This is a genomic window from Dinoroseobacter sp. S76 (assembly GCF_049801095.1).
GTDB lineage: Bacteria > Pseudomonadota > Alphaproteobacteria > Rhodobacterales > Rhodobacteraceae > Dinoroseobacter.
On sequence record NZ_JBNAGH010000016.1, the window covers coordinates 1 to 50,304 of the forward strand.

At 65.4% G+C, this 50,304-nt stretch carries 44 protein-coding genes and 1 pseudogene; 24 read left to right on the plus strand and 21 right to left on the minus strand.

Annotation, left to right across the window (positions count from 1 at the left end):
• Nucleotides 1-4,657: pseudogene (locus tag ACP153_RS21695) on the plus strand (hypothetical protein); the annotation flags it as partial.
• A gap of 256 nt (nucleotides 4,658-4,913) precedes the next feature.
• On the opposite strand, the gene ACP153_RS21700 reads toward ACP153_RS21695, so the two are convergent.
• Both ACP153_RS21700 and ACP153_RS21705 read right to left on the minus strand, forming a co-directional pair.
• Nucleotides 4,914-5,666, minus strand: a complete 753-nt coding sequence (locus ACP153_RS21700; RefSeq protein ID WP_424973108.1) for an SDR family oxidoreductase — start codon at nucleotides 5,664-5,666, stop codon at nucleotides 4,914-4,916.
• A 252-nt stretch (nucleotides 5,667-5,918) separates the two neighbouring features.
• On the minus strand, nucleotides 5,919-6,710 hold the full coding sequence (locus tag ACP153_RS21705) for a ChbG/HpnK family deacetylase (protein WP_424973109.1): 792 nt from the start codon (nucleotides 6,708-6,710) through the stop codon (nucleotides 5,919-5,921).
• Between the two features lie 449 nt (nucleotides 6,711-7,159).
• On the opposite strand from ACP153_RS21705, the gene ACP153_RS21710 reads away from it, so the two are divergent.
• The gene (locus ACP153_RS21710) at nucleotides 7,160-8,467 is read left to right on the plus strand and encodes a hypothetical protein (protein ID WP_424973110.1); all 1,308 of its coding nucleotides are present in this window, start codon (nucleotides 7,160-7,162) and stop codon (nucleotides 8,465-8,467) included.
• Nucleotides 8,468-8,557: 90 nt separating this feature from the next.
• Here ACP153_RS21710 and ACP153_RS21715 read toward each other — a convergent pair whose 3' ends face one another.
• On the minus strand, nucleotides 8,558-9,451 hold the full coding sequence (locus tag ACP153_RS21715; RefSeq protein WP_424973111.1) for a LysR substrate-binding domain-containing protein: 894 nt from the start codon (nucleotides 9,449-9,451) through the stop codon (nucleotides 8,558-8,560).
• A 99-nt stretch (nucleotides 9,452-9,550) separates the two neighbouring features.
• Between ACP153_RS21715 and ACP153_RS21720 the strand changes: the two genes are divergently transcribed.
• The 6 genes from ACP153_RS21720 (at nucleotide 9,551) to ACP153_RS21745 (ending at nucleotide 14,413) form a co-directional block, all read left to right on the plus strand.
• Nucleotides 9,551-10,276: an SDR family NAD(P)-dependent oxidoreductase gene (locus ACP153_RS21720; RefSeq protein WP_424973112.1), complete on the plus strand. Its 726-nt coding sequence runs from the start codon at nucleotides 9,551-9,553 to the stop codon at nucleotides 10,274-10,276.
• 25 nt (nucleotides 10,277-10,301) lie between these two features.
• On the plus strand, nucleotides 10,302-11,072 hold the full coding sequence (locus ACP153_RS21725) for an SDR family oxidoreductase (protein WP_424973113.1): 771 nt from the start codon (nucleotides 10,302-10,304) through the stop codon (nucleotides 11,070-11,072).
• A gap of 237 nt (nucleotides 11,073-11,309) precedes the next feature.
• Nucleotides 11,310-12,143, plus strand: a complete 834-nt coding sequence (locus ACP153_RS21730) for a hypothetical protein (RefSeq protein WP_424973114.1) — start codon at nucleotides 11,310-11,312, stop codon at nucleotides 12,141-12,143.
• Nucleotides 12,140-13,018: a LytTR family DNA-binding domain-containing protein gene (locus ACP153_RS21735; RefSeq protein ID WP_424973115.1), complete on the plus strand. Its 879-nt coding sequence runs from the start codon at nucleotides 12,140-12,142 to the stop codon at nucleotides 13,016-13,018. The genes ACP153_RS21730 and ACP153_RS21735 overlap by 4 nt, the downstream gene beginning before the upstream one ends.
• Nucleotides 13,019-13,187: 169 nt before the next feature.
• A complete protein-coding gene (locus ACP153_RS21740; protein WP_424973116.1) occupies nucleotides 13,188-13,820 on the plus strand; it encodes an outer membrane protein in 633 nt (210 codons plus the stop codon).
• 71 nt (nucleotides 13,821-13,891) lie between these two features.
• Nucleotides 13,892-14,413 carry a fasciclin domain-containing protein gene (locus tag ACP153_RS21745; protein WP_424973117.1) on the plus strand — a complete coding sequence of 174 codons (522 nt, stop codon included), beginning with the start codon at nucleotides 13,892-13,894 and terminating at the stop codon, nucleotides 14,411-14,413.
• A 76-nt stretch (nucleotides 14,414-14,489) separates the two neighbouring features.
• On the opposite strand, the gene ACP153_RS21750 is transcribed toward ACP153_RS21745, so the two are convergent.
• Nucleotides 14,490-15,110: a TetR/AcrR family transcriptional regulator gene (locus ACP153_RS21750; RefSeq protein WP_424973118.1), complete on the minus strand. Its 621-nt coding sequence runs from the start codon at nucleotides 15,108-15,110 to the stop codon at nucleotides 14,490-14,492.
• A gap of 64 nt (nucleotides 15,111-15,174) precedes the next feature.
• Between ACP153_RS21750 and ACP153_RS21755 the strand changes: the two genes are divergently transcribed.
• From ACP153_RS21755 to ACP153_RS21765, 3 genes are read left to right on the plus strand one after another with little or no spacing between them, the layout of a single operon-like run.
• Nucleotides 15,175-16,254 (plus strand): efflux RND transporter periplasmic adaptor subunit, encoded by a 1,080-nt coding sequence (locus tag ACP153_RS21755; RefSeq protein WP_424973119.1) that lies wholly within the window; start codon nucleotides 15,175-15,177, stop codon nucleotides 16,252-16,254.
• 2 nt (nucleotides 16,255-16,256) lie between these two features.
• On the plus strand, nucleotides 16,257-19,370 hold the full coding sequence (locus tag ACP153_RS21760; protein ID WP_424973150.1) for an efflux RND transporter permease subunit: 3,114 nt from the start codon (nucleotides 16,257-16,259) through the stop codon (nucleotides 19,368-19,370).
• 48 nt (nucleotides 19,371-19,418) lie between these two features.
• Complete coding sequence (locus ACP153_RS21765; RefSeq protein WP_424973120.1) at nucleotides 19,419-20,102, plus strand: HAD family hydrolase; 684 nt, start codon at nucleotides 19,419-19,421, stop codon at nucleotides 20,100-20,102.
• A gap of 37 nt (nucleotides 20,103-20,139) precedes the next feature.
• Here ACP153_RS21765 and ACP153_RS21770 read toward each other — a convergent pair whose 3' ends face one another.
• The 5 genes from ACP153_RS21770 to ACP153_RS21790 form a co-directional block, all read right to left on the minus strand.
• Nucleotides 20,140-21,270 (minus strand): Fic family protein, encoded by a 1,131-nt coding sequence (locus ACP153_RS21770; RefSeq protein ID WP_424973121.1) that lies wholly within the window; start codon nucleotides 21,268-21,270, stop codon nucleotides 20,140-20,142.
• A 992-nt stretch (nucleotides 21,271-22,262) separates the two neighbouring features.
• Nucleotides 22,263-23,513 (minus strand): plasmid replication protein RepC, encoded by a 1,251-nt coding sequence (gene repC, locus ACP153_RS21775; protein ID WP_424973151.1) that lies wholly within the window; start codon nucleotides 23,511-23,513, stop codon nucleotides 22,263-22,265.
• 161 nt (nucleotides 23,514-23,674) lie between these two features.
• The gene (repB, locus tag ACP153_RS21780) at nucleotides 23,675-24,691 is read right to left on the minus strand and encodes a plasmid partitioning protein RepB (RefSeq protein ID WP_424973122.1); all 1,017 of its coding nucleotides are present in this window, start codon (nucleotides 24,689-24,691) and stop codon (nucleotides 23,675-23,677) included.
• Nucleotides 24,688-25,866: a plasmid partitioning protein RepA gene (gene repA, locus ACP153_RS21785; protein WP_424973123.1), complete on the minus strand. Its 1,179-nt coding sequence runs from the start codon at nucleotides 25,864-25,866 to the stop codon at nucleotides 24,688-24,690. The genes repB and repA overlap by 4 nt, the downstream gene beginning before the upstream one ends.
• Before the next feature lie 221 nt (nucleotides 25,867-26,087).
• Nucleotides 26,088-27,008, minus strand: a complete 921-nt coding sequence (locus ACP153_RS21790) for a LysR substrate-binding domain-containing protein (RefSeq protein WP_424973124.1) — start codon at nucleotides 27,006-27,008, stop codon at nucleotides 26,088-26,090.
• A gap of 111 nt (nucleotides 27,009-27,119) precedes the next feature.
• Here ACP153_RS21790 and ACP153_RS21795 point away from each other — a divergent pair, with 111 nt between their 5' ends.
• Nucleotides 27,120-28,070 carry a glutathione S-transferase family protein gene (locus ACP153_RS21795; protein WP_424973125.1) on the plus strand — a complete coding sequence of 317 codons (951 nt, stop codon included), beginning with the start codon at nucleotides 27,120-27,122 and terminating at the stop codon, nucleotides 28,068-28,070.
• Nucleotides 28,070-28,999 (plus strand): DMT family transporter, encoded by a 930-nt coding sequence (locus ACP153_RS21800; RefSeq protein WP_424973126.1) that lies wholly within the window; start codon nucleotides 28,070-28,072, stop codon nucleotides 28,997-28,999. The genes ACP153_RS21795 and ACP153_RS21800 overlap by 1 nt, the downstream gene beginning before the upstream one ends.
• 542 nt (nucleotides 29,000-29,541) lie before the next feature.
• On the opposite strand, the gene ACP153_RS21805 is transcribed toward ACP153_RS21800, so the two are convergent.
• The gene (locus ACP153_RS21805) at nucleotides 29,542-29,880 is read right to left on the minus strand and encodes a hypothetical protein (protein ID WP_424973127.1); all 339 of its coding nucleotides are present in this window, start codon (nucleotides 29,878-29,880) and stop codon (nucleotides 29,542-29,544) included.
• Between the two features lie 477 nt (nucleotides 29,881-30,357).
• Between ACP153_RS21805 and ACP153_RS21810 the strand changes: the two genes are divergently transcribed.
• Nucleotides 30,358-30,909, plus strand: a complete 552-nt coding sequence (locus ACP153_RS21810) for a hypothetical protein (protein WP_424973128.1) — start codon at nucleotides 30,358-30,360, stop codon at nucleotides 30,907-30,909.
• A gap of 218 nt (nucleotides 30,910-31,127) precedes the next feature.
• Here ACP153_RS21810 and ACP153_RS21815 read toward each other — a convergent pair whose 3' ends face one another.
• Complete coding sequence (locus tag ACP153_RS21815; protein ID WP_424973129.1) at nucleotides 31,128-32,192, minus strand: helix-turn-helix domain-containing protein; 1,065 nt, start codon at nucleotides 32,190-32,192, stop codon at nucleotides 31,128-31,130.
• A 407-nt stretch (nucleotides 32,193-32,599) separates the two neighbouring features.
• Here ACP153_RS21815 and ACP153_RS21820 point away from each other — a divergent pair, with 407 nt between their 5' ends.
• The 6 genes from ACP153_RS21820 (at nucleotide 32,600) to ACP153_RS21845 (ending at nucleotide 36,015) form a co-directional block, all read left to right on the plus strand.
• Entirely contained in the window at nucleotides 32,600-33,562 is a 963-nt protein-coding gene (locus ACP153_RS21820; protein WP_424973130.1) for an alpha/beta fold hydrolase, read from the plus strand.
• A gap of 1 nt (nucleotide 33,563) precedes the next feature.
• The gene (locus tag ACP153_RS21825) at nucleotides 33,564-34,190 is read left to right on the plus strand and encodes a hypothetical protein (RefSeq protein WP_424973131.1); all 627 of its coding nucleotides are present in this window, start codon (nucleotides 33,564-33,566) and stop codon (nucleotides 34,188-34,190) included.
• 165 nt (nucleotides 34,191-34,355) lie between these two features.
• A complete protein-coding gene (locus ACP153_RS21830) occupies nucleotides 34,356-34,901 on the plus strand; it encodes a hypothetical protein (protein WP_424973132.1) in 546 nt (181 codons plus the stop codon).
• A 3-nt stretch (nucleotides 34,902-34,904) separates the two neighbouring features.
• Nucleotides 34,905-35,333, plus strand: a complete 429-nt coding sequence (locus tag ACP153_RS21835) for a hypothetical protein (protein ID WP_424973133.1) — start codon at nucleotides 34,905-34,907, stop codon at nucleotides 35,331-35,333.
• Nucleotides 35,330-35,530 carry a hypothetical protein gene (locus ACP153_RS21840; protein WP_424973134.1) on the plus strand — a complete coding sequence of 67 codons (201 nt, stop codon included), beginning with the start codon at nucleotides 35,330-35,332 and terminating at the stop codon, nucleotides 35,528-35,530. The genes ACP153_RS21835 and ACP153_RS21840 overlap by 4 nt, the downstream gene beginning before the upstream one ends.
• Nucleotides 35,527-36,015, plus strand: a complete 489-nt coding sequence (locus ACP153_RS21845) for an SRPBCC family protein (RefSeq protein WP_424973135.1) — start codon at nucleotides 35,527-35,529, stop codon at nucleotides 36,013-36,015. The genes ACP153_RS21840 and ACP153_RS21845 overlap by 4 nt, the downstream gene beginning before the upstream one ends.
• An 18-nt stretch (nucleotides 36,016-36,033) precedes the next feature.
• On the opposite strand, the gene ACP153_RS21850 is transcribed toward ACP153_RS21845, so the two are convergent.
• From ACP153_RS21850 to ACP153_RS21865, 4 genes are read right to left on the minus strand one after another with little or no spacing between them, the layout of a single operon-like run.
• Nucleotides 36,034-38,412, minus strand: coding sequence for a transketolase (locus tag ACP153_RS21850; RefSeq protein WP_424973136.1), 2,379 nt, complete (start codon nucleotides 38,410-38,412; stop codon nucleotides 36,034-36,036).
• Nucleotides 38,413-38,434: 22 nt separating this feature from the next.
• On the minus strand, nucleotides 38,435-38,815 hold the full coding sequence (locus ACP153_RS21855; RefSeq protein WP_424973137.1) for a VOC family protein: 381 nt from the start codon (nucleotides 38,813-38,815) through the stop codon (nucleotides 38,435-38,437).
• Between the two features lies 1 nt (nucleotide 38,816).
• Nucleotides 38,817-39,830, minus strand: coding sequence for a zinc-binding alcohol dehydrogenase family protein (locus tag ACP153_RS21860; protein WP_424973138.1), 1,014 nt, complete (start codon nucleotides 39,828-39,830; stop codon nucleotides 38,817-38,819).
• Nucleotides 39,831-39,853: 23 nt separating this feature from the next.
• Nucleotides 39,854-40,144: a putative quinol monooxygenase gene (locus tag ACP153_RS21865; RefSeq protein WP_424973139.1), complete on the minus strand. Its 291-nt coding sequence runs from the start codon at nucleotides 40,142-40,144 to the stop codon at nucleotides 39,854-39,856.
• A gap of 100 nt (nucleotides 40,145-40,244) precedes the next feature.
• Between ACP153_RS21865 and ACP153_RS21870 the strand changes: the two genes are divergently transcribed.
• Nucleotides 40,245-41,144 (plus strand): LysR family transcriptional regulator, encoded by a 900-nt coding sequence (locus ACP153_RS21870; RefSeq protein WP_424973140.1) that lies wholly within the window; start codon nucleotides 40,245-40,247, stop codon nucleotides 41,142-41,144.
• 45 nt (nucleotides 41,145-41,189) lie between these two features.
• Here ACP153_RS21870 and ACP153_RS21875 read toward each other — a convergent pair whose 3' ends face one another.
• Both ACP153_RS21875 and ACP153_RS21880 read right to left on the minus strand, forming a co-directional pair.
• A complete protein-coding gene (locus ACP153_RS21875) occupies nucleotides 41,190-41,939 on the minus strand; it encodes a DNA alkylation repair protein (protein ID WP_424973141.1) in 750 nt (249 codons plus the stop codon).
• A 6-nt stretch (nucleotides 41,940-41,945) separates the two neighbouring features.
• Entirely contained in the window at nucleotides 41,946-42,371 is a 426-nt protein-coding gene (locus ACP153_RS21880; RefSeq protein ID WP_424973142.1) for a VOC family protein, read from the minus strand.
• A 99-nt stretch (nucleotides 42,372-42,470) separates the two neighbouring features.
• Here ACP153_RS21880 and ACP153_RS21885 point away from each other — a divergent pair, with 99 nt between their 5' ends.
• The gene (locus ACP153_RS21885) at nucleotides 42,471-43,067 is read left to right on the plus strand and encodes a TetR/AcrR family transcriptional regulator (protein ID WP_424973143.1); all 597 of its coding nucleotides are present in this window, start codon (nucleotides 42,471-42,473) and stop codon (nucleotides 43,065-43,067) included.
• A 42-nt stretch (nucleotides 43,068-43,109) separates the two neighbouring features.
• Here the strand turns inward: ACP153_RS21885 and ACP153_RS21890 are convergent, their stop codons facing one another.
• Genes ACP153_RS21890 through ACP153_RS21905 form a run of 4 tightly spaced genes read right to left on the minus strand, consistent with a single transcriptional unit; the run spans nucleotide 43,110 to nucleotide 45,098 of the window.
• Nucleotides 43,110-43,493 (minus strand): hypothetical protein, encoded by a 384-nt coding sequence (locus tag ACP153_RS21890; RefSeq protein WP_424973144.1) that lies wholly within the window; start codon nucleotides 43,491-43,493, stop codon nucleotides 43,110-43,112.
• Between the two features lie 23 nt (nucleotides 43,494-43,516).
• The gene (locus ACP153_RS21895; protein WP_424973145.1) at nucleotides 43,517-44,167 is read right to left on the minus strand and encodes an L-2-amino-thiazoline-4-carboxylic acid hydrolase; all 651 of its coding nucleotides are present in this window, start codon (nucleotides 44,165-44,167) and stop codon (nucleotides 43,517-43,519) included.
• On the minus strand, nucleotides 44,164-44,730 hold the full coding sequence (locus ACP153_RS21900) for a TetR/AcrR family transcriptional regulator (protein ID WP_424973146.1): 567 nt from the start codon (nucleotides 44,728-44,730) through the stop codon (nucleotides 44,164-44,166). Before ACP153_RS21900 ends, ACP153_RS21895 begins: the two co-directional genes overlap by 4 nt.
• Nucleotides 44,727-45,098, minus strand: coding sequence for a hypothetical protein (locus ACP153_RS21905; protein WP_424973147.1), 372 nt, complete (start codon nucleotides 45,096-45,098; stop codon nucleotides 44,727-44,729). Before ACP153_RS21905 ends, ACP153_RS21900 begins: the two co-directional genes overlap by 4 nt.
• Nucleotides 45,099-45,564: 466 nt before the next feature.
• On the opposite strand from ACP153_RS21905, the gene ACP153_RS21910 reads away from it, so the two are divergent.
• Entirely contained in the window at nucleotides 45,565-46,935 is a 1,371-nt protein-coding gene (locus ACP153_RS21910; protein WP_424973148.1) for a GntP family permease, read from the plus strand.
• Nucleotides 46,936-47,361: 426 nt separating this feature from the next.
• A partial coding sequence (locus tag ACP153_RS21915; protein WP_424973149.1) for a hypothetical protein occupies nucleotides 47,362-50,304 on the plus strand: 2,943 nt, incomplete at its 3' end.

Here is a 50,304-nt window from a genome sequence, read left to right on the forward strand (position 1 = left end):
GGGCGGCAAATCCGGTTCCACCTTCAGCGGATCCGGGATTTCCGGGGCCGATGTCACCATCGCGCTTGGCGGCGACGCAGGCGAAGGCGACACGGCAGGCACCGTGGATGTCGACAATTCCGGCGACATCTCCGTCAGCGGGGCCAATGCCAGCGCAATCTATGCCGAAAGCCTCGGCGGTGCGGGGGGCAAGGCCGGGACTGTGATGGATGTGGACGCGATCTCGGTCGGCGCGGTCGAGATCGCCGTGGGCGGCCAGGGCGGCGATGGCGGCACCGCAAGTGCTGTGACCATCGACAATTCCGGCGACCTCACGGTCAGTGGCGAAAACGGCATCGGGATCTATGCCTCCTCCCAGGGCGGCGAAGGCGGCAACAGCAGCAACACGATCACCACCGAAGCCCTGACCGCCGATGCGATCAACGTGGCTATTGGCGGCGGGGGCGGCGCGGGCGCCGTTGCCGCGGACACCACTGTGGTCAGTTCGGGCGACATCACCACCACCGCGGATCTGGGCTACGGCATCCTCGCGCAATCCATCGGCGGGGCCGGAGGCAATGGCAGCACGGTCATCGACTTCAGCGGGCTGAGCGTGCTGTCTGCGGCCACGGACGGGATCGCGGGCGATGTGCAGGTGAACCTTGGCGGGGATGGAGGCTCTGGGGGCGTGTCCGGAGAAGTGCTCGTGCAGCTGGGGGGCGACATCACCACCAGCGGAGACAAAGCCTATGGAGTTCTCGCCCAGAGCATAGGCGGCAATGGCGGCTCCGGCGGCTCGGTCTATTCCTTCAACGCGGATCTCTTCTCGACCACGGATATGAATGTGGACGTGTCCGTGGGCGGCTCGGGCGCGGGGGGGGCGACCGGCAATACCGTCTACGGAACGAGCTACGGCGACATTCAGACCGACGGCCTCTATGCCCATGGCCTGTTTGGCCAAAGCGTCGGCGGCTCAGGCGGCGCGGGCGGCAGCGTCACGGCCTATAGCGTGACGACAACCACGGAGTTCGACCTGGGGGTTTCCGTCGCCGTGGGCGGCGAAGGCGGCGACGGCTCGGTCGCGGGCGACGTGGCCCTGACGAATTTCGGTGACATCTCGACGACATCCGAAGGCTCCGTCGGCATGTATGGCCAGAGCATTGGCGGCGATGGCGGCGACGGGGGCAGTGCCAGCACGGTGGTGCTCGGCGCGACGGTTGCCGATGCCGATAGCGGCACGCTCTCGGTGGCGATTGCCGTGGGTGGCGAAGGCGGCACCGGCAATGATGGCGGGATCGTCGCTCTCGACAATGAAGGCTCCATTGCCACCACCGCCGAGAGCAGCGACGCGATTTTTGCCCAATCGGTCGGGGGCGGCGGTGGGGATGGCGGCTCTGCCGCGGCCACAGCGGTGGCCTATGTCTCCGGCGACGAGGACTCGATCAACCTGAGCGCCTCCTTCCTTCTGGAACTGGGCGGATCCGGCGGCAGTGGCGGCGATGGTTCAACCGTTGCGGCCGTGAACTCCGGCACGATTTCCACCGATGGCGATGTGTCCTACGGCATTTTCGCGCAATCGGTCGGCGGTGGCGGCGGCACGGGCGGCGAGTCCGGATCCTCCACGTCTTCGGAAAGCTCTGACATCTGGGTCGAGATCGAAGACGCCGCCTCGGACCTCAAGGGCACGCTCCTGAGCGGTTATTCACTCTACTCCCTGTCCCAGAACTACAGCAGCTATTTCACCAATTGGGCGATCTCGGTCGGAGGATCCGGCGGCGCAGCAGGCGATGGCGGAGCGACCAGCGTCTACAACTACGACGAAATCACCACCTCCGGGACCGACTCCACCGCGATCTATGCGCAATCGGTCGGGGGCGGCGGCGGCACCGGGGGCACAGGAACCGGCGCCTCGATCACCACGAAAGCCGAGGTCGGCGGCGATGGCGGCGCAGGCGGCCATGGCGGTGACCTCCTGGTGTTCAACCGGGGTGACATCACGACCAGCAACGCGCGGGCCAACGGGATCTGGGCCCAATCGGTGGGGGGCGGCGGCGGAGACGCTGGCGATGTGGAAGGCGCTTTCGGGGCGGGCGTGGATGACCTCTTCAGCGCGCTCACCGATACGGGCGACGTCAACTTCTCCATCGATATCGGCGCGAATTACGATGGCGATGCCGGGAATGGCGGCGATGGCGGTGCCGTCACCGTCGAACTCAGCGCCGCTGACCTGACCACCAATGGGGACAGCGCGATTGGCATCTGGGCGCAATCCATCGGCGGCGGCGGCGGCACCGCCGGCAGCACGTCCCTCTCGATCTATTTCGCAGGCTCCAACGGCGCCGAAGGGGATGGCGGCGATGTCGATGTCAGCCTGGATGGCGGCAATGTGAGCGTGACGGGCGACGCCTCCGTGGGTCTTTTTGCGCAATCCAGCAGCGGCGCCACTTACTCCAGCGAGGACACCGACGATCTCGACAGCTATTTCGAGTACGATGGCGACAGCAGCTACGAGTCCGGCGACGTCACCATCGCGCTGAGTGACGGCTCCAGCATCGCGGTGAGCGGCGAAAACAACCGCGCGGTCATGGCCGCCGCAACGGGCTATAGCCTCTCGGGCGCAATTTCCATCAGCGTCGACGAGACCAGCTCCATCACCGGCGAGACCGGCAATGCCCATGTGATCTCGCTCTATGATGGCAACACCAACAGCATCACCAATTACGGCAGCATCGAAGACCTCGATTTCACCGATACCAGCCGGGACAGCGACGTCTATGTCATCCACACGGAGGTCTCCAGCGATGGCTATGACAGCTCCGGAAGCAGCGGTCAGGGCGCGGTGACAATCTCCAATTACGGCACGATCTCGGGCTCGATTGACCTCTATGAAGACGCCACAGGCAGCAGTTTCGTGAACGGCTCCGGCGGCACCTTCAACATGGGCTCCGTGGTGCGCCTCGGCGAAGGCGGCGGCACGCTGAGCAACGCCGGAACCCTGTCGCCCGGCGGCGTGGATGAGCTCTTCACCACGACGATCTCCGGCGGCGCGCTGGATCAGGGCGAGGATGGCATCCTCCTGATCGACCTCGAACTGAATACCGGCGCCGATGACGAAGAGGCCGACCTGATCGTCGCCAGCAGCGTCACGGATCTCTCCGGCACGCTCGAGATCAACGCGACCGGCGACACCAATGTCTCCGACGGCGATAGCGGCTCGGTCTACATCCTCGTCGCGGACGATCTGAGCGCCGAGGATCTGAGCGTCGAGGATGGCGCCATCGTCCAATACGACATCGCGGTCGTGTCCGGGGACATCACCACAGGGGGCGACACCTATAGCGACACAGACGCGGTCCGGCTGAGCTACACGATCGACACCAGCGCCTCCGGCGCCAGCGTCAACACGACCAACCTGTCGAACTATATCATGTCGGACAGTTCCGAGAGCCTCTCCAGCAGCGCAGAGCTGAGCAGCGCTCTGGCGTCAAACGCGCTCGTCTTTTCCGCCAGCCCCCCGATCTCCAACGAAGACGCCATCTCGTCCGAGACCCCGGACACCCTGTTCGGCAGCGCGGCCCCCCGCGGCGCTCCGGTCCCGATTGCCGACCCCCTCTCCGCTGGCCCCGAGATCTCCGATGCCGGGCCGAGTGAGGCAGAGGCCGCCGCCCAAGCCCTCTTCAACGATGTCCTGAACGCAGACACCGCCGAGGACGCGAACCGGCTCGCCGCCGCCCATGTGATGGATGAAACCGGCGCCGCCCTGTTTGCCGCGCGTCAGGCAAGCCGGACGGTCCATACCCATCTGCGCTCCTGCCCGACACTCGAAGCCGCGCGCTTCTTGCGGGAACAGGATTGCAACTGGGTCAGCCTGATCGGCGGCAAGACGCGGTTCGAGAACGAGGCCGGCGGGGCTGGCGCCACGGTTGATGAGCGCTCCTTCGGTCTGGCCGGCGGAGCGCAGCGGGTGCTGGATGATGGCCTGATCCTCGGCGCCCTGCTCCAGTATCAGGACGTGTCCCTCTCCGGCACCGGCTTCGACCAGGACGGGGAGCGCGTCATCGCGGGCGCCATCCTGAAATATGAAACGGGCCCGCTGACCTATTCGCTCTCCGCCGCCCTCGGCCAGCAGGACCTGGATGCCGAGCGCGCCTATACGCTGAGCGGCGCCATGCACACGGCCGCATCGAACCTGCAGAGCCAGATCTTCTCCGTGGATGCCCAGGTGGCCTACCTGCAACAGCTCGACACGGCCTATCTGCGCTGGGGCCTCGGGTTCGGCCTCTACCACACCCGGCAAGACGGGTTCACCGAAACCGGGGACGGGCCGCTGAACTGGTCCATGCGCAGCAGCGAGGAAACGGATTTCGTGATCCGCCCGCATCTGGAGATCGGCACAACCTTCGGCGAAGGCGACCAGCTGGGCCGCGTTTTCGCCGGGTTCGGGCTCACAGCCAATCTCACGGATCCGGAAAACGAGGTCAAAGGCAGCCTTGTTGGCCTCACCAGCAATGGCGAGATGTCCCATGTCTTCGGATATGATCGCTACGCCGCCGAGCTGCGGCTGGGGCTCGAATACAACCTGTCCCAAACCACGCGGATCTCCCTGCGCGGCAATGGATTGCTGTCCGAAAACGCGCGCAGCGGAGAGCTCTCGGCCGCCATGATATGGACCTTCTGATCCGTGTTGATGGCAGGAGACGGCGCAAAATCGCCCGGAGGCCAAAGCTGGCGCCTGCTTGAGCCCTCCTCGGCACGGCGCGGCGCATCCATATGTCCCGCTTTGAACCTGGCACCGATGTCGGCACCGTGTTCAATGACCGCGAAGCGCGCAGGCGCGGAGCACCTCCACTCCCGGTGCACTCTCAACTGACAGATCGCGCGCACAGACCATGCGGGCATTGACGTTTGCACCGCCATTGCCCGCTCCTTTTGGCCTACATTTTGCTTATGGAGTTTCCGCCATCTGCGATCATCGCACTGCCGGTCACGAATGACGCATTGTCCGAGAGCAGAAACAAAGCGGCCTGAGCGATTTCCGACGGCTCTGCCATCCTTTTCAAAGCGTGCAACCCGCGCACAACCTCGTGGAAACTGGCATCGTCTCCCGCCATCGGCGTCAATGTCCCCCCGGGCAACAGTGCGTTGACGCGCACGTTGTCTGCTCCGTGTTCCGCAGCCAGAACCTGCGTCATCCCGATCAACCCGGACTTCGCAGCCGCATAAGCCGCCATGCCAGGCAGTCCTATCGTGTATCCGACAAAGGAAGACGTAAACACGAGAGACCCGCCCCCGTTTTCAAAGAGCGCCGGTATCTGGTGTTTCGCCGCGTAAAAGCCGCTGCTGAGATTGACCGCGATGACCCTGTCCCAATTGCTGGATCGCATATCGGAAACCGGCCCCATATCTCCGACAATGCCGGCATTGTTGAACGCGCCATCAAGCCGCCCAAAAGCCTCCTGCGCGCAGTGGACAAGCGCCTTGGCATAGGCCTCGTCGCTGACATCCCCGGCAAGGCAGACCGCATGTCCATTGGCTTGCGAGATCTGCCGGACCACCTGATCCAGTTCCGCTTGCCTGCGTGCGCCGAGCACCACATTTGCCCCCTGTGAGGCAAGCAGCAATGCGGTTGCCGCGCCGATCCCACTGCTGGCACCGGTGACGATGAAGGTTCTGTCCTTGAGTTCCATTCTTTGCCTTTCGATCATTGGACAGAGATCGAATAGGACAAGGCTCTTCGCCCGAGCGACCCGGATCATGCCATGAGGGACCGCGGCCACGGCAATGCGCAAGATCCGGGTCGGATGGCTGCGGCAGTATGAGAGCAACCACGTCTGCAGCATGCAGCATCTGAGCCCGGGAACGCCCCGCCGGGCTCGGAAGCTCCGCTCTGTCGCTCCAAGATCCCAGCCGATGGCCGCGCTGCGCGTCGCCCCACTCGCTCACAGGTCCCGGTAGCTGATCAGCGTTATCCCGAGCTGCGCGATGCGCTCCCGGATCGCGGGGGTCGTCAGGGTCTCCAGGCATGTCACACGATCCTTGGCGACATCCTCATACCCATCATGCCCCGTCATGCTCAGCTCTGGCGACGCCATCGCGGGATGGTCGATGAAAACATGTGTGCCCTCCTCAAGCCCGTCGAGCGCCCGCAAGAAGGCGTCAACCCGTCGCTCCGTCTCTCGTGGGAATTTGGGATAGCCCGCAAATCTCGGCAGGCCATGGCCAAAGGCATCATCCTTCAGGCCAAACTCCCTGCAAAGATCCGCAATGACATCGCCGAGCCGCGCATCGAACGCCCGGAAATGCGCCGCCATATGACAGCTGACATGGGAGGCGTTTGGGAACATCGCGACCCCAAGCGCGATCTGCGCGCGAAGCTCCGCCGCAACCTCCTCAAGGGACCACTCCACCTCGGACAGAGAGGGCCTGCCATCCCCGTCCCGCGGCCTCAGCAATGGCAGAAAGCACCCGGCCGGATCGGTCAGGCTCTTGGCCTGCGTCAGCGGTCGCCACTTCACCGCGTCCCATTCGGATGTGAGGGTCAGGTGAATGCCGACATCTATCTCGGGGCGGTCATTGAGGGTCAGAGCCGCATGGGGAACCCACGCGCAAGGCATCATGACTTCGACACTCCGCGCGATGCCCTCCGTGCAGGCACGCAAACAGCCCATGGTCGAGGACCAGCTGGATCCGGCGTCATCCGCCCGGACGAGCAATCGAATGTCACGGTTCATCACACGCTCCCGTTCCTGCCACTCCGGTCAGAGTTCCACAGAGGCGCGGATCATGCACGCACGCGCGTTGCCATGAAATGTCGCGCCGGGGACAGGGGGGCGGGGACAGGGGGGGGCGGGTTCGGTCCAAACGCAGCGACGACGATCAAGACATGACAGCGCCCGGCTGAGGCCAACCGCCTGCCCAAAGACCCCAAGCGCACCTGCCCAAAGCAGGCACGCCCTGGAGAAGCCAAACACTTTGCCCCAGAGGCCCCAGAGACCCCCGAGGCGACGGACCTCGCTCCCACCACACGGACCGGAATGTTGCACCATCAGCTGCGCCGCGCTCGGGCCACAAATCCCTCGATCCTCGCGGCATTCATGCGACCAGAGCGACAGACGTCAAAAAAACTTGCCCGGAAATGAGGCGCTTCCTACCCTGATCGCCGAGATTGGAGGCCCTTTTCATGACATGGTTTTTTCGCGCGACGGCACTTGCGGTCCTGACCCTTCTCCTCGGGTGCAACCCGGTCACCACGAGCAACACAAGCTCCACGGTCGCGGCGCGTCTGGCCCCTCCCACCGATCCCGGCGGCCCGGCGGTTTCCTTCCCGGACCGTTGGGAGATGCCGGAATCCGCCCGCCCCAATGACGCAACCATCTCCCTTTATGAGGACAACCGGCGCGAGTGGCGACGGCGGCTCGTGAACAGCGGAGATATCTTTGTCATCTCCCCCGCGGGCAATGCCGTGCCCTTCCGACGCGCGCCGACCCCCCAAAGCGCCGTGGTTGAGGGGCAGCTCGAGCAGGGCTACCTGCTCAACTATCTCTATTACGACAACGGTGTGATCCAGTATGACGGCTTGGCCGCCAATGGCAGATTTCGCCGCGACCTGAACAATGACACCCTGTTCTTCACCCATTCCTCGGGCAAGAGCATCACCTCCTATATCGTCGGCCATGCCATTTGCGAGGGCCATATCTCCTCGGTGGATGAGGTGATCGACTGGCCGATGATGCGCGACACGCTCTATCAGGGGCAGCCGCTGCGCAACCTTCTGAACATGAAGGCCGGAGACCGCCACGTGGTGGATCAAGGCACCAACCGCATCATCGGCTCCACGCTGCACAACCGCGATATGGGGTTGGACACGGCGGCGTTCCTCCTGCGAGGGACCGAGCCGCGCGGCAGCAGTTTCTTCTACAACAACTTCGTCACGGATGTGATCGAAGGCTACACGGCCTTCAAAGCCGGCAGCGACTATCCGAGCCTCGTGCGGCGCGTCTTCCGCGACAAGATCAGGATCGCGGATACGGTCAGCATCTTCCAGCGTCCCAGGACCCTGACCAATGGCGCAAGATCCCCCTATTACGGCCAGCCCCAGGCACGCGCGACCTATCACTACCTCATCACACGGATGGATTTCCTGCGCGTGGCTCAGGCAATGATGCGCGACTATCAAACTAATACCTGTGTCGGGCAATATCTGCGGCAAATGCAGGCCCAAGCCGTGCCCAGCGGGTTCTATCGGCCCAATGACGGCAATTCCTGGATGTGGCTCCACTCCTATGCCCGGCAATATGGTGGGCAGTTCTACTTTGGTTTCGACGGGATGCGCGGGCGCAACATCATGGGCACCATGGGGTTGAACGGGCAGAACATGCTGATCGATCTCGACGCGAGCCGGATCGTGGTCACAAACGCAGCGGCGACCGGGTGGGATGTGCAACGGCTGGTTGTGGATGTCATTCGGAACGGCAAACTGCCCAACTAGGGAACGCCCCTCCCCGAAATCGGGCGCTGGCTGCGGGTCTTTGTCCGGCACCGCCCGCCGCATTGCCCCTGGCGACCAGGCCCGTCCCGCTCAGGTCAGCGCCTGCTTCAAGAAGTCGATCGTGACCCGGACTTTCCGTGGCAAGTAGCTGCGCGACGGGTAAAGGACCCAAGCCGCGGTCTCGAACTCCGTCGCCGAGCAGTCGTGGTCTGGAAACACGTCCACCAGACGTCCCGCGTCAAGGTCGTCTTTGACCAGCCAATCCGCGAGCAGAGCCGGGCCAAGGCCGTTGAGCGCCGCGAGACGCAGCGACAGCGCATTGGCGATGATCACCTTGCCAAAAACCGGCACCTCGACCGGCTCTTCGCCGTCGCGTCGAAACCGCCAGCGGGTTCGAAACTCAGGCAGGGCAAAGCGCAGGCAGCTATGGGCCTGCAGGTCCGTTGGCACCGCCAGCGCGCCACTCCGCGCCAGATATTGCGGCGACGCCACCACGCGATACCTCGTGTCGATCAGCTTGGAGCGGATCAGATCGCCCGCAGGCTCCGGGGTCAGGCGGATGGCCAGATCGATGGAATGCGCCGCCAGATCCAGATTTGCGTCACTGGGCAGGATCTCGAGCGAGATATCCGGGTAGCGCGACGCAAACTCAGCCAGATGCGGCACAACACAGGTCTGCGCGAAGGCCACCGAGGTGGTCAGGCGCACCGTGCCCGCAGGCTGTCGCGACACCGCGCGCGCATCCTCATGAGCCCGGTCCAGCTCCTCCAACAGGGGCACAAGACGGGCCAGATAGATCTCCCCCTCTTCCGTGACCGACAGGGATCGCGTGGATCGCTGGAAAAGACGCAACCCCAATTCCGCCTCCACCGCAGCAACACTGCGCGACACGGATGAGGGGTCGACCGACAAAGCGCGCGCCGCCGCTGCAAAGCTGCCCTGTTGGGCCACCAGCGTGACGGTCCTGAGCTGCTCGATATCCATTCGTGCATCTTTTGCACGACAGCCTCACAAATCGAAGCATTTTTTGTCGATTTCGACATGAGTATCTCCAACGGATCGCAGCCTATCCGGAGAAACACCATGAAAATCGAGACCTCGGTCGCACTGGTCACGGGCGCAAATCGCGGCGTCGGCCATCACTATGTCGCGCATCTGCTCGCGCAGAACGCAGCCAAGATCTATGCCACCGCCCGCGATCCCGGCACCCTCCGGGAGACGGTCGCGCTGGACCCTCAACGGGTTGTGCCGCTGGCCATAGATGTCACCGACACCCCCATGATCGCAGCGGCCGCGCGCCGGGCCCATGACGTCACGCTCTTGATCAACAATGCAGGCGCGCTGACCTTCGGGGGCGCGCTCGACGTCTCCGAGGCAGGCTTGAGCCGGGATATGGCGGTGAACAATGACGGCCTGCGCGAGATGACGCGGGCCTTTACGCCCGTCATCGAAGCAAATGGCGGCGGCGCCGTGATCAACATGCTGACGCTGCTCTCCCTCGTCAGCGCGCCCGGCTTTGCGGGCTATAACGCGTCCAAGGCCGCCGCCTGGTCCATGGCCATGTCCCTGCGCGCCTATCTGCGCCCCAAGGGCATCCGGGTCATCAACGCGTTCCCCGCCGGCATCGATACCGACATGCTGGCGGGCGTCGACGCGCCCAAGGACAGCCCCGCCGCCGTTGTCCGCGATGTGCTCGCCGCCCTGCTGGCAGATCAGGAGGACGTCTACCCGGCCTCGGCCTCAAATGTCTTTGCCGCCTGGCGCGCGGATCAGAAAGCCGTCGAAGCCGCCTTTGCCGAAATGATGTGACGCGAAAAGACAGAGGACCAGTCCGATGAACACAGTCAGCACCAAAACCATCGTCATCACCGGCGCGAGCCGTGGAATAGGCGCAGCTGCGGCGCGGAAATTTGCAGAGGCAGGCGCCCATGTCGTGCTCGCCGCCCGCTCGAAAGCGCGCATCGACGCGATCGCGCAAGAGATCACCGCGGCGGGAGGGGCCGCAACCGCACTCCGCTGCGATGTCAGCCAGGCCACCGATGTCGAACACCTCATCAACGCGGCGGTGGCCGAGACGGGCGCCATCGATGTGCTGATCAACAATGCAGGCCTGATCGATCCCATCTCCCGCCTGTCCGAGAGCGACCCGGAGGCCTGGGGCCAGATCGTCGATGTCAATCTCAAGGGGGTCTATCACGGGCTGCGCTACGCCATTCCGCAGATGGTCCGCGCGGGCGCAGGGACGATCATCAATATCAGCTCGGGCGCAGCCACGGGCGCGCTCGAAGGGTGGAGCCATTATTGCGCAACCAAAGCGGCGGTGCTGTCGCTCACCCGCGTGGCCCACAAGGAATACGCGGAAAAGGGCGTCCGTGTTGTCGGCCTGAGCCCCGGGACCGTTGCGACGGAGATGCAGGTGGCCATCAGGGCCTCCGGCATCAACCCGGTCAGCCAGCTTGACCCCGAGGCGCATATTCCCCCGGAATGGGTGGCAAAGGCGCTGATATGGCTCTGCAGCAAGGACGCCGACCCGCATCTCGGCACCGACTTCTCGATAAAAACGGACGCAGGCCGCGCCGCCGTCGGCCTCGCGCCGCTCGGATGACCGGAGAGCGGGCTCTGCGATACGGACACTGGGGCCGCGCGACGGGGCGGCCCGCACCCGCCCTCCTCGGCGCTCCAAGGGCCTTTGGACCCGTCGGAACAGAACACTAGATCGTCCTCCGAGAGCCGGCTGCTCCATCGGTCATTGGTGCGCTTTCAGGCGCGGTTCATGCAAACGGCCTCGCCTTGCGACGCAGCTCCTGCAAATCCAGAGGCACGCGACGGACGGAGTGCTGATATGCTTGACCTACAACTGCAAACGCTGCGGCTGGCCTCCGAACGGCTGGTCAAACCGTCTCGCTTCAACGCCACGACATGGTTTGACCGTCTGGCCGTCGCCGCGCTCGGCATGACCGTTCTGACGCTCGGATTGCTTGCGCTCGATGACCGCCTGCTCGCCGGGGAGCCCGTCTGGCTCAAACCGCTGAAGTTCTCGGTCTCCTTCGCGCTCCTCTTTGCGACCCTGTCCTGGGCCACCAGGCAGCTGTCCCAACACTGGCAGACAAGCTGGCTGGTGGTCGCCGGCGCGCTTGCGTCAGCCGCCGCCTTTGCCTTCGAGATGGCCTATATCGGCGCACAGGCGGCCCGTCAGGAGGCCTCCCATTTCAACAACTCCTCGCCCTTCCACGCGGCGATGTACGGCTTGATGGGCGCCGGGGCGACCGCGCTCATGCTGACCATCGGTGTCGTCGGCCTCGCAGCCCTGATGGACCGGGAGGCCCGGCTGGACACAGGGCTGCGTCTCGGCATCGTGCTCGGGTTTTTCCTCTCGACGGTGCTGACCTTCTGGGTCGCCGGAGAGCTGGTCAGCAATGGCGGGCGGTATATCGGCCAGCCTGCTGCCGGCGCCGCCACGCTGCCCCTGCTCGGCTGGTCCATGACCGTCGGAGACCTGCGCCCGGCCCATTTCCTTGCCCTGCATGCGATGCAAGTGATCCCGGCCATGGGTTACCTCGCCAGCCGGTTCGCCCTGCCCCGCAGCTTGGTGTGGATCACGGCGGCGCTCTATGCCAGCTTCACCATCATGGTGTTTCTCATGGCTCTCAAAGGCATCCCCCTGATCAGCGCATGACAGGTGACACGGACAAGCAGGGCGCGGGCAAGCAGGGCGCGGACAAGGACAACGCGGACATGGACGGCGCGCGCAACGCGAGCCTGGGCTGGACATCCTATCTGGCAATTTGCGCCCTGGGTCTCACGATTGGGCTGACATCGATCGGGCCAAGCGCCTCCGAAGGGCTGGGGACCCTGAACAGAATGGCGTTTTGGGCCGCCCATGTGGTCCCTGCCCTCATTCTTCTTGCCGTCACGCAGATGGCACTCGGACAGATCAAGCGCCTCTCCACATTGCCGGGATTGCTGCAGGTCATCCTGTCGGCCACCGTGGCCGCGATCCTGTTCTCGCCCCTTGCCCTCGGCATTGACGGGCTTCTGGCGGGTGCGGCGGCCCTCGATGACGACGGAGATACGCTCCTCGCGCGTCTTGTCTCCGAGTTGGGCCATTTCTTCGTGCCGCTCGTCCTGATCTGGACCCTGATCAACGCGCCCAGCCTCCTGCAGCTTGAGCGGGGCGGTCTGCGATCCAGGACCGAAGACGCGCCGCCCCCGGAGGCCGCGCCACCGGATAAGCTGGTCGCGTTCTGGGCCCGCCTCCCGGGCAGGCTCGGCCGCGATCTGGTCGCGCTCTCGGCAGAGCTTCACTATGTGCGGGTCTACACGACCAAGGGCGACACGCTGATCCTGTTCCCCTTCGGTCGTGCGGTCGACCTCTTGCAGGACCAGAACGGGATGCAAATCCACCGATCCCATTGGGTCGCGCTGGACCAGATCGACGAGGTCGTCAGCCGCGACGGGCGGGTGACCTGCCAGATGATCGGCGGCCCGGCACTTCCCGTCAGTCGCAGCTACCGCGCGGCCTTGAAAGCGGCACGGCGCGGCGCCGTCTGACACCCGCAACCACACGGCGCGCACCTCCAGAGATATCTGGCCCGACCATTCGTGCAGGTCGACATGCCATTCGTGCAGATCCTTTTGAAAACAGAACAGTAGGACCGAAGTCTCTCCTCATCGCTTGCAAGGCAGGCGCGTCAATTCAGGATCGAAGAGGATCGCAGATATGCTGACTTCACCATTTTCGCACGGGGCAAGCGCCGCGCTGCTTGTCGCCAGCCTCGGGATGCCGGCTTTCGCAGAGGCACCGGACGGCGGGGTCTACCTGAGGGTCTTTGGCGGCGTGTCATCGCTGGAGGATGGCGACCTGTCCGGGGCCATCTCCGGCGAGACCGGGTTTGACACGGGGCAGGTATTCGGCGCCGCGCTCGGCTATGACTATGCAGGCAGCCCGTTCCGGTCCGAACTGGAATATGCGTATCGGACGGGCGATGCAGATGGCGCCGCCGGGATCTCGGGCGACCTTGCCTCCACGACCCTTGCCCTGAACGGGTACTATGATTTCACACCCATCGCCGGTGGTCGGCTGGTCCCCTATATCGGCGCAGGCCTCGCCTATGTCACCGAGATCGACTTCGATGTCAGCGGTGGCAGCGCCCCCGGCGAGTACAGCGAGACCGGCATCTTCGGCTATCAGCTGATGGTCGGCGCAGATTACGCCCTCTCGGATCGCTGGTCGATCCATGGCGAGCTGCGCTACTTCGATGCGGGCGACCCGTCCTTGCGCGGTCCCGGGGGCACCCTGACCGCAGATTACCAGACCATCGATGTCCTTGTCGGCGCGTCCTACCGTTTCTGAGATCCGGGTTACCCGGTCATCCCGGCCCAACAGGGCCTCCCCTCCCCCACCCTTCAAGAATGGAGAGACACATGAAGGATACACTCAAACTCTGCTCGCTTGTCCTCGGCCTCGGCCTCGGCGTCACAGCCAACACCGCGCAATCCGCAAACATCGTCGAGATTGCGGCGGGCGATGCGCGGTTCTCGACACTCGTCGCAGCCGTCACCGCCGCAGGTCTTGCGGACACGCTGGCGGGCCCGGGACCGTTCACGGTCTATGCGCCGGTCAACGACGCCTTCGCGGCCTTGCCCCAGGGCACGGTTGAGAGCCTTCTCGAGCCGGAAAACAAGGAGCAGCTGACCAACGTGCTGCTCTACCATGTGGATGATCGAAAGCTGTCCGCCAACATGATCCCGGCCGGTTCGAACTACTTCAAGCCTGTCCTGGCCTCCGAGCGCTTGTGCATCACGAAGGATACCGGCGGTGTCTCGATCGCCGACGGCACGGGCGAGAGGGCCAATGTGGTGATTGCCGACATCGAAGCGGAGAATGGCGTCATCCATGTCATCGACAAGGTCCTGCTGCCGGGCGCACGCCCGGACTGCCGCTAACGCCGAACAACCGCGCTCCCGAGCTGTGACCAACCCGTCTCGTTCGGGAGCGCCTTGCCCCCACACCCTGCGCCACTTACGCGCCCAGAGCCTCGAGCAGGAGGTTCAAATGCCCGTCTCGCAGGTCCTCGATCGGGTAGAGCGCGTCCAGATTCTCCAGGCTCGCGAACATCTCGCGGCTCAGCGACAGGGTCACGACCGGCCCATAGATCATATGCATCAACAGCTTTTCATCGATTGACCGGAAGGCGCCGCTCTCCATCCCCTCCCGACAGATGGACCACATGGTCTCCTGCTGCGGGCTGACATAGTCGTCATGGAACGACCGGGCGACGGCTGGCACCGTTCTCGACACCTCCGCGATCAGGGGGGACATGCGCCCCACTTCCGTCGAAATGCTGGTCTCATAAATCACCCGAAACGCCTCTGTGAGCTTCGCCTTCGAGCTCCGCTTTTCATCCCCGGCAATCTCTTCGAGACGCGCGAGCGCATCCGCGTAACCCTCTGTGACACAGGCAGAAAACAGATCTTCCTTGGACTTGAAATGATAGTATAGCGCCGCTTTCGTCATGTTGCAGGCCTTCGCGATCGCACTCATCGACGTGCCGCCATAGCCCAGCTCCAGGAACAAAGACGTGCTTGTCGCGATGATGCGGTCTCGACCATCGGGCTGCCTCGGTTTTTCAGTTTTCTTCATTGACAGATCATTTCTCTTGGCTAAGTAGCTTACCGACCGGTCAGTAAGTGTCACGGAGATCACTATGACGTATCAAGCAAGCCTCGCAACCCTTCTTCTTCTCGCGGCCCTACCTGCAGCCCTTCCTGTCGGTGCGTCACAGAGTGACGTGGCAGCGCCCGAGACCCAACCTCAATTTGTCAAAACCTTCACCGTTCCGGACGCGCGCGCTGGAACAACCCGTCAGTTCTTCGGGCAGATTGCAGCCCTGGAGACCGTCGATATCTCCTTCGAGGTTGGCGGGCATCTGGAGCTCTTGGAGGCACAGGAAGGACAAACCGTGCCCGCCGGCACCCTGCTCGCGCGGCTCGATCTGGCCCCGTTCACCCGCGCCGTCGAGCGCGCCGAACTGAACCTGGCGCAAGCGGAACGGGCGCTGACGCGGGCCAGAACGCTCGCGGACCGCAATGCCGTGTCCAATGTGCAGGCAGAAGATGCCGAAACCGCCCGGGATCTCGCAGATGTCGCCCTGCGCGAGGCGAGAGACGCGCTGGAGGATGCGCAAATCCATGCGCCCTTTGAGGCGATTATCGCAGATCGCATTGGCACGGCCTTCTCGAATGTGGAGCCGGGCATGCCAGTTCTGCGTCTCCACAACATGGCCGAGCTCCGGGTTGAGTTCGACCTGCCGGAGCGGCTCTTGGCGGATATTGGCGATCCCAGATCGGTCCAATTCGAAGGCCAAATCGCCGGGCTGGACACCCGCCTGCCCCTCGAATTCCGGGAGTTTCGCGCGGAAACGAAACAGCTGGGACAAAGCTATGAGCTCTCTCTCGCCATTCCCGCCCAAGACCACGCCATCCTTTTGCCGGGCCGCACAGTGGTGGTCCTTGCCCGCACCGACACCCATCAGGACGGCGCGGAAGTGCCCGCGAGCGCCATCTCGACACGCCCGGACGGGACCCATCTTGTGGTCGCGATCCGCGAGGAAGGCGGCCTCCTGCGCGCCCATCACATCCCGGTCACAGTCACGGCCTTGAGCGGAGCCGGATTTCTGGTTGATGGCCTGGAACCCGGCACCGAAATCGTCGAGGTCGGCGCGCACCGTGTGGCGAACAACGCCGTGGTCAAGCGCTATACCGGCCTCATCCAAGAGGGGCTGTGACCATGCAGATCGCGCGCTTCTCCATTCAGAATCCGCTCTACACATGGCTTTTGATCCTGTTTTGCCTCTTCGGAGGCGCCGCAGGGTATTTGGGCGTCGGCAAGCTCGAAGACCCTGTTTTCACCCTGAAATCGGCCCTTGTCATCACGCCCTATCCCGGGGCTGCGGCGTCCGAGGTCGCGGTTGAGGTGTCCGAGGTCCTGGAAGCCGAGCTCCAGCAGATGGATGAGGTCGACTATATCGAGTCGACCAACACACCGGGCCTCTCGGTCATCGAAGTGACGATCAAGGACACCTATGACGGGACCGAGCTGCCCCAGGTCTGGGACGACCTGCGCGACCGCGTGGACAATGCGACCGGCGATCTCCCCCCGGGCGCCCTGCCCCCAACGGTCAATGACAGTTTCGGGGACGTCTATGGGCTGCTCTATGCGGTGACAACGCCGGAATATGAGGACGCCGCGATCTGGGACATCGCGACCTTCCTGCGCCGCGAGCTGTTGACGGTTGAGGGGGTTGCAAATGCCCAGGTGCTCGGCCTGCCCGAGGAAGCGATCTATGTGGAGCCCTCCAGCGAGATCCTGGCCTCGCTCGGTGTGCCGCCGCAGGTCATCGCCGGTGCGATCGCCGGTGCGGACGAGGTGGTCCCGACCGGCACCGCGAACAATTGGCGCCAGGACGTTCAGGTCACCGCCCCCTCCAGGGACGACAGCGTCAGCGAGATTGCCAACCTGACCTTCGGGTTCAAGGGAGAGGTCTTCAACTTGACCGATGTCGCGACCGTCTTCAGGGACCGCGTGGATGCCCCCCGCCAGATCATTCGGCAAAACGGGCAGGAGGCCTTCACCATCGGCGTTGCCGGGCTGACCTCGGAAAACATCGTCGCCGTCGGGCAGCGCGTGGAAGCCCGGCTGGCAGAGATCGCCCCCTTGCTGCCTGCGGGCGTGACGCTGGAGCCGATCTACGAACAGCACCGCGTCGTGAGTGAAGCCAATGCCAGCTTCATGGTGAGCCTTGCCATGTCCGTGGGCGTGGTGATCGCTGTGCTGGCCCTCTTCATGGGCTGGCGCGCGGCCGTGGTGGTCGGCGGATCCCTGTTCTTGACCGTGACCTTCACCTTCCTCTTCATGTTCTTCTTCGACATCAAGGTGGAGCGGATCAGCCTTGGCGCATTGATCATCGCGATGGGCATGCTGGTCGACAACGCCATCGTCGTCGCCGAGGGCATGCAAGTTCAGATGCGGCAGGGCAAAAGTGCCAAGGACGCCGCCGAGGAGGCGACACGCCGCACCCAGATCCCGCTTCTTGGGGCTACGGTGATCGGGATCATGGCCTTTGCGGGCATTGGGTTGAGCCCGGACAGCTCCGGCGAGTTCCTGTTTACGCTCTTCGCGGTTATCGGCATCTCCCTGTTGCTCTCCTGGCTGCTGGCCGTCACCGTCACCCCCCTCCTGGGCAGCTATCTCTTCAAAACGGATAGCCAGGGCGCGGACACCAACCCCTATGACACCGCATTCTTCCGAAGCTATGGCGCGCTCGTGAAAGGCGCCTTGCGGTTCAGATGGCTGGTGATCGTTGGCCTGGTCGGATCGACGGTCGGCGGTGTCGCCGCCATGGGACTGGTGAAACAGCAATTTTTTCCGCCGGCGACAACGCCCCTGGTCTATCTCGAATACAAGTCGGCGCAGGGCACCTCCATTCAAGCCGCGAGCGACGACCTCGCCATCCTCGAAGACTGGCTGATGGAACACCCCATGGTCGAAGCGGTCACCACCACGATCGGGGCCAGCATGACCCGGTTTCTGTTGACCTACACCCCCGCGGAGCCTGACCCGTCCTATGGCCAATTGGTGATCCGGGTGTTCGACACTCAGGACATCCCAGCGCTCCGCGACGCGCTCTCTGCCTATGCCGCCCGCGCCCTGCCCTGGGCCGAACTCCGCGTCGAGCAGATCATCTATGGACCCCCCACCGGCGCAGATGTGGAGCTTCGTCTCTCGGGCCCTGATCCGGACGTCCTGCGCAGCCTCGCGGACACTGCCCGAACCATCTTTGAAACGGGGACCCAAAAGCTCATCCTGGAGCGGGTGAACTGGCGCGAGCCAGAGCTGACATCCAGGCCGATCTATGCGGCCGAGCGGGCTCGGGCCCTGGGCATCTCGCGCTCTGACCTGTCGCAAGCCCTGGCCCTGGCCACCGATGGCCAGCGCGTCGGGACCTTCCGCGAGAATGACCGCCTCGTCCCGATCTTCCTGCGCACACCGCGCGCAGAGCAGCAGACCTCGGCGTATCTCCTCGACCAGCTGGTCTATTCCGAGACGGCGGGCGCCTACACCACTCTGGGCCAGGTCATCGACGGGTTTGAGGCCGTGACCCGCAACACCCTCATCCACCGGCGTGACCGGGTCCCGACCATCAGCGTCCAGGCCACGGCGCTGCCCGGCGTGCTGCCACCCGAGGCCTTTGTCGAGATCCGCGCCGCCATCGAGGCCATGCCCCTGCCACCGGGCTACCGCATGGACTGGGGTGGGGAATTCGAAAGCGCGACCAACGCACAGATGAGCCTCGGCAAGCAGATGCCACTGGCCTTCGGCTCCATGTTGCTGATCACCGTGCTGCTCTTCGGCAAGCTCCGCCAAACAGCCGTGATCTGGACAGTCGTGCCCATGGCAATCACCGGCGTCGGCCTTGGCCTGTTGAGCACGGGCCTTCCCTTCAGCTTCACCGCGCTTCTGGGCCTCCTGAGCCTGTCCGGAATGCTCATAAAGAACGCGATCGTCCTGGTGGAGGAAATCGACACCAAAAAGGACGAAGAGCGCTTGCCCCAATCCCAGGCCATCGTGGAGGCGTCAATCAGCCGTCTGCGCCCGGTCATCCTCGCGGCTGCCACCACCATTCTCGGCATGGTGCCGCTCCTGTCAGACACGTTTTTCGCCTCGATGGCCGTTGCGATCATGGCCGGCCTTGGCTTCGCCTCCGTGCTGACACTGATCGGCGTGCCCGCGCTCTATCACACGTATTTTCGGGCGGAACGCCGCGCCGAGCAGCGCGGCACGCACCAGAGCAGGCCGCCGAGCCGCACCGAACCGATCCCTGTCCCCTTGGCCGCGGAATAGGGGCCGCATGTCCACGCACGCACCGCAAACATCCCGGAGGAACGAACCATGGTGAAAGCCGTGTTCTTTGGCTCTTTCTGCACACTTGCGAACCTCGCAGATCTTGAGCGCCGCGCCTTCAACCGCACCTTCAAGGCCCATCGCATCGACCTGCACTGGAGCGAGACAGACTACGCGCAGCTCATTCGGACACGCGGTCGCTACGAGGGCCCGAATGAACTGCTTGCGACCCTGGGGCGCAAGGCAAACGGCGCCTTCCTCCAGGACCTGGAAACGCATTTTCAGGAGCTCGTCGACAGCACGCAGCTGGAGCTGAACCCCTGGACCGCCAGGGCGCTCGCCGAGCTTGCCCGCAGGCGCCCGGTCACGCGGACTGTGCTCGTCACCGGCGCGCCCCGTCAAACGGGTCTCCGCGTTCTCGCCGCGCTCTTTCAGAACCGCGCATCGTCGGCGTTCAACCTTGTGACCTGCAAGGAGATGGGTTGCGTCCCGAAACCCTCGCCCCAGCTCTACACCCTGGCGCTCGATCACTTGAACCTGACGCCAGACGACGTCCTCGCCGTCGAGACCACGCAACACGGGCTGCAAGCGGCGCAAGATGCCGGGATCCGAACCGCGGGCCTTGCAACCCGTTACACGGGCGTAGAAGACCTCTCCAACGCGGACCTGGAGCTTGCAGGCTCCATGGAGCTGACCATTGAGGGGTTTCTGAGCCTCAAGACGGCCGCATGACACGGCAATGGGCGCGCGCCCCCTGCCCTGCCCCGCCTCAGGCCCGCACGATGTCCATCAGCGGCTCGAACATGTAGAGCGCCCCGCGCCGTCCCCGCGCCGGGCGCAGCTCGCGCAGCAGCCCCTCCTCGTGCAAGAGCCGCGTGATCCGCACCGCCACATGTTTCGGCATGCCCGAGCGCTTCACCAGCTGGCTATTCTTGAAGACCGGGTTCTCAAAGATCTGATCCTGCGCCTCCACATGCCATTTCGAGCCCGAAATCTCCCGGAACGGCGCTTTCATCTCCTCATAGAGCGCCGTGATCTCCTGCGCCGTGATCAGGTTGGCCGCCGCCTGCGCCGCAATCGCCTCGAGGAAAAACGCAACCCAGCCGGTCCAATCCCCATCCCGCGACACCGCCCGCATCAGCTCCACATAGGCGTCCTTATGGGTCTCGAAATAGGCGCTGACATAGAAATGCGGTTTGTGGATCAGCCCGAATTTCCACAGTAGCAGCGTGATCAGCAGCCGCCCGATCCGCCCATTACCATCGTTGAACGGGTGCAGCGCCTCGAACTCCACATGGGCCACACCGATCTTGAAGAGATGCAGCATCTCGCTGGTCTCGATGAACTCCAGAAGCGCCGACATGGCCGGCTGCAATTGCAACGGGCTGATCGGCTTGAAATGCAGGATCCGCCGCCGGTCATCGCCGATATAGTTCTGCTGGTCCTTATAGGTGCCGGGCCCCTTCCCTGCCCCGCGCCCATAGCTCAGCAGGACGCGATGGGCATTCTTGATCAGCCCCTCATTGATCGGCTCGCCATGGGCCACCGCCTCCTGGGCCCGGCGCAACACTTCCTTGTAGAGAAAGACCTCAACCGCATCGCTGCGCGCCTCCGAACGGCCCCCCTCCTCCGCATCGGCCTCATAGATCATGACCTCGTCCACGGTAGAGATCGTCCCCTCCATCCGCGACGAGATCACGGCCTCGTTGTGCCGCATGGGCGCCAGAAGAAGCTCGCTATTGGGCAGGGAGAGCAGCATCTGATCATAGCGCGACACCGCATCCTGCGCCCGCGCCAAAGGACCGATCAACCGCCCCAGATCGAGCGCTTCCGGCGGGAAAGCGCCATAGTGATACTCCACCATGTCGCTCTGGTCATACCTGTCTATATGAGACACCATACCCTGGATCCCCTTTCACAAATACACTTGTGAATCACATCACGCACCAAACGCAACACAAAACCCCTTATAGCAGCTTCACCTCCCACAACACCCGTTGTGTTGCATTTTTCCCCATTTTCCGACCACAAACCACCTTGCGGCATTCAAACCAGCCACAAGCCTCTCCCTCACAAGGGAGGTTTCTGCGAATGGCACGCCGCACAGAGGGAACCTCCGGGTTGATCGGCGGAAACGACGATACCGACCGAGTACGGGGTACATTCACACCCCCAGTCTCCCCCCTGATCCAATGCGTTTTGTCTCAGATCGATCGACCTGACGAGAAAAGAGCGGAGATCCCGAACCGCGTTACGAACACCCATCTTCGGCACCTGGTTGCAAAGCAACCGGCCTATCTTCCTTGCCTGTTAGCATTCCCGCGCAACGCCTCAGGACCCTTTTGCCGAACGGACGCTGAGAAATAGGACATCCCAGAGGAAGACCGAAGCGGCGTGCTTGGGACCCTTACCAAGGGCGCAATCGGTCCAGTGGACTATGCCGCTCCGGAGCTTTTTCACGCGGAGAATACCCATTCTGATCGCGAGAAAAAGCGTCGGCTAACCGGCCAGATCGGACCCTGAAACTCCGGGAGCAAGACACCTGAAAAGCTACCGCGAGTCAGTCGTCTCTTCTTCTCGTTGCCGCTCTTCAATCACGCCACTGACCGATTCCGCACGCACTTCGATACGTTGGCACACACCCTGCATGAGCTCATTGAATCTTTCGACAGGGTCCTCCACAACGCAAGGCTTCCCATACCCTCGATCGAGCAAGGCAACAGTGGCGCCCTCAAAACGGCATTGACATCGGTAGTGCTAGACCCACACTCCGTATCACAAGCATGCGCTGGCCGTTCATAGAGATCTAACCTCCAACGAACGGCGACTTCTCTTTCTCGCATCGAAGTTCCATCGGTCATTCGTCAAAGCCAGTTCACAGCTGTGAACTCTTCAGGCGGCGGTTTTGCGGGCGAGGCTCATGATCATGGGGCCGCAAGAAAACTGGCCGGCTTGGGCTTTGTCGGACAGGTGCCGGAGGTAGCCACCCGGGGAGCGGATATCGGTGGTGCGTTCGAGCATACCCGCGAGGACGACAGCGGCTTGTTCGGGGCCCATGGAGGTCTTCGCGTCCTGCCAGGCTGAGGGGGAAATCCCCATCATCGGGCGCAGGGTTTCCGCAATCCTAACGAATTCGTGCCAGTGGCGGATCGGGTCCGGGGCATAGGCACGGATCTCGGGGCAGGCGGCAAGCACCAGTCCGAGCGGGACGGAGGGGAGGGGATTGGTGTCCAAATTGTCTGCACACGCGCTTTCCGTCGGATCCCCCGCAATCTCCGCATCCACATCAGCCACCGGCGCATCGGCCTGAGCCTGAACATCCACGGCGCCCCTTTGCTTTTCTAAGCAGGGTTCAAGATCATGAGGATCTGTATTTGAATTCTGATAGTGCTGCTCAGATGGAGTGTCATTGATGCTCATATCTTCTGTTGAAGACGGCTCCAGCACATCGCGAACCGCATCCAGTGCGGCGGTCAGATCCAATGCCAGCGCCTCGAGATCCGCCACCGAGAGCTTGCGGCGCAGCGCCCGGGACGAGAGCAGGGCGAGATCGGAGTACCGATCCCAGAGGGACAGATCCGGCCGCTGCTCGGCGCCATAGGCGACCAGACCGGCCAGGTCCCGGCGCATGAGGCTGACACTCTCCCGGAGACGGCGATGGGCCTCTGCGGCCTCACGCGCCTCCTCGGCAAGCGCACAGATCTGCCCAAAGCGCGCCACCAGAGGCGCGAGGTCGAAGCCGAAGGCGATCTTTTCGCCGCCATACCGCCGGGCGTAGCGCTTGCCATTGGGGCTGTCCTTGCGGCGCAGGAGGCCGGCCTCGACCAGATGGCCCAGATGCCGGCGCATGGTGGAGCAGGGCATGCCGTTGAGCCGCTCACAGATCGACTTGTTGGAGGGGTGAACCACGAGCGCCTCGGCCTCCGCGGCGAGATCTGCCCCGGGATGGAAGCTCAGCAAGGCCTGGAGCACGGTCAGATCCCGGTCAGAGAGTCCGAAACCCGCGCGGGCCGCGTTCAGCTCGCGCAGAACCTCCCATTTATTGACCTTGTCGGAGGGCAGGGGGGTCGGACCCGGCGCCTCGGGTTTCAATTGCGCAGCCTCTACGGCGCGCCGAAACGAGGTGATCGGCGTGTAGTGCATTTTGATTGTCACGAAGACAACAGAACAGGGCCCGCGAATCACTTAAGACTTGCGAAGGAAAAGCGCCGAGACTACCTTGAAGGTGCTAGAAACAAGTTGGGTCTCGTGGGGTCAGTCCTTGCGGGACCTTTCTTTTTGTCCGGCTCGTGCCTCCTGTTTTGTTACTGCTCTTGGTCTTCCGCCCGCGTTTGCCAGCGTGCGTGAAGGTCGGATAAAAGGGTCTCTGCCTGGTCTTCGAGCCAGTCGGCAAAGGCCCCTTCGGACACCTCGACCCGAACGCCCTTGGCGGTCCGGGTCACGGTGGCGCGTTGGGCAGGATCAAGCTGCACCCGCCGCGCCTGTTTTCTCTTTACCTCTTTTTTCTCAACGGGTTGCGCCGGAATGCGCGCCTGCGCCTCGGCCAGAACCGCCTCGAACGCCGCCACGGAGGGATCATCCGAGGGGGGCGGGGCCTCGCCCAGCACATCGGACCATTCCGCCCGGGTGAAACTGCGCGTGGCCACATCCACGAGATCCGCGCGGGACAGGGAATGCTCGGTGATGAGCTTGCCCAGGGCTTCCCACCGGGGGCGGCCGATGCCATGGGCGGGCCCGATCGCCAGGACCAGATCCTCGCCCACCATATCGAGGATGCCGAAGGCCATGGAGATCGAGGATTTCGCCACGGTCAGCACCTCGGCCACCTCGGTCTGGGTGCCGAAGCCACCCTCGACCAGCTGCCGGGCGAAGCGGGCCTTTTCGATATAGGACAGGTCGCGCCGGGCCATGTTCTCGGAAATCTGGGCCTGTTGCGCCGCATGATCGTCGAGATTGGCGATCAGGGCGCGGACCTTCTCGACCTTCTCGGATTGCTGGATCGCCACGAGGCGGCGATAGCCATAGACCAGCAGGTAGCGGTCGGGATCCTCCGGATGGCGGCGCACGAGGATCGGCACGGTCTGGCCATTCGCCTCGATCGCGTCCTGCAGATCGGCCACATCGCTCATATCGAGGCGATCCTGCATGCGGCCCGTGGTGTCGATGCTGGCCGGGTCCAGATCCCAGACCTTGTGCCCATCCACCGCATCCCGCGCCGAGCGCAGGGCCCGGTTGGTGGACAGCATCGAGCTCGGCGGGGCAGGGGCGCCCGCCGCGGCCAGATTGTCGAGCATGGACATGCGTTTCTTCTTGCTGCTCATCCGCGCCCCCATGTGGTCTGGATCAGGTCGGAGATCTCGTCATTCACCGCATTCAGGCTCTCAATCGCGCGGTCATAGGTGGACCTTGTGAAGGCACTGCGTTCGACCTCGTAGAGGGTCTGTTTCGTCAGGCCGGCATCGGAGATGGCGGTGGATTTGAGCTGTGTCGCGTTGAGGACCTTGTCGCCATACATGGTGCGCAGGAAGGCCGCGATCCGGTTCTGGGGCGCGTCGGTCGGCTCGAACCGGGTGAGCAGGTAGCGCATCCAGTCATGGGAGAGGTCCGCGCCGCTCTCGGCGATGACATCCATCAGGTCGGCGGTCATCCGCAGGAATTGCGACATGGACATCACGTCGAGCATTTCCGGGTGGATGGTCACCAGCACCCCGGTGGAGGCCGAGAGCGCGGACATGGTCAGGAAGCCCAGCTGCGGCGGGCAATCGATCACCACCACGTCATAGCGGTCCTCGACCTGGGAGAGCGCCTCGCGGACCCGGAAGAAAAAGAGCCCGGCGCCGCCCTGGGCGAGGGCGCGGGGGGTCTCGTGCTCGAACTCCATCAGTTCGAGATTGCCCGGGATCAGGTCGAGATTGGGGATATAGGTCGGGCGGATGATCTCGGCGATGGGGCAGGGGGCCTCGTAGCGGATCGCGTCATAGAGGGTGCCGCCCTCGGGCAGGTCAATCTCGGGCTGGACCCCGTGGAGCGCGGTCAGCGAGGCTTGCGGGTCGAGGTCGATCGCCAGCACCCGGAAGCCCTTGAGCGCGAGGCGTTGGGCGAGATGGGCGGCGGTGGTGGTCTTGCCCGAGCCGCCCTTGAAGTTCATCACGCCGATCACCTGCATATGGTCGCCCTCGCGGCGTCCGGGCAGGTAGTCCCCGGGCTTGCGGGCGGTTTGCTGCAGGAGCACGCGCAGGGCCTGGATATCCTCGGCGGAGTATTGGCGGCGGTTGCCCGGGGTCAGCTGGGGGGAGGGACCCTTGCCCTCCAGATGGAGCTTGCGCAGGTAGCTGTCATTCACGCCCAGGAGGCTGGCGGCCTCGCCGGAGGTGAACTTGCGCATGGTCTTGGCGGCATCCGGGGGAAAGAGGTTCTCCCGCTGGGCGTGCAACTGGGTTGCCAGCCATTCCGAATGCTGTCTAATGACCGCATTGAGGGTGTCTGTGTCCTGCATCTGCTCTCGTATCCGTGGCGTGTTCACGGTTTGCGGCGTTTTCCCGCGATTTTTCGTGACTATTGGCCAGAGAGCGGATTCGCGCAAGGTTTTTCTAGGCATGCCCTGTGGCACGGCGGGGGATCCAAGGCCGCTGCGGCCCTTGGTGCGGGCGGGCTCGGCGGGTCGGTCCGGATCTTACAGCTCGCGGCACGGCATCCGGGGTGGCCACGGGCAGAAGTCTAGGACAGACCGGCCTCCACATCCCAATAGGGGTGGGTCTGGCCGACCCGCGCGGCGAAGAAGTCGATGAAGGCGCGGACCTTGGCCGGGACGTATTGGCGTTCGGGGAAGACCGCGTAGAGCGCTTGGGCGGGCATTGCGAAATCCGGCAGGACGCGGGTGAGCCGTCCGGCGGCCAGATGCGATCCGGCGATGAAGGAGGGCAGGCGCCCGATCCCGAGCCCGGCCAGCAGGGTGGTGCAGAGCGCCTCGCTGTTATTGACGCGAAACCGGCCCCTGGTGCGGACGGTGATCTCGCCCACCTCGGCCAGAAACCGCCATTCCTGAGGATCGCGGGAATAGGCGTAATGCAGGCAGTCGTGCTGCACGAGCTCCTGGGGATGCCGGGGCATGCCCGATTTGCGCAGGTAGTCCGGAGCGGCGACGAGAACGCTGTGGATCGGGGCGAGGCGCCGCGCGATCAGGGCGGAATCCGGCAGCGTGCCCGCCCGCAAAGCCAGATCCATGCCCGTCTCCACCAGATCCGTCACCCGGTCATCCATGGAGAGCTCCAGGGTCACGCCCGGATGCAGGCGCAGGAACTCCGGAAGGGCAGGCGCGACATGCAGCTGCCCGAAGGACATGGGCACGCTGAGCTTGAGATGCCCGACCGGCTCCCCCTGCAGGGCGGCGACGGCATCCTCGGCCTCCCGCGCAGCACCCAGAGCCTGCACCGCATGGGCGAGGTAGATCTCCCCGGCTTCGGTCAGGGAGATGTTGCGGGTCGACCGGTGAAAGAGCTTGGTGCCCAGATGCGCCTCGAGCCCGCCGATCCGCTTGCTCACGGCGGATTTCGTGATCCCCAGGCTCCGGGCGGCGGCGGCAAAACTGCCCTGCTCGGCCACGGCCACGCAGATCGGAATGGCGCTGATCTCGGTCATTCGCTCCTCTATCGTCAACTTATTCTCACCCTAGAGTGCACTCTCTAGGCAATTATCGCACCTCAGGAAACCCCATAGGTCTTTGCCAACACCGCAACACAGGAGAAGACCATGGCGAAAATGCTGATCAACGGGATCTTGCGCGACAAGCCCGCCCAGAGTGACGGGCGCTTTGCCCGCGTCGCCAGCGCGTTTCGGGGCTGGCTGGAGCCGGATCCAACGGCCGCGTTTCCGGCGGAGCGAAACCGCTATCACCTCTATCTGTCCAAGGCCTGCCCCTGGTGCCACGGCGTGGATCTGGTGCTGAGCCTGAAAGGCCTGCGCGACGCGGTCGGCATCACCTGGATGGATCCGCTCATGGCGGAGGAGGGCTGGGTGATCGATCAGACCCGGTTCGACCCGGCCCAGAACATCCCGCGCGATCATTACCTCTATGAAGTCTATCAGCGTGCCGCGCCGGATTTCACCGGCCCGATCACGGTGCCGCTCATGCTCGACACACAAAGCGGCAAGATCGTCAGCACGGATTCGGCGGACATGATGCGCATGTTGGGCCGTGCCTTTGACGGGGCCACCGGGCCGGAGCTCTATCCCGCGCCCCTGCGCGCCGAGATCGACCGGCTGGCCCAGTGGATCCAGGCGCCCCTGCGGAACGGGGTCTACAGGGCGGGGTTTGCCACCAACCAGTCCGCCTATTGCGAGGCGGTCACGCAGGTGTTCGAGACATTGGACGCGCTGGACGCCCTGCTCCAGCAGCGCAGGTTTCTGGCCGGGGCGCAGCTGACGGAGGTGGATCTGAAGCTCTTTCCGACGCTGCTGCGCTTTGATCCGGTCTATGTCACCCATTTCAAACTCGACCGGGCGCGCGTGGCCGATTACCCCGCCCTGTCGCGCTATCTGGCGGAGATCGCCGCACAGCCCGGGATCGCAGAGACCATCGATCTGGGCCATATCCGCGCCCATTACTTCACGAGCCACCGGCACCTCAATCCGAGCGGGATCATCCCCATCGGACCAGGCCCCCGCCTGGTCAGCGGTGCGCCGCAGAAAGGCGCCGCGTGATGCCCCGGTTCATTCGACAGGCACCGCCCACGGCCCTGATCCTGGCGATCGGGCTTCTGGTCGGGGTGAGCTTCACGCTCTCGAAAATCGTTGCCATGGCGGCCGCGCCGCCCTTGCTGGCGCTCTTCTGGCAGGTTGCCGTGGCCAGTGCGGCCCTGTCTGCCGTGCTGATCGCGCAACGCCAGCGCCCGTCTGTGGCGCCGCGCGTTGTGGTCTATTACCTGGGCGCGGGCGTGCTGGGCGTCACCTTGCCGGCGCTGATCGGCTATGCGGTGCTCGGCCATGTCTCGGCGGGGTTCTATGCCTCCCTCGTGACCCTGTCGCCCCTGTTCACCTTCGCCTTTTCGGCGGGGCTGGAGCGACGGATGCTGCCGCTCCATCGCCTGGCGGGGATCCTGCTGGGCCTGTTCGGGATCAGCCTTGCGACCCTGCGCGGCTTTGACTTTGCCGGGGTAGCGCCGATCTGGATCGGGCTTGCGCTTTGCGGGCCTGCGGTGCTGGCCGCCGGGAATGTGTTTCGCAGCCGCGCCTATCCGGCGGGGGCGGATCCCATGGGGCTGGCGGCGGGCACGCTGCTGCTGCAGACCCTGTTGATCGGGATTGGCCTGCTCGGGTTCGGAGATCCGGGGGCCAGTGCGGCCCTGGCGCCGCCGGTCTTTGCCGCCATTGCCGGGATCGGCGGGATCACCGCCGTGAGCTATGCCCTGACCTTCGAGGTGCAGCGGCGCACGGATGGGGTCGGGTTCTCCCAGGTCGGCTATTTCGCCACCCTGTCGGGGATCGGGTTCGGCGCGCTGGTCTTTGGCGAGCGGATCTCGCCGGTGCTGGTGCTGTCGCTGGGGCTGCTGTTTCTCGGGGTGGCGATCACGAACGGGCATCTGCGCCTGCCGCGGGTGCGGGGGCGGCTGAAGGCCTTCCTGCAGGGCTGAGGGTCGCTAGCTCAGGGAGATGCCGTGCTGGGCTTTAAAGCCAGGCGGGATGTGGAGGCCATGTGCGCATCCAGCTGGGCCTGGGTTCAGGCCCGGGCACGGGGCGATGCCTATTGAGGCCCAGATTGCGGCCCTGAGGGCGCCGCATAGCGGCTCCCTGGGGGCACTAAATTCACATAATTAGAATTACCCGCCAACCAAACACTGGCGGAGACAGAGTGCCCCTCTGCGCGCGGCACACCATGAGGGTGACCGGACAAGGGGCGTCGCCATCGCGTTCTGGCAGGTACTGCCGACCGCTACGCCGCCACTGCGCAAAGGCTCTGGCCAAACCAGACAAACTGCCCCGTGCCTTGCAGACTGAGCCGGATCGCCGATATCAAAGAGGAACAGGAGACGGCAGCCCCGCCACCAAAGGTCAAACATGTTGGCGCACAGAATGGCTGCCGGAAGGCGGGTCGTCGCCCGTCAAAGGCGGAAGCGCATTCCGAACGGCGAAGGGCAGAACGGGCGGCCACGGCGTCAACCGAGGCGGGATCTTCTCAAAACAGGTGCGGAGCTAGACCCGCCAGGTTCGCCAACTGGCCTTCCCCGTCAAAACCTTCTGGACGCAGGTGTCGGCGTCCTTGCCACTGTTTGGTGGTCGCCCATCCGGCACGATAGGCAATGACCGATTCCAAGATCGTATCCTTTGCCTTTGCGGATGCTAAGGGGTTGTCATCAAAGCCCGGCTCCCAGAAGCAGCAGGGACAAATCGTCGTTCCGATTTCACCACCATACTCAGAATAAGCGGGGCGATGGGAATACCCTGGGAACCCGCAAACGGGACAGAGCAAACGCCCATCGGGCGCAAAAACGTTAAATGACAAATTCGATATCATGGCCGGCAGGCTAACTGTTCGCGAGGGTCCCGCAAGGCGCTCCTGGCGAAAAGTCCGCTTGGATACGACACCTGGGGCGGGGTTTGCCCAGTGCCCGCCATGCAAGACCCATGCTTGCCGATGAGCGGACCGGGCAGTTGCGTTTCGTCTGATGCGCGATGGGGCAATTTGCGCGGATCCAGCGGCTCTGCGTTGGCAGATGCGGAGCCCCACGCGTCTGTTTTTCCTGCCCCACCCCCTATTTTGCAATTTTCTTGCAGCTTTCTTGCGGGGGTTTCTCACCTCACCCGCGCAGCTGTGCTGTCCTTCCGGGACCAGACCGACAGACCAGACCGCTTGACCCCGTCAGATCCAGAAACCGCCCCGCCCCCGTGCGGGCGAACTGCGCGATCGCCGGGTGCGGTGGGACAGCCTGCCGATCTCTGGCCCTGAAGCATCTCTTGGCAAGCCCGCTTGTCGATCCATTGGGAGGAAACAATGGCAACACTCACCCGCCGCGAAGGTCTGGCCGCGATTGGCTCGGCCGTGACCGCCGTCACCCTTGGCGCCAATGCCAGCCAGGCCGCCACCGCAGCCGCCTCGGCTTTCGACGAGTCCAACGTCACTTGGTACACGCTCGAGGGGATCGACCATCTCTGGTACCACGTTCTGAATGTCGATGAAGATCTGAAGGTCGTCGACCTGCTGCTGAAGTTTTCGGGCGGCGAGCGGGTGGTGCTCCACAAGCATCACGCAGATTACAGCACCTTCATCATCCAGGGCGAGCTGCGGATCTATGATGCCGATGGCGCGCTGACGGAGATCCGCCCCACGGCCAGCTATGTGCAGAAATCCGCGGGCGGCCCGCCCCATACGGAGGGCGGCGGGGATCAGGACTGCATCGCCTGGTTCAGCAACAAGGGCACGGATGGCGTGATCTACGAGATCCTGGGCCCCGGGGGCGAGACGCTGGGCACTCTGGGTTTCGCCGAGTTCAAGGCCCTGATGCAGGCGCAGGACACCCCGGTGCAACCCATCGTGCCCGGCTGACAGGACGCCCGGGGCGCCCAGAGCGCCCAGAGCGCCCGGGGGCGGAAGCGTCGCCAGCCGCCGCTGAACAGGCCGTCCCCGGGGTCCGTCCCCGGTGGCGCAGCGGTGCTCGGGCAAGACCTGCCCCCGGGCGCCCAGTCAGACGCATCTATCAGACGCATTTAAACGCAAAGCATTCCGGGGCTCAGACCTCCGGGGGGCGCCCGGACCGCCAGCGGCTAGGGGCGCGCGGGGCGTCTGGCCTCTTCCATCGGCGCGGATCTGTGAGACTTGCGATGCTCCGACGGGGTGGTCCCGGCAATCCTGCGAAACTCCGTGTTGAAGCTCGACTTGCTGAGAAACCCCGATTCCAGCATCACATCCGTCACAGGCAGGTTCGTGCTCTCCAACAGGTGGCGCGCATGCGCCACGCGCAGCCGGTTGATATAGCGCGAGGTGTTCTCGCCCGTCACCCGGTTCACGGCCGAGGAGACCGCCCGCGCGGGCACGCCCAGACGCCGCCCCAGACGCGCGACGGTCAGCTCCGGGTCGCGAAACAGCGTGGCCTCCGCCATCACGTGCTCAAGCCGGGCAAAGACCGCGCGATCCTCCTCCAGGGGTCCCGCCTCTGCCGGGTCGGGCGCGCCGCTCTGACGGTCGGCGCCGAAGGCGAGGGCGAGGCCCACCAGAACCCCGAGCGAAATCACCGCCACCACCATCACCGCCGCGTCGGATAAAAGCTGCAGCGCCCGGGCCTCGCTCGCCGCGAGCCCCGTGATCAGCACGCTGGTGTCGATCACGAGCACGAGGCTCAGGAAGGCGAGACAGCCGAGAAGGGCGATGCGCAGGGTGCCGTAGGCCTGGGGCGCGATATGCACGAAGCGCTCGCCCGGCAGCCGCAGGAGCGGGACCAGCCGGGCCGCGAAGGTGGCATTGACGAGGATGATCGCCACCGAGGCGGACCAGGCAAAGGGCAAGGCGATGACGACCCAGGTCCCCGCCAGAATGCCGGCAAGCACCGGCAGCGTTTTCGGACCCGGTCCCCCGGTCTGGGTGGTGAGCGTATGAAATCCGAGCCAGAGCGCGGGAGCAGTGATCGCGGCCAGATAGGGTTGCAGGCCGATGAAGGCCGGGTCGCTGAACTGAAACCGCACCCCGACAAAGACCGCCACCACGACGATGGAGAGCAGGCCGGTGCAGAAGCTCAGCCGCGACACCACCGGCATCCGCACCTGACGCGCGAGAATGGCCACCAGCAGCAGCGCGAAGACCGAGATGAGCCAGGCCACAGGGATGGATGTCATAGAGCTGTCTCTTTTCGGCGCGCGCGGCGGGGTGGCGGACCAGGTTTTGGGTTGCCCGACCTTCTAGGGGATTTGCGCGCCTGTGACGACAAGTCCGGGCGGTCTGGCGTTCTGAATCGTGCTTCCGAACCTCTCTGACGGCCCCGGTGCTTTCAATCCTTGGCGTGTAACCCGACCTCTGGGGCCAGCGCGAGGGCGAGGAAAGGTGCGACCATGCTCCGACATGCAGATGGGTCCGGTGAGAGAGGCCAGAGGTGTCTGATCGCGCGCCGCATGGCGCGGGCCGGGGGCTGTGATGGCCCCTCCTTGCCCCTTTGGTCCCGGACGCTCCAGCCGAGTGCGCCGCCCCTGCCTTTTGCCGCCCGGCTGGTTCGGGCGGCGGCCGCGCAGAGGCCTGACCCCGCCCCATGGCCCGTCCCATGGCCCGTCCGATGACAGGTCGGGATGACGCGGATCACAGCCGTCTCTGGCTGGATGACGGACGCCACCTCGCCTTTGCCGAGGGCGGCGCGCCAGATGGGTTCCCCGTCTTCTATTTCCACGGCACGCCCAGCTCGCGCCTGGAGGCTGGCTTTGCCGACGCAGCCGCGAGGCGCTCGGGCTTTCGGCTCATCGCGCCCGACCGGCCCGGCTATGGGCGGTCCGATTTTCAGCAGGACCGCCAGTTGCAGAGCTGGCCCCGGGACGTGCTGGCCCTGGCGGAGCATCTGCGGATCGGGGCCTTTGGCATCGCGGGGCATTCGGGGGGCGGTCCGTACCTTCTGGCCTGCGGCGCGGCGATCGACCCCGCGCGCCTTCGCTTCATTGCGGCGCTGGCCCCCTGGGGTCCCGTGGCCTCCCCCGATATCATGGCCAGCCTCAACCGTCTGGATCGCGCCTTTGCAAGGCTCGCAAACCGGGTCCCCGGGATCCTGCGGCTCGGATTTGCCCCGATGGGCTGGGCCGCGCGGCATCAGCCGAAGCTCTTCATGGGACTGCTCAGACATGCCGTCTCCGCGCCCGATCAAGAGGTGCTGGCGCAGGGGTCCGTGGCGCGGCGCTTCATGGCCATGGAGGCGGAGGCGTTTCGCCAGGGCAGCCGGGGCGCCACCCAGGATGCCTGTCTGGCCTATCGGGACTGGGGGTTTGACATCGCCGCCAACCGGGTCCCGATCCAGATGTGGCTGGGCGATGCGGATCTGTTCGTCAGCCGGGCGATGGGCGATCACCTCGCGCGGGCGGTGCCCCGGATGACCGCCTATTGGATGGAAGGCGCGGGGCATCTGTGTTTTGAGCGCTGGGATGCGATCTTTGCCAGGTGCCGTGCCGAGATCTCGGCGCGCGGCGCGCAGATCGGCGGATCGCGGCGGCCCCCATCGCAGGAGCCCTAGCATGGGCCTGCTCTCCGCAAAGCGCGAGGCCAGGTCCTGCCCGCGCGGGACCAGCGCCACGTCCCCGGACGACAAAGCCCATGGGATGGGTGGTTTGCGCCGGGCCGTATTGGCTTGTCTCCTCGCCTCTCTCGCCAGCGCCTGCACGGGCATGGCGCCTTCCACCCCGGTCACGCGCAGCGCCCCGATTTGCGCGGGTGGGACCGATCTGGGGCGGACAAGCGTCCTGCTCCGTACCGCGTGGCGGGCGGATCAGAAGGATCCCGAGGGGCGCCGCGCGCTTGCGATGCAGGCCATGGCGCGCGCGATGACCTCCTTGCCCTGCATCCGCAGCCTCACGCTCGGCGCCCCCTCAGGCGCAACCGAGACGCAGGTCGAGATCACCCTGCGCGAATTCGGCCCCGAACTCATCCTGTCGGTGCCGGTGATCTGGACCTCCCGCAGCCATGTGGACGCCAGCATCCGCGTCACCGATCTTCGCAGCGGTCGGGTCCTGTTTGCCGCGTCAGAGGACCGGCGAGAGGGCGGCGCCTTCGCGATCCGCCCCCTCGGCGCGGTGGGCGGGACCTTCGAGGCGATGCTCGCGGAGTGGTTCATCGGGGGACATCCGGGCCAGCCGGACCCGTAGGGCCGCGCGCAGGGCGAGAGCGGCGCGCGAAAAGCCCGGCGGTTCGAGATCCGGTTTCCGAACGTTCGAGATCGCGTTTCCGAGCGCATCTCGCCTGCGCTTGCCCTTTCTCTGCGGCAGCGCCCGAGAGATCCGGGCCCGTTCCGGAAACAAGGATGACCCCCGATGCCCCAAGAATTCCGAGCGATGCGGCGGGCTGGACCCGCTGCCGCGTTCAGCCTCGCCCTCGCCCTGATGGCCGCTTGCGGCGCGCCTGCCGAACCCGGCCCGGAGCCCGATCGCGCGCTTGTCACCATCCCCACGCCGCGTGCGGCGAACCTGCTGCAGCTGCGCGGGATCGGCGGGCATGGCAGCGCGCTCTTCCGGGTGGAGGGCGCGTGCTACAGCATGCCCGTGCGCCTCGTGGCCGGGGATTTCGAGGGGCGGCAGGCCAATATGCGCGCCCAGGACCCGATTGTGCTGGAGCTGCGGGACCCGCGCCTCGTGCAGGCATTGCTGAACGGCAGGGATATCGTCAGCGCGGAGCTGAGCGTTTCCGCCGACCCCAGGGATCAAGGCGCGAGCATCCTGCTCCTCTCCGGGATTGCCGAGGGCACGGGGTTCGTGATCAATCCCGGGCGCAGCCTTGTCGCCGATATCTTCGGGGCGCGCGTCTCCGACATGCCCTGCGGGGCCTTCGCGCCTGCCGCGACAGCGGAGCCGGAGGGGTAGGCCATGGTCCAGCACCCCCCATTGCCGCCCGCCTTGCGGGTCTGTTTCGCCGGGTTCTACGCCTATGGCGCGCTGGTGCATCTGGCCAATATGCTCGGATGGGCGGGGATCGACTGGCGCGTTGCGCCGCTGAAATGGCAAGCGCTCGACCTGATCTATCTCGCGCTCGATCTCGCGATCGTTCTGGGGCTTTGGACCGGGCGCCGCTGGGCGGTGCCGGCCGTGTGTGTCGCAGCACTCAGCCAGATCGCGCTCTATACCCTCTTGCGGGACTGGATCCTCGATGTGCCCGCCGCGGTCGCGATCTCTGCCGCGGATCGGGCCTATCTGAACGGGCTCGTCGCCTTCCATATCGCCTGCCTCGCCGTGATTGGCGGCGTGTTCTGGCGCCACCAGCTTCGGTCCCGGCGCGGGGCGCGGGGGCGAGCGTGACCTCTCTGCCCCATACCGCTGCGCGCCCGGGTCTTTTGCTGGTCCTTCTCGCTGTGGCCCTACTGATCCGGGCACAGGACTGCACCCCGCAAGAGGGCCATGCGGGCCGCGCGCTTGGCCCACCCCATTGCCTCAGCCCTTCGGCCCCCGTGACCCGCCCCTGCCCGACACCACTGATCCCAAAGGACATGCCATGACGCGCCTTGCTCTGCTTTTACCGCTCTTCGTCGCGACCGCCCTCGGCGGCTGCACGACCCGCAAGACCATCGACACCAGCATCGAGATCGACGCGCCCCCCTGCGCGGTCTATGACACGCTCGCCGCCTTCGAGGCCTATCCCGAGTGGAACCCCTACCACATCCGCGTCGCCGGGAGCGGCGTGGTCGGGGAGCCGCTGGAGGTGCGTGTCTCCCGGCCCGATGGCGTGGTCGTGGATGTGCCCCATGTCACCCTGCTGGAGGCCGAGCCCTGCCGTGCGCTGGTCTGGGGCGGCGGCATTCCGGGCATTTTCCGCGGGGAGCACCGGTTCGACCTCAGCCCGCGCGAGAATGGCGCCACGCATCTCTCCCATACGGAGGTGTTCAGCGGGCTCTTCATCGGCTTCGCGGACCTGCCGGTGCCCGTGCTGACCGAGGGTTACGCGCGGATGAACGCGGCGCTGCGGGACCGCATGGCCCCATGACGCAGCCGCGTCTGGCGCCTATCGGGGGTGCGCGCCGAGCGGTCGTCCCGCCGTGAGGCCCGCGACCTTCTCCAGGATGCCCTGCGCATCGATGCCGAAATGGCGGTAGAGATCGCCAATCGTGCCGGTCTGGCCAAAATGCTCCACCCCCAGCGGCACGGTCCGGTGCCCGGCCACGCTGCCCAGCCAGGCCAGCGTCGCGGGGTGGCCGTCGATCACGGTGATCAGCGTGCAATGGGGCGGCAGCGCGCCCATCAGCCGCTCGACACAGGAGACCGCATCGCGATTGCCCCGGGCCCGGGCGCGCTGTGCGGCGGTCCAGCCCGCATTGAGGCGATCGGCCGATGTCACCGCGAGCACGCCCACATCCCGGCGGGATCCGGCGAGCTGGCCCGCGGCCGCGATGGCCTCCGGCGCCACAGCCCCCTGATAGGCGATGACGATTTCGCAATTCGGGCCGGGTTCGCGCAGCCAATAGCCGCCATCGACCGCGCCTTGCGCCCAGGCGGGATCGGGTCTCTGGCCCGGTTGCTCCACCGGGTTGGTGGTCAGCCGCAGATAGACGGAGCCCCCGGTTTCGTCCCGCAACCAGGTGCGCTCATCCGGGTCCCCGTCGCCATCGCGCTGCAGATAGTCGAAGGCCCAGTGCAGGATCACGGCGAGCTCGTCGGCGAAGGCCGGTTCAAACGCCGCCAACCCGTCCTGGGACATACCGATCAGCGGCGTGCCGATGGATTGGTGCGCGCCGCCCTCCGGTGCCAGCGTCACCCCCGAAGGCGTGCCGACAATCATGAAGCGCGCATCCTGATAGGTCGCGTAATTCAGCGCATCGAGCCCCCGGCAGACAAAGGGGTCATAGACCGTCCCGATCGGGATCAGCCGCTTGCCAAAGAGCGCATGGGACAGCCCCGCCGCCCCGAGCAGCAGAAACAGGTTCATCTCGGCGATGCCCAGTTCCAGATGCTGGCCCGACCCGTCAAAGCGCCATTTCGCGGTGGAGGGAATGCGGTGCTCGATGAAGGCATCCGCCTTGGCCTCGCGCGCAAAAAGCTTTCGGCGGTTCACCCAGGCCCCGAGCCCGGTGGTCCCGGTCACATCCGGCGAGGTGGTCAGGATCCGCGCCGCAAGCGCGCTCTCGCCCTTGGCCAAACCGTCGAGGATCTTGCCAAAGGCGGCCTGGGTCGAGGTCTCGCGCGAGGTGTCGGCGGAGAGCTCCGGCACGGGCAGCAGATCATCCGAGAACCGCCGGGGCCCACGGGCAAAGAACGGCACCTGCGCCAGAAAGGCACGCAGGGCATCGACATCCTCGACCGTGGCAAAGGGCGCCCATTCCGCGCCCTCCTCCACCCCCATCCGGCGCTGCCACTCGGCCATCTGGGCCTTGGTCATCAACCCGCCATGGTTGTCCTTGTGCCCGGCAATGGGCGTGCCCCAGCCCTTGATCGTATAGGCCAGAAAACAGGTGGGCCGGTCATGGTCGATGGCGGCAAAGGTGTCGGCCATGGTCTCCACGCAATTGCCGCCGAGATTTTCCATCAGCAGGGCGAGCTCCGCATCGCTGCGCCGCGCGATCAGGGCCGAGACCTCGCCCTGATCCCCGAGGTCATCCATCAGCCGTTGGCGCCAGACAGCCCCGCCCTGATAGGTCAGCGCCGCGTAGTCCTGGTTCGGACAGGCGTCGATCCAGTCCCGCAGCCTGTCGCCGCCGGGCTCCTCGAAGGCGGCGCGCTGCAACGTCCCGTGCTTGACCCGCACCACATCCCAGCCGAAGGCGTCGAAGATCTTCTCGACCCGTTCGAACAGGCCCTCGCGGACAATTCCATCGAGCGATTGCCGGTTGTAATCGATGATCCACCAGGTGTTGCGCAGATCGTTCTTCCAGCCCTCCTGCAGGACTTCGTAGATATTGCCCTCATCCAGCTCCGCATCGCCCACAAGCGCCACCATCCGACCCAAGGGCAGATCCTGCCCCCAAGCCTTGGCCTTGATGAAATCCTGCACGAGGGAGGCCAGGGCCGTGATCCCCACGCCCAGCCCCACCGAGCCGGTGGAGAAATCCACATCGTCGATATCCTTGGTGCGGCTGGGATAGCTCTGCACGCCGCCAAAGCCGCGGAAATTCTCCATCTTCTCGCGGGTCTGGGTCCCCATCAGGTAGTGCATCGCGTGATAGATCGGCGAGGCATGGGGTTTGACCGCCACGCGATCCTCGGAGCGCAGGGCCGAGAAATAGAGCGCGGTCATGATCGACACCATGGAGGCGGAGGAGGCCTGATGCCCGCCCACCTTGATCCCATCCGCCTTGGGCCGGATATGGTTGGCGTGGTGGATCATCCAGTGGCTGAGCCAGAGCAGGCGCTGCTCAAGGATCTTCAGCTGTTGCGTCTGGTCGGCCATGGATCATCCCTCCCCCTGAGGTCTATGCGGTCAGATCGAAATCCACATGCACATGGTTTCCATCCGGATCGGCTATATGGAACTGGATCAGCCCCGCATCGCGGAGCGCGATCTTCTCGAAGGGCCAGCCATTGGCCGCGAGCCTCTGCTCGAAAGCCGCTGCATCCGTGGCCGAAAAGGCGAAATGCTCCAGCTTCAGGGCGGCCTCGGAGCCGGTGCGCGCCGCGCCCCGCTCCTCCACCAGATGCACCACCGCGACCTCGCCCGCATAAAGCCACGCCCCGCCAAAGGGAAAATCGGGCCGGGGTCCGGACCGCAAGCCAAGCACGGCCTCGTACCAGGCGACCATATCGGCCAGTTGGGTCGTCACCACATTCACATGATCCAGCCGCCGGATGGGCATGTCAGAACCCCTCCAGCACGATTTTGCCCTTGGCCTTGCCCGCCTCCAGCAGGGTATGGGCCTTGATCAGATTGGCCGCATTGATGGTGCCGAACTGCTCCGCCACCGTGGATTTGAGCTTGCCCGCATCGATCAGGGCCGCGACCTCGGTCAGGATGTCGCCCTGGCGCTGGATATCGGCGGTCTCGAACATCGGGCGGGTGAACATGAACTCCCAATGGACCGAGAGGGCCTTGGACTTGAAGGGCATGATGTCGAACGTCTCCGGATCATCGATCAGCCCATAGCGGCCCTGGGGTGTCATGAACCCGGCCACATCGGCGGAATAGAGATGGGAATGGGTCGTCGAATAGACGAAATCGACACTCCCGAGACCCAGCGCCTCGATCTGCGGGCCCAGGGGCTCGGCATGGCTGATGACGTGATGGGCGCCCAGGGCTTCGACCCAGGCCTTCGTTTCCGGACGCGAGGCCGTGGCGATGATCGTGACATCGGACAGAACCCGGGCGAGCTGGATGGTGATCGAGCCCACCCCACCGGCCCCGCCGATCACCAGGAGGGTTCTGGTGCCGCCGGGCACCGGCGCATCGATCCGCAACCGGTCAAACAGCATCTCATGGGCGGTGAGCGTGGTCAGCGGCAGCGCCGCCGCCGCAGGGGCCGAGATCGACCCCGGCGCCTTGCCGACGATCCGCTCATCCACCAGATGATACTCCGCATTCGCCCCGGGCCGGTTCACCGTCCCGGCGTAATAGACCCGGTCGCCGACCGCGAAATGCGTGACCGCCTCACCGGTCCCGACGACCTCCCCGGCGGCGTCCCAGCCGAGGATATCCGGTGTTCCACCCGAGGGCGCACGCCGCTGCCGGATCTTGGTGTCCACCGGGTTGACGGAGATCGCCGCGACCTTGACCAACAGGTCATGGCCCGTCGCCACCGGCGTCTCGGCCTCGAAATCGATCAGCGCATCCGCCCGCGCGATGGGCCCGGTTTGGGTATATCCGACAGCTTTCATGACATGCTCCTGTGCTGTGCTGATCAGCCGATGACGCTCATCTCGTTGAGCGTGAACTCTTCGACCGCGCCTTCGGTTGCCGCCATATAGGCGGCCAGATGCGGCGCCCCCATATGGGTCTGCCACAGATCCCGGCTCTCCCAGTTCTCATAGAAGAGGAAATGCGCGGGATTGTCGTTATCCTGATGCAGATCGTAGTTGATGCAGCCCGCCTCGCCACGTGTGATCTCGATCAGCTTTTCAAGCTCGGCCTTCACCAGCGCGATCTTGTCCGGGTTGGCTTTGATATTGGCGACAATGGTCAGTTTGGCCATGGGAATCATCCTGTTTTGAACTTTCTGCGCCGAGTTTACGAAGCCGTGTTTTCAGGATAAACGCGCATTATTCGAAAACATAATCCGGATAATTCGGCCAATGCTCCTTGATAACCACCGGGTCTTCGTGATCATCGCCGAGAAGGGCAGCCTCGTCGCCGCAGCGCGGGAAACCGGCCTCTCCACGACCACGGTCTCCGAGCGCCTCGCCGCGCTGGAGGCCCATTACGGCGTCGTGTTGTTCAACCGGACGACCCGCTCGATCAGCCTGACCGAGGAGGGACGGACCTTGGTCGACGGGGCCAAGTCCCTGCTGAGCGAGGCCGCCGATCTCGACACGCGCATCCGCCACGGGGCCAAGACCCTTTCGGGACCGATCCGCATCTCGGCCCCCGTGGATCTGGGCCGGTCGCTCATCTCCCGGGCGATCACCACCTTCACGGAGGCGAACCCGGCCGTCTCCATCGAGCTGTCCCTGTCGGACGGCTATGTGGATCTGGTCGGTCAGGGCTTCGACCTCGCCGTACGCTTTGGCAAGGTGACGGACTCGACCCTGCGGGTGCGCAGCCTCGGCAGGTTCCAGCGTCTCGTCTGCGCGGCGCCCGCCTATCTGGCGCGGCACGGGGCGCCCAGCTCCCCCGAGGATCTCAGGGACCACAATTGCCTCGTCATGCGCTTCGGAGACAACCTCGACAACGCCTGGGAGTTCGGCACCGGACCCAAGCGGCAGCGCGTCCTGGTGCGGGGCAACCGGGTTGTGAATGACGGCTGGCTCATCCGATCCTGGGCCCTGGCCGGGGACGGCATCATCCTGAAATCAGAGCTCGATGTGGCCGAGGACATCCATGCCGGCGCGCTGGTCTCCCTGCTGGCCGCGCATCTGCCCCCGCCAACCCCGCTGCAGGTCATGTTCCCCCCGGGTCGGGCCCAGCCGCGGCGCGTGACGGCCTTTGCAGACCATCTCCGCCAGATCGTGCCCGCCTCGCGCGTCGACCGCTGAGCGCGCCGGGCGCCGACCCACCACCGTTGGACAGATCGCCCGCCCCTAGATCTTCACCCCGTGCTTGCGCAGGGTGCGCGTCCCGTGGCGCATGACCCAGAGCGTCTCGGGCGACGCCCCCGCCTGCCAGCCCCGGATCAGATCCACGACCCGCCCCGGATGGTCCTTGGAGACATCGTTGATCAGATTGGCCACGGATTTGCGCACATAGGCCGAGGGGTCGGCGCGCAGCCGCGCTGCCACCGCAAGCGCGGGCGCCGGGTCCTCGACAAAGGCCGACAGGCGCCGCGCCCAGGGGAGCCTCGGGCGCACCCCCTCCGAGGCGAGCCGCCGGACATGGCTGTTGGGATGGCCTGCCCAGCGATGGACCCGGGCCAGCGTCTCGGACGGGTGCTGTTCGAGATAGGGCCGGATGGCATATTCCGCCGTGTGCCGCTGGGTGATCGCCTCGCACAGATCGAGAGAGGTCTCGCGGTGCAGCCCTCCGTGATCCTCGACCAACCGCGCAACCGGCATCAGCCAGTAGCCCGAGGTAAACATGCCCACCTCCCCCTCCAGAGGCGGACCGAGCGCGGCGGACAGGATCGCCGCCGCCGCGCTGTAGTCGGCTGGCAGACGCGCCCGCAGCGCCTCCGACATCAGACCAACCCGCGCCTTGAGGGCGAGAGGCGCGACACCGCGCGCCACTTCGGCGGCATAGCCTTGCGCGTCGAACGCCCCGTATTGGGCCGCGATCGCGCCGCCCAACCGGACCGCGCAGTCCCGATCGAACCAATCCTTGAGCTTTTTGGCCATGGGCGCTCAGCCGGGCACCGCATCCGCCGCATATTGCGCCAGAAACTCCTCGGAGGGTGGGATCGGCGTGATGACATCGATCAAGACCCCGTTCGGGTCGCGATAGATCGCATGGCGCTGACCAAAGGGCTCGCTGACCAGCGGTTTCGCCACCTCGACGCCCTCGGACCGCAGGCGCGCATCCACCTGATCCACATCCTCGACCTCGAAATTCAGGATCATGCCCGCTGCAGCCCCCCGGGACGGGGCGGGGATGGTTTCATGATCCGACTGCACGACGGCAAGATTGACCGCCGGATCCGCCTCGCTTTGCAGATGGACATACCAATCGGCCGCAAAGGCCGCCCGAAACCCGAAATGCCGCTTGTAGAATTCCGCCGTCTCCGCAACCGCGTCGGACTGAATGACGGGATAGTATTGTGTGACACGCATCTTGACCTCCTTCAGTTACATGCAGTGTGTATGTAACACAGGTTTGCAAAAACATGCAAGGTGTATGTAATATGACCCCGACGAGGAGCGGAGGTCGTGATGGTCACCCCAGCAAAGCAACCCCGGCGGAGCCAGGCCGACCGGCGTGCGGAAACCCGAGCCAAGCTCATGGCGGCGGCCCGCGCGCTTTTTGTGGAGACCGGGTTCGCAGAGACCGCGACCCCCGAGATTGTCCGCAGGGCCGGGGTCACGCGGGGCGCGCTTTATCACCATTTCGACGACAAGACGGACCTCTTTCGCGCCCTCGCCGTGCAGGAGGCGCAGGCGATCTCCGACCATATCGACTTTGAGACCCGGGACATCTCCGATCCGGAACAGGCCATGGTGGTCGGCTCGGCCGCCTTTTTCGAGGCAATGCTGGCGCCCGGCCGGGTTCGGCTCCTGCTCGAGGAAGCGCCGGCGATCTTGGGGCATGAGGCTGCGGTCGCCCTGACCCGCGCCAATGGCAGTGAAGAGCTGCGCGCGGGGCTGGCGCGCGCGCTACCCCGGCATTCGGCCCCGCAGATCGATGCGCTCACCAACCTGCTCTCGGCGGCCTTTGATCGCGCCGCTCTCGAGATCGCCTATGGCGGGGATCGGCAGACCTATACGGAGGCCATGCTGCATCTGGTGGGCGAGTTGCTCCGCGACCGGTGACCACTGGGGCCCTCGCCGCGCGCCCCTCGGCCCCGGGCCTGGCTACGCCCTGCGATGCCTCCACAGGGCGCCCCCCATGGCGAGACAGGAGAGGAGATGAAAGAGGACCAGCCCATCCAGATAGGCAAGATCCCCGGCGGATCGCTGAAACGCCTCGGGCACGTCCAGAACCCAGTCCCGCCCAAGGGTATAGAGTGCGATCTGACTGAGCGCGGCGCAAAAGAACGCCGTGATCCCAAGCCGGGACCCCCGGATCAGCCCGATGACCACGACCAGATCCAGTGCCAGATAGGCGATATCCAGCCCTTGCCATTTGCGCGGCGCTTCGGGCCAAAAGAACCCCGTCAGGGACGCCATGTTCAGCACATGCACCAAGGCGCCATAGGCGTAGAACCCGGCCAGCCCGACACACACCGCTCGGACCATGCGCCGCTGTCCCGAGCGCCCGGCTACCGTGTCCATGACCGCGCCTCTGCCCCTGCGGGATCGGCTCTTTGAAAGGCAAACTCGCAGATCTCGGCGCCTCGGGCGATCGTGCTGCGGATCTCGACCCGGATCGGTTTCGCGGATCTGTTCACGTCATCCTGCCAGGCCGCATCCCAGGCGCAGAGCACGGGCGTGAGATCGGGCCGTCCGACGCTCTGGAAATACCCATGAAACGGGCAGACCAGCACGCAAAGCGACACGTCCTCCGCCCCGTGCCGGTCCTCGACAGACATCCCGTCGCCCCAAAGGGCCCGCGCCAGTTTGGCCGGGCCGCGCGCCTGCACGCCCGCAAAGGGGTCCGGGTCAAGTTTCAGCCACAGCCGGGTCGCGCCGCGGGCGGCCCAGCGTCCCGAGCGCGCAAAGGCGGCGCCCGCGATGCGGACAGACTCGTCGCGGGGCAACCCGCCATCCCGCTCCAGAAGGCCCGTGGCCGCCAGCAGGCTTTGGGCAAGGGTCAGGTTGAACCGCTGCGCCCCGCCCCTGCCGGGCATCTGGCCTTGCGGCAGGTAGCCGATCTCGCGCCGCAGGTCCCGCGCGCGCAGCACCCGGCCCGATTGCCGCGACAGGTTGCGCGCGAACTTCCCCTGCCAGAGCCAGGCCATGAGCCGTCTCATGGCCGCCCCTTCGGGGAGAGCGCCTGCGCCAGGGTGGTTTCAAACAGATCCGCGAGGGCCTTCTGCCGTGGCGCCGGGATCTCCGGGTCGAGCAGGATGATGCCACTGAAGGCCGCGTATTCGAGATAGGCGAACTGCGCCGCCGCCGCCGCGTCCAGACCGTAGCGCTCTTGGTAGAGGCCGCCGAGCACGGCGAGGCGCGTTGCATCCGCCTCCCGGATGATCGCGTCCACGGCAGGCAGCCGTCGCCCCAATTCGCGGATCCCAAGCTCGAGCTTGGAGTCGATCTCCATCGCGGCCCGGGTCAGCGCCGCGCTTTGCGCGTCAGCCGGGGCCTGCGCGTCCATCGCCGCCGCCACATCCTCGGTCTGGGTTTTCAGCCAATGCTGCGCAAGCGTCGTGAGGAACAGCTCATGGTCCTGAAAGTGATGGTAAAATGACCCGCGCGTGAGCCCGGCCGCCTTGCAGATCGCCTCCAGCTTGACCGCATCGCAACCCTTCGCCGAGAGCTCCCGCAGACCGAGCGCGATCCAGTCCTCTTCGCGGAACCGCCGCTTGCTCACAGCCCCAATCCCGCCAGACCCAGTCCCGCCACGGGAAGGAACAACCACCCCTGGGGCAGGCGCGCATGGGTCTCGCCGAGCGCCACGACCAGACCGACCCCGACAAGGAAGAACCCGCTGGCCAGGATCGTGCCCGAGATGGCGTAGACCGCTGTCCCCGTGATCACCGCGAGGCCGAAAAATGCTGCGATGCAGGCAATGGCCACTGTCGTAAAATGCCAGCACAGGTATTGCGTGTGTTTCACGACCGATGGCAGCTCCGCCGCCGCGATCAGGGGGCGCGCGATCTCCCGCCCTCCGACGAATGTATGAACCGCCAGCCAGATCGCCGCGAGCCCGCCCGCCGTGCCAAAAAACGCGTTTTCCATCCCGTGAGTCTCCTGTCTTGCGCGCTACATACCTTTTTGTATGGTTTGAGGCAATCAAAACATACAAAAAGGTATGTTCTGCCGAGATACCCCCCCTGCAATCGTCCCCAAGACCCTCAAGAGCCAAGGCAAAAGCGCGACGGATACCGCCCCCCAGCCTCGGAAGACGATCCGGCCAAGCGCTCCGTACCGCCTGAGATCGCTCCGCGCCCTCCTATCTGCCCGCGTCCCCTCTGTCCGCGCGCTTGGGTCCAGGCCACCGCCCTGCGCCCAAGCCCGCGTCGCGTCGCATCACACGCCGCCAGCGCGCGGAGCTAGCGGCCAGCCAGCCCCGCGCGCGAGAGCATCAAAACGCGCCCCGCCCGTACAAAAAAGGCCGCCACCCGCCGGTCATCCGCATCGGCAATGCCGCGCTGCGGCAAAACGCACAGGCCTTGCGGGCCCGCGAAGCCTGTAGGCTCAGGCCATGATGCTCGTCTTGACGCTGATCCTCCCGCTGGCTGTGCTTATCTGGGTCGTTTATCGCGGCTGGCCGGTGCTTCTCGCCGCCCCCGTGATGGCGCTGCTGGCGGCCGGGCTGGCAGCGGATCCCTTGCTCGCCACCCTGACCCAACGGTTCATGCCGGCGGCGGGGGGCTTCGTCATCGCCTTCCTGCCGTTGTTCCTGCTCGGTGCCGTGTTCGGCAAGCTCATGGAGGATAGCGGCGCCGCAATGGCGCTCGCCCGCGCGATCCTCGCCCGGCTGGGACCGTCGCAGGCCCTGCCCGCCGTGGTCCTCTCCTGCGCGGCGCTGACCTATGGCGGCGTGTCGCTCTTCGTCGTGGCCTTCGCGATCTATCCGCTGGCCATCGCGCTCTTTCGCGCCTCCGACCTGCCGGACCGGCTGATCCCCGGCGCCATCGCGCTCGGGGCCTTCACCTTCACCATGAGCGCACTTCCCGGCTCACCGGCGATCCAGAACGCGATCCCGATGCCCTATTTCGGAACGACGACCTTCGCGGCCCCCGGTCTGGGGATCATCGCCGCCCTGGTCATGGCTCTGGGCGGGCTGTTCTATCTCGCGCGCGCGGCCCGGACCGCCGCCGCGCGCGGGCCGTCCCAGGACGCGCTACCCCCGCCCGAAACCGAGCGCGCCTTGCCCCCCCTCTGGGTCGCGCTCACGCCCATCCTGACCGTCTTTGTCACGAACTGGGTTCTCGCGGAGATCGCCTTGCCGCGCAGCGACCTGGCCTATCTGTCCGAGCCCGCATGGGGCAGCGTCGGCCCTGCGCAAGTGATCGGGATCTGGGCGCTGATCGGCGGGCTGACTCTCGCCATCCTCGTTCTGATCGGGCTCACATGGCGCAAGCTGGAGGATCCCAAGGAGACCCTGGCCGAGGGATCGCAGGCCGCACTCCTGCCGCTCTTCAACACAGCCGCCCTTGTGGGGTTCGGCGCGGTGATCGCTGCCCTGCCCGCCTTTGCCAGCGTCAACGGGCTGATCGCCCAGGTCCCGGGTGGCGCACTTCCGGGCCTCGCCGCCTCCGCCAGTCTTCTGGCCGGGATCACCGGTTCGGCCTCCGGAGGGATGTCGATCGCCCTCGACGCCGTGGGCCCGCGCTATCTGGAGATGGCCCTGAGCGAGGGCACGGATCCCGCCGCCCTTCACCGGATTGTCGCGCTGGCCACCGGAGGGCTCGACGCCCTGCCCCATAACGGCGCGGTCGTGACGCTTCTGGGGATTGGCGGGCTCACCCACCGGGAGGCCTATGGCCCGATCTTCGTGGTGGGCGTCGCCATCCCGATCCTGGCCCTGCTGATCGTCCTCGCGCTCGCCTCGATCTTCGGCGCCTTCTGACCTCGACAGGCCCGCGCCCGGCAAGGTTGCGGATCGGGCCTGCCCCCGGATGTGACACCCCTGCCCGGATCGAAGAGGCGCGCCCCCGATCCCGCCGGATCCGAGCGCACGCCCCGCGCAAAGCCCCCCAGCCCCGGCTGAGCAAAACCGGCCCGTTCGGCGCACAGCGCCAGCCTAAAAATTTCGAACAATTGGAAACACCTTTTTAAGCGTTTCCGCGCCCTATTGAGGCGGTGTGCCGGCCAGCCTTGGTTGCGCCGCACGTTCCTGATCCAACGCAACATGGCGAGGTCCCTGGTGGTTCACTCTAGCTCTTTCACGCGCATCGCTACTCCGAGCCGAAAACTCCTCAACAGCACGGCCTTGCAAGGCAGCTTGCGGCCCGGGTCCACCGCTGGATTGCCGCGGCGCGCTGCGAGGCCGGGGATGGGCGCCTTGCTCTTCAGCATCGCGTTCATGGCGACGGCGACCTTCGCGACGCCGGGCTTCGCCTCAAGCTGTTCGGCCAGTGGCACGGTGGAGACGTGCTCTGGGTCATTGATTGGCGGGGATGCAAATGTCGCGGACGATGATCTCACCGATCTCGTTCTCGAGGATATCAGCGATTCCGATGGCGTCGGGTCCTACTTCGTCCATATCGAGAATATCGGCGATGAGGGGGACGACCACGGCGATGACGGCGACAGCGTGGACGCCTTTACCGTGACCTTCGAGGGCGGAGATACGGAAATCGTGCTGATCGAGGGGGATAGCGAGCCCGCCATCTCGCTCTTTGGCGAAGGCGGCGCGGGGCATTCCGGCAAGGATCGCACCAGCTCAAGCTCGACGGGCAAGGGCGGCGATGGGGGCGACGGGGGCGCGGTTTCCGGAACACAAACCATCGCCCTTGAGGGTGGATCCATCTCCGGCGAGGCGTTCAGCGCCGCGACCGTCACCGCGGAAGGCGGCCATGGGGGCACCGGAGGCGATGGCCGATCCTATTTCACCTCCAACGGCAAGGGCGGCGATGGCGGCGACGGGGCCAACGGGGCCGAAGCCCTGTTTTCCATGTCGGACGGCGCCGTGCTGGACATCACTTCTTCGGCGGATGACCAGCCCAGCCTCTATGTTCACAGCTCCGGGGGCTATGGCGGCGAAGGCGGCCAAGGCCGGGGCGGCGACGAAGCCAAAGGCGGCGATGGCGGCGACGGCGGCGACGCGGGCACCGCAGAGATCTCGGTCGACAGCGGCACGTCCCTGATCATCTCCACCAATGGCGACCTGTCCCACGGGGTCGAAGCCCTGAGCGAAGGCGGAGATGGCGGGGATGGCGGCGAGGCCAAGGAGGGCATATTCGACGCATCTGGGGGGGATGGGGGCATCGGCGGCGATGCCGGAGACGTGGTTGTCGCGATCGAGGATGCCGAGATTACCACCAACGGCACGGACGCGATTGGCATCCTGGCCCGCTCCTATGGCGGTGCGGGCGGCGATGGCGGCGACGCGGATTCGACCTTCGGGGGCGGCAGTGGCGGTGCCAGCGAAGGGGCCGGGGTTGCCGGGGATGTCGAGGTCACCTTTGGCGGTTTTATCACCACCTATGGCGATGGCGAGAGCAGCGACGACAGCGGCAGCGACGATACCACGACCTCAACCGGCATTCTGGCGCAATCCATCGGTGGGTTTGCCGGCAATGCGGGGGATTCCGACGGGCTGCTGGCCACCTGGGGCGCGTCTTCCGAAAGCGCCGGGGATGCCGGGGATGTCACGGTCTATGTTGATGAGGCCGGATCGGTGATCCTGACCTACGGCTCCTATTCGGCAGGGGTTGAGGCCCAATCCATCGGCGGCGGCGGTGGCAAGGGCGGCTCGGCGGATGCCATTGTCGCCGTGGGCGGGGATGGCAGCTCCGGCGGGGATGGCGGGGCCGTCTCGGTACTTACTGAAAGCGATGACGAATATGACAGCTACGTCCTGACCTTCGGGGATTACGCCCCCGGGATCAGCGGGCAATCCGTGGGCGGCGGCGGCGGCAAAAGCGGCGGCAGCTCCGGATTGGCGACCATTGGCGGCAGCGGCGGCGATGGCGGGGATGGCGGCGAGGTTGTGGTCGCCCTGGACGTGATCGTTGCGACGGGCGGCGACTACTCCGAAGGGGTCTTCGCCCAATCCCTGGGCGGTGGCGGCGGTGTCGGCCACTCCACCGACGGGCTCTTCTATCAGGTGGGCGGCAGCGCGGGCGATGGCGGCGATGCTGGCTTGGTCGAAGTGGCGCATAACTCAGGCCTCATCACGACCTCCGGGATCGATTCCGACGGTGTCGAGATGCAGTCCATCGGCGGCGGGGGCGGCAAAGGCTCCGCCTCCATGGAGGTCAGTTCCTCGTTCAGCATCGTAGTCGGCTCCTCCGGTGGCGATGGCGGCAATGGCGGCGAGGTGCTGTATTTGGAATCCGTCGGTGATGATTACGAGGTGACCACTGAAAACGTCTACTCCGCCGGGATCACGGCTCAATCCGGCGGCGGGGGCGGCGGCCATTCCGGCAATGTCACGACCATCACGGACAGCATCGGGATCAACGTCACGATTGGCTCCACCGGCGATGCCGGCAGCGGCGGGGATGGCAACACGGTGTTCGTCTCTACTTCGGCGGACATCACGACCACGGGCGCGCAATCCGACGCGATCTTCGCGCAAAGCTTCGGCGGCGGCGGCGGCACGGCGGGCCAGATCCTGAGCACGGAGACAGGCGTCGACCTGCTCGACGTAACGATCACCACAGGCGGCGATGGCGGCGATGGCGGCAACGCGGATGCGGTGACTGCCTCCACCGCGGGCGACATCTCCACGAGCGGGGATTTCTCCTACGGGATCTACGCGCAATCCGTGGGCGGCGGCGGCGGCAAATCCAGCAACTCCTACACAATCAACGGAACCTCGTTGGCCTCCATCACGAAATCGCTCGGGGGGACCGGCGGCGAGGGGGGCGATGGCGGCCAGATCACCGTCAGCAACACCGGATCCATTTCCACCGCGGGCGAAAGCGCCTCGGCGATCTTCGCTCAATCCCAGGGCGGGGGCGGGGGCAATTCCGGCGCCACCTTCTCCTTTGACACGATCGAGCTCGGCGCTGTCACCGTCTCCATTGGCGGCGATGGCGGCAGCGGAGGCAGCGCGGACGCCGTTTCGGTCACCAATTCCGGCGCTTTGTCGACCAGCGCGGACGATTCCGACGGCATCTTCGCCCAGAGCCTTGCGGGCGGGGGCGGCAAATCCGGTTCCACCTTCAGCGGATCCGGGATTTCCGGGGCCGATGTCACCATCGCGCTTGGCGGCGACGCAGGCGAAGGCGACACGGCAGGCACCGTGGATGTCGACAATTCCGGCGAC

Excerpts from the sequence above, each read along its gene's own strand:
- ACP153_RS21705 (WP_424973109.1), bottom strand. The coding sequence starts at position 6,710 with ATGAACCGTGACATTCGATTGCTCGTCCGGGCGGATGACGCCGGATCC.
- ACP153_RS21730 (WP_424973114.1), top strand. The coding sequence starts at position 11,310 with ATGCTTGACCTACAACTGCAAACGCTGCGGCTGGCCTCCGAACGGCTG.
- ACP153_RS21815 (WP_424973129.1), bottom strand. The coding sequence starts at position 32,192 with ATGACATCCATCCCTGTGGCCTGGCTCATCTCGGTCTTCGCGCTGCTG.
- ACP153_RS21790 (WP_424973124.1), bottom strand. The coding sequence starts at position 27,008 with ATGACCGAGATCAGCGCCATTCCGATCTGCGTGGCCGTGGCCGAGCAG.
- ACP153_RS21910 (WP_424973148.1), top strand. The coding sequence starts at position 45,565 with ATGATGCTCGTCTTGACGCTGATCCTCCCGCTGGCTGTGCTTATCTGG.
- ACP153_RS21845 (WP_424973135.1), top strand. The coding sequence starts at position 35,527 with ATGACGCGCCTTGCTCTGCTTTTACCGCTCTTCGTCGCGACCGCCCTC.
- repA (WP_424973123.1), bottom strand. The coding sequence starts at position 25,866 with ATGCAGGACACAGACACCCTCAATGCGGTCATTAGACAGCATTCGGAA.
- ACP153_RS21850 (WP_424973136.1), bottom strand. The coding sequence starts at position 38,412 with ATGGCCGACCAGACGCAACAGCTGAAGATCCTTGAGCAGCGCCTGCTC.
- ACP153_RS21865 (WP_424973139.1), bottom strand. The coding sequence starts at position 40,144 with ATGGCCAAACTGACCATTGTCGCCAATATCAAAGCCAACCCGGACAAG.
- ACP153_RS21745 (WP_424973117.1), top strand. The coding sequence starts at position 13,892 with ATGAAGGATACACTCAAACTCTGCTCGCTTGTCCTCGGCCTCGGCCTC.
- ACP153_RS21875 (WP_424973141.1), bottom strand. The coding sequence starts at position 41,939 with ATGGCCAAAAAGCTCAAGGATTGGTTCGATCGGGACTGCGCGGTCCGG.
- ACP153_RS21760 (WP_424973150.1), top strand. The coding sequence starts at position 16,257 with ATGCAGATCGCGCGCTTCTCCATTCAGAATCCGCTCTACACATGGCTT.
- ACP153_RS21810 (WP_424973128.1), top strand. The coding sequence starts at position 30,358 with ATGGCAACACTCACCCGCCGCGAAGGTCTGGCCGCGATTGGCTCGGCC.
- ACP153_RS21885 (WP_424973143.1), top strand. The coding sequence starts at position 42,471 with ATGGTCACCCCAGCAAAGCAACCCCGGCGGAGCCAGGCCGACCGGCGT.
- ACP153_RS21765 (WP_424973120.1), top strand. The coding sequence starts at position 19,419 with ATGGTGAAAGCCGTGTTCTTTGGCTCTTTCTGCACACTTGCGAACCTC.
- ACP153_RS21805 (WP_424973127.1), bottom strand. The coding sequence starts at position 29,880 with ATGATATCGAATTTGTCATTTAACGTTTTTGCGCCCGATGGGCGTTTG.
- ACP153_RS21825 (WP_424973131.1), top strand. The coding sequence starts at position 33,564 with ATGGGCCTGCTCTCCGCAAAGCGCGAGGCCAGGTCCTGCCCGCGCGGG.
- ACP153_RS21710 (WP_424973110.1), top strand. The coding sequence starts at position 7,160 with ATGACATGGTTTTTTCGCGCGACGGCACTTGCGGTCCTGACCCTTCTC.
- ACP153_RS21830 (WP_424973132.1), top strand. The coding sequence starts at position 34,356 with ATGCCCCAAGAATTCCGAGCGATGCGGCGGGCTGGACCCGCTGCCGCG.
- ACP153_RS21820 (WP_424973130.1), top strand. The coding sequence starts at position 32,600 with ATGGCCCGTCCCATGGCCCGTCCGATGACAGGTCGGGATGACGCGGAT.
- ACP153_RS21735 (WP_424973115.1), top strand. The coding sequence starts at position 12,140 with ATGACAGGTGACACGGACAAGCAGGGCGCGGGCAAGCAGGGCGCGGAC.
- ACP153_RS21880 (WP_424973142.1), bottom strand. The coding sequence starts at position 42,371 with ATGCGTGTCACACAATACTATCCCGTCATTCAGTCCGACGCGGTTGCG.
- ACP153_RS21870 (WP_424973140.1), top strand. The coding sequence starts at position 40,245 with ATGCTCCTTGATAACCACCGGGTCTTCGTGATCATCGCCGAGAAGGGC.
- ACP153_RS21835 (WP_424973133.1), top strand. The coding sequence starts at position 34,905 with ATGGTCCAGCACCCCCCATTGCCGCCCGCCTTGCGGGTCTGTTTCGCC.
- ACP153_RS21700 (WP_424973108.1), bottom strand. The coding sequence starts at position 5,666 with ATGGAACTCAAGGACAGAACCTTCATCGTCACCGGTGCCAGCAGTGGG.
- ACP153_RS21905 (WP_424973147.1), bottom strand. The coding sequence starts at position 45,098 with ATGGAAAACGCGTTTTTTGGCACGGCGGGCGGGCTCGCGGCGATCTGG.
- ACP153_RS21770 (WP_424973121.1), bottom strand. The coding sequence starts at position 21,270 with ATGGTGTCTCATATAGACAGGTATGACCAGAGCGACATGGTGGAGTAT.
- ACP153_RS21750 (WP_424973118.1), bottom strand. The coding sequence starts at position 15,110 with ATGAAGAAAACTGAAAAACCGAGGCAGCCCGATGGTCGAGACCGCATC.
- repB (WP_424973122.1), bottom strand. The coding sequence starts at position 24,691 with ATGAGCAGCAAGAAGAAACGCATGTCCATGCTCGACAATCTGGCCGCG.
- ACP153_RS21800 (WP_424973126.1), top strand. The coding sequence starts at position 28,070 with ATGCCCCGGTTCATTCGACAGGCACCGCCCACGGCCCTGATCCTGGCG.
- ACP153_RS21795 (WP_424973125.1), top strand. The coding sequence starts at position 27,120 with ATGGCGAAAATGCTGATCAACGGGATCTTGCGCGACAAGCCCGCCCAG.
- ACP153_RS21740 (WP_424973116.1), top strand. The coding sequence starts at position 13,188 with ATGCTGACTTCACCATTTTCGCACGGGGCAAGCGCCGCGCTGCTTGTC.
- ACP153_RS21860 (WP_424973138.1), bottom strand. The coding sequence starts at position 39,830 with ATGAAAGCTGTCGGATATACCCAAACCGGGCCCATCGCGCGGGCGGAT.
- ACP153_RS21755 (WP_424973119.1), top strand. The coding sequence starts at position 15,175 with ATGACGTATCAAGCAAGCCTCGCAACCCTTCTTCTTCTCGCGGCCCTA.
- ACP153_RS21715 (WP_424973111.1), bottom strand. The coding sequence starts at position 9,451 with ATGGATATCGAGCAGCTCAGGACCGTCACGCTGGTGGCCCAACAGGGC.
- repC (WP_424973151.1), bottom strand. The coding sequence starts at position 23,513 with ATGCACTACACGCCGATCACCTCGTTTCGGCGCGCCGTAGAGGCTGCG.
- ACP153_RS21720 (WP_424973112.1), top strand. The coding sequence starts at position 9,551 with ATGAAAATCGAGACCTCGGTCGCACTGGTCACGGGCGCAAATCGCGGC.
- ACP153_RS21895 (WP_424973145.1), bottom strand. The coding sequence starts at position 44,167 with ATGAGACGGCTCATGGCCTGGCTCTGGCAGGGGAAGTTCGCGCGCAAC.
- ACP153_RS21725 (WP_424973113.1), top strand. The coding sequence starts at position 10,302 with ATGAACACAGTCAGCACCAAAACCATCGTCATCACCGGCGCGAGCCGT.
- ACP153_RS21890 (WP_424973144.1), bottom strand. The coding sequence starts at position 43,493 with ATGGTCCGAGCGGTGTGTGTCGGGCTGGCCGGGTTCTACGCCTATGGC.
- ACP153_RS21855 (WP_424973137.1), bottom strand. The coding sequence starts at position 38,815 with ATGCCCATCCGGCGGCTGGATCATGTGAATGTGGTGACGACCCAACTG.